General features: G+C 45.9%; 52 protein-coding genes and 1 pseudogene (2 of these 53 only partly in view). 37 read left to right on the plus strand and 16 right to left on the minus strand.

All coding sequences use genetic code 11. The annotated features are described in order from the left end of the window. Together ppc and argE are read right to left on the minus strand one after the other, a co-directional pair. Positions 1–947, minus strand: the beginning of a protein-coding gene (gene ppc, locus GZK95_RS01065) for a phosphoenolpyruvate carboxylase (RefSeq protein WP_075714659.1). 1,687 nt of this gene lie to the left of the window's left edge; 947 of the gene's 2,634 nt are visible here — the first part of the coding sequence; the start codon lies at positions 945–947; its stop codon lies beyond the left edge, outside the window. Positions 948–1,234: 287 nt separating this feature from the next. Further along, positions 1,235–2,374 (minus strand): acetylornithine deacetylase, encoded by a 1,140-nt coding sequence (argE, locus tag GZK95_RS01070; protein ID WP_075711341.1) that lies wholly within the window; start codon positions 2,372–2,374, stop codon positions 1,235–1,237. A 164-nt stretch (positions 2,375–2,538) separates the two neighbouring features. Here argE and argC point away from each other — a divergent pair, with 164 nt between their 5' ends. From argC to argH, 4 genes and pseudogenes are all read left to right on the plus strand, one after another. Next, a complete protein-coding gene (gene argC, locus GZK95_RS01075) occupies positions 2,539–3,540 on the plus strand; it encodes an N-acetyl-gamma-glutamyl-phosphate reductase (RefSeq protein WP_075714653.1) in 1,002 nt (333 codons plus the stop codon). 22 nt (positions 3,541–3,562) lie between these two features. Next, a complete protein-coding gene (argB, locus tag GZK95_RS01080; RefSeq protein WP_075714655.1) occupies positions 3,563–4,354 on the plus strand; it encodes an acetylglutamate kinase in 792 nt (263 codons plus the stop codon). Between the two features lie 71 nt (positions 4,355–4,425). Continuing rightward, entirely contained in the window at positions 4,426–5,643 is a 1,218-nt protein-coding gene (locus GZK95_RS01085; protein WP_075711205.1) for an argininosuccinate synthase, read from the plus strand. Between the two features lie 115 nt (positions 5,644–5,758). Further along, positions 5,759–7,126, plus strand: a pseudogene (gene argH, locus GZK95_RS01090) (argininosuccinate lyase); the annotation flags it as partial. A gap of 291 nt (positions 7,127–7,417) precedes the next feature. Here argH and GZK95_RS01095 read toward each other — a convergent pair. The 4 genes from GZK95_RS01095 to GZK95_RS01110 form a co-directional block, all read right to left on the minus strand. Beyond that, the gene (locus GZK95_RS01095) at positions 7,418–7,666 is read right to left on the minus strand and encodes a DUF3624 domain-containing protein (protein ID WP_075711209.1); all 249 of its coding nucleotides are present in this window, start codon (positions 7,664–7,666) and stop codon (positions 7,418–7,420) included. 1,244 nt (positions 7,667–8,910) lie between these two features. Continuing rightward, positions 8,911–10,479: an alkyl hydroperoxide reductase subunit F gene (ahpF, locus tag GZK95_RS01100; RefSeq protein ID WP_075711210.1), complete on the minus strand. Its 1,569-nt coding sequence runs from the start codon at positions 10,477–10,479 to the stop codon at positions 8,911–8,913. A 168-nt stretch (positions 10,480–10,647) separates the two neighbouring features. Then, positions 10,648–11,205 (minus strand): alkyl hydroperoxide reductase subunit C, encoded by a 558-nt coding sequence (gene ahpC / locus GZK95_RS01105; protein ID WP_075716296.1) that lies wholly within the window; start codon positions 11,203–11,205, stop codon positions 10,648–10,650. A 272-nt stretch (positions 11,206–11,477) separates the two neighbouring features. Further along, the gene (locus GZK95_RS01110; RefSeq protein ID WP_075716297.1) at positions 11,478–12,206 is read right to left on the minus strand and encodes a glutathione peroxidase; all 729 of its coding nucleotides are present in this window, start codon (positions 12,204–12,206) and stop codon (positions 11,478–11,480) included. Between the two features lie 192 nt (positions 12,207–12,398). Between GZK95_RS01110 and oxyR the strand changes: the two genes are divergently transcribed. Further along, a complete protein-coding gene (gene oxyR, locus GZK95_RS01115; protein ID WP_075711214.1) occupies positions 12,399–13,286 on the plus strand; it encodes a DNA-binding transcriptional regulator OxyR in 888 nt (295 codons plus the stop codon). A gap of 73 nt (positions 13,287–13,359) precedes the next feature. On the opposite strand, the gene GZK95_RS01120 is transcribed toward oxyR, so the two are convergent. Further along, positions 13,360–15,924 (minus strand): penicillin-binding protein 1A, encoded by a 2,565-nt coding sequence (locus GZK95_RS01120; RefSeq protein ID WP_075716299.1) that lies wholly within the window; start codon positions 15,922–15,924, stop codon positions 13,360–13,362. A 140-nt stretch (positions 15,925–16,064) separates the two neighbouring features. Here GZK95_RS01120 and pilM point away from each other — a divergent pair, with 140 nt between their 5' ends. The 17 genes from pilM to GZK95_RS01205 all read left to right on the plus strand — a co-directional run bounded on the left by pilM (position 16,065) and on the right by GZK95_RS01205 (position 33,192). Continuing rightward, positions 16,065–16,883, plus strand: coding sequence for a type IV pilus assembly protein PilM (gene pilM, locus GZK95_RS01125; RefSeq protein ID WP_161987190.1), 819 nt, complete (start codon positions 16,065–16,067; stop codon positions 16,881–16,883). A gap of 129 nt (positions 16,884–17,012) precedes the next feature. After that, complete coding sequence (locus tag GZK95_RS01130; RefSeq protein ID WP_075716301.1) at positions 17,013–17,585, plus strand: PilN domain-containing protein; 573 nt, start codon at positions 17,013–17,015, stop codon at positions 17,583–17,585. Then, positions 17,575–18,168 carry a type IV pilus inner membrane component PilO gene (locus tag GZK95_RS01135; protein WP_075716302.1) on the plus strand — a complete coding sequence of 198 codons (594 nt, stop codon included), beginning with the start codon at positions 17,575–17,577 and terminating at the stop codon, positions 18,166–18,168. Before GZK95_RS01130 ends, GZK95_RS01135 begins: the two co-directional genes overlap by 11 nt. Next, positions 18,158–18,631 (plus strand): pilus assembly protein PilP, encoded by a 474-nt coding sequence (locus GZK95_RS01140; RefSeq protein WP_075716303.1) that lies wholly within the window; start codon positions 18,158–18,160, stop codon positions 18,629–18,631. The genes GZK95_RS01135 and GZK95_RS01140 overlap by 11 nt, the downstream gene beginning before the upstream one ends. Positions 18,632–18,657: 26 nt before the next feature. Next, positions 18,658–20,328 carry a type IV pilus secretin PilQ gene (locus GZK95_RS01145; RefSeq protein WP_075716334.1) on the plus strand — a complete coding sequence of 557 codons (1,671 nt, stop codon included), beginning with the start codon at positions 18,658–18,660 and terminating at the stop codon, positions 20,326–20,328. Positions 20,329–20,492: 164 nt separating this feature from the next. Beyond that, positions 20,493–21,011, plus strand: coding sequence for a shikimate kinase AroK (aroK, locus tag GZK95_RS01150; protein WP_075711226.1), 519 nt, complete (start codon positions 20,493–20,495; stop codon positions 21,009–21,011). Between the two features lie 30 nt (positions 21,012–21,041). Next, positions 21,042–22,145, plus strand: coding sequence for a 3-dehydroquinate synthase (gene aroB / locus GZK95_RS01155; RefSeq protein ID WP_075716304.1), 1,104 nt, complete (start codon positions 21,042–21,044; stop codon positions 22,143–22,145). 21 nt (positions 22,146–22,166) lie between these two features. Then, on the plus strand, positions 22,167–23,621 hold the full coding sequence (locus GZK95_RS01160; RefSeq protein WP_075716305.1) for an SPOR domain-containing protein: 1,455 nt from the start codon (positions 22,167–22,169) through the stop codon (positions 23,619–23,621). A gap of 155 nt (positions 23,622–23,776) precedes the next feature. Further along, the gene (locus tag GZK95_RS01165; RefSeq protein WP_075716306.1) at positions 23,777–24,601 is read left to right on the plus strand and encodes a Dam family site-specific DNA-(adenine-N6)-methyltransferase; all 825 of its coding nucleotides are present in this window, start codon (positions 23,777–23,779) and stop codon (positions 24,599–24,601) included. A gap of 100 nt (positions 24,602–24,701) precedes the next feature. Next, a complete protein-coding gene (gene rpe, locus GZK95_RS01170; protein ID WP_075711235.1) occupies positions 24,702–25,373 on the plus strand; it encodes a ribulose-phosphate 3-epimerase in 672 nt (223 codons plus the stop codon). A 24-nt stretch (positions 25,374–25,397) separates the two neighbouring features. Continuing rightward, positions 25,398–26,078 (plus strand): phosphoglycolate phosphatase, encoded by a 681-nt coding sequence (locus GZK95_RS01175; RefSeq protein WP_075711237.1) that lies wholly within the window; start codon positions 25,398–25,400, stop codon positions 26,076–26,078. A gap of 128 nt (positions 26,079–26,206) precedes the next feature. After that, the gene (gene trpS, locus GZK95_RS01180) at positions 26,207–27,223 is read left to right on the plus strand and encodes a tryptophan--tRNA ligase (RefSeq protein ID WP_075716307.1); all 1,017 of its coding nucleotides are present in this window, start codon (positions 26,207–26,209) and stop codon (positions 27,221–27,223) included. A 158-nt stretch (positions 27,224–27,381) separates the two neighbouring features. After that, a complete protein-coding gene (locus GZK95_RS01185; protein ID WP_075711241.1) occupies positions 27,382–27,957 on the plus strand; it encodes an aminodeoxychorismate/anthranilate synthase component II in 576 nt (191 codons plus the stop codon). A gap of 474 nt (positions 27,958–28,431) precedes the next feature. Beyond that, on the plus strand, positions 28,432–29,646 hold the full coding sequence (locus tag GZK95_RS01190; protein WP_075716308.1) for an aspartate aminotransferase family protein: 1,215 nt from the start codon (positions 28,432–28,434) through the stop codon (positions 29,644–29,646). Between the two features lie 136 nt (positions 29,647–29,782). Then, on the plus strand, positions 29,783–30,808 hold the full coding sequence (gene astA / locus GZK95_RS01195) for an arginine N-succinyltransferase (protein WP_075711245.1): 1,026 nt from the start codon (positions 29,783–29,785) through the stop codon (positions 30,806–30,808). A gap of 28 nt (positions 30,809–30,836) precedes the next feature. Continuing rightward, positions 30,837–32,294: a succinylglutamate-semialdehyde dehydrogenase gene (gene astD / locus GZK95_RS01200; protein WP_075716309.1), complete on the plus strand. Its 1,458-nt coding sequence runs from the start codon at positions 30,837–30,839 to the stop codon at positions 32,292–32,294. 106 nt (positions 32,295–32,400) lie between these two features. Continuing rightward, positions 32,401–33,192, plus strand: coding sequence for a DUF1338 domain-containing protein (locus GZK95_RS01205; protein ID WP_075716310.1), 792 nt, complete (start codon positions 32,401–32,403; stop codon positions 33,190–33,192). A 152-nt stretch (positions 33,193–33,344) separates the two neighbouring features. Here the strand turns inward: GZK95_RS01205 and crp are convergent, their stop codons facing one another. The 6 genes from crp to GZK95_RS01235 form a co-directional block, all read right to left on the minus strand. After that, a complete protein-coding gene (crp, locus tag GZK95_RS01210) occupies positions 33,345–33,977 on the minus strand; it encodes a cAMP-activated global transcriptional regulator CRP (protein ID WP_005597159.1) in 633 nt (210 codons plus the stop codon). A 230-nt stretch (positions 33,978–34,207) separates the two neighbouring features. Further along, positions 34,208–35,077 (minus strand): phosphoribulokinase, encoded by an 870-nt coding sequence (locus GZK95_RS01215; RefSeq protein WP_075711250.1) that lies wholly within the window; start codon positions 35,075–35,077, stop codon positions 34,208–34,210. A gap of 160 nt (positions 35,078–35,237) precedes the next feature. Continuing rightward, on the minus strand, positions 35,238–35,450 hold the full coding sequence (locus GZK95_RS01220) for a YheU family protein (RefSeq protein ID WP_075711252.1): 213 nt from the start codon (positions 35,448–35,450) through the stop codon (positions 35,238–35,240). 65 nt (positions 35,451–35,515) lie between these two features. Next, positions 35,516–36,490: a hydrolase gene (locus GZK95_RS01225; protein ID WP_075711254.1), complete on the minus strand. Its 975-nt coding sequence runs from the start codon at positions 36,488–36,490 to the stop codon at positions 35,516–35,518. Next, positions 36,487–36,972: a TIGR02444 family protein gene (locus GZK95_RS01230; RefSeq protein WP_075711256.1), complete on the minus strand. Its 486-nt coding sequence runs from the start codon at positions 36,970–36,972 to the stop codon at positions 36,487–36,489. The genes GZK95_RS01225 and GZK95_RS01230 overlap by 4 nt, the downstream gene beginning before the upstream one ends. Next, complete coding sequence (locus GZK95_RS01235) at positions 36,969–38,891, minus strand: ABC transporter ATP-binding protein (protein ID WP_075711258.1); 1,923 nt, start codon at positions 38,889–38,891, stop codon at positions 36,969–36,971. Before GZK95_RS01235 ends, GZK95_RS01230 begins: the two co-directional genes overlap by 4 nt. 134 nt (positions 38,892–39,025) lie before the next feature. On the opposite strand from GZK95_RS01235, the gene kefG reads away from it, so the two are divergent. The 4 genes from kefG (at position 39,026) to slyD (ending at position 42,363) form a co-directional block, all read left to right on the plus strand. Then, positions 39,026–39,652, plus strand: coding sequence for a glutathione-regulated potassium-efflux system ancillary protein KefG (gene kefG, locus GZK95_RS01240; protein ID WP_075716311.1), 627 nt, complete (start codon positions 39,026–39,028; stop codon positions 39,650–39,652). Continuing rightward, positions 39,636–41,432, plus strand: a complete 1,797-nt coding sequence (gene kefB, locus GZK95_RS01245) for a glutathione-regulated potassium-efflux system protein KefB (protein ID WP_075716312.1) — start codon at positions 39,636–39,638, stop codon at positions 41,430–41,432. The genes kefG and kefB overlap by 17 nt, the downstream gene beginning before the upstream one ends. A gap of 72 nt (positions 41,433–41,504) precedes the next feature. Then, positions 41,505–41,699, plus strand: coding sequence for a YheV family putative zinc ribbon protein (locus GZK95_RS01250; RefSeq protein WP_075716313.1), 195 nt, complete (start codon positions 41,505–41,507; stop codon positions 41,697–41,699). 88 nt (positions 41,700–41,787) lie between these two features. Further along, positions 41,788–42,363, plus strand: coding sequence for a peptidylprolyl isomerase (slyD, locus tag GZK95_RS01255; protein WP_075711266.1), 576 nt, complete (start codon positions 41,788–41,790; stop codon positions 42,361–42,363). A 91-nt stretch (positions 42,364–42,454) separates the two neighbouring features. Here the strand turns inward: slyD and rpe (GZK95_RS01260) are convergent, their stop codons facing one another. Beyond that, positions 42,455–43,126, minus strand: coding sequence for a ribulose-phosphate 3-epimerase (gene rpe, locus GZK95_RS01260; RefSeq protein ID WP_075716314.1), 672 nt, complete (start codon positions 43,124–43,126; stop codon positions 42,455–42,457). A gap of 2 nt (positions 43,127–43,128) precedes the next feature. Further along, a complete protein-coding gene (gene rpiB / locus GZK95_RS01265; RefSeq protein ID WP_075716315.1) occupies positions 43,129–43,569 on the minus strand; it encodes a ribose 5-phosphate isomerase B in 441 nt (146 codons plus the stop codon). A gap of 274 nt (positions 43,570–43,843) precedes the next feature. On the opposite strand from rpiB, the gene GZK95_RS01270 reads away from it, so the two are divergent. From GZK95_RS01270 to motX, 6 genes are all read left to right on the plus strand, one after another. Then, entirely contained in the window at positions 43,844–45,238 is a 1,395-nt protein-coding gene (locus GZK95_RS01270; RefSeq protein WP_075716316.1) for a sucrose-specific PTS transporter subunit IIBC, read from the plus strand. A 42-nt stretch (positions 45,239–45,280) separates the two neighbouring features. Beyond that, positions 45,281–46,705 (plus strand): glycoside hydrolase family 32 protein, encoded by a 1,425-nt coding sequence (locus tag GZK95_RS01275; RefSeq protein WP_075716317.1) that lies wholly within the window; start codon positions 45,281–45,283, stop codon positions 46,703–46,705. Positions 46,706–46,750: 45 nt separating this feature from the next. Further along, the gene (locus GZK95_RS01280; protein ID WP_225623942.1) at positions 46,751–47,641 is read left to right on the plus strand and encodes an SIS domain-containing protein; all 891 of its coding nucleotides are present in this window, start codon (positions 46,751–46,753) and stop codon (positions 47,639–47,641) included. An 88-nt stretch (positions 47,642–47,729) separates the two neighbouring features. Further along, on the plus strand, positions 47,730–48,686 hold the full coding sequence (locus GZK95_RS01285; RefSeq protein ID WP_075716318.1) for an isoaspartyl peptidase/L-asparaginase family protein: 957 nt from the start codon (positions 47,730–47,732) through the stop codon (positions 48,684–48,686). Between the two features lie 166 nt (positions 48,687–48,852). Continuing rightward, positions 48,853–50,172, plus strand: a complete 1,320-nt coding sequence (locus GZK95_RS01290; RefSeq protein ID WP_075711270.1) for an adenylosuccinate synthase — start codon at positions 48,853–48,855, stop codon at positions 50,170–50,172. A 227-nt stretch (positions 50,173–50,399) separates the two neighbouring features. Further along, positions 50,400–51,035, plus strand: coding sequence for a flagellar protein MotX (gene motX, locus GZK95_RS01295; RefSeq protein WP_075711272.1), 636 nt, complete (start codon positions 50,400–50,402; stop codon positions 51,033–51,035). Positions 51,036–51,110: 75 nt separating this feature from the next. Here motX and GZK95_RS01300 read toward each other — a convergent pair whose 3' ends face one another. Then, positions 51,111–52,520 carry an amidohydrolase gene (locus GZK95_RS01300; RefSeq protein ID WP_075716336.1) on the minus strand — a complete coding sequence of 470 codons (1,410 nt, stop codon included), beginning with the start codon at positions 52,518–52,520 and terminating at the stop codon, positions 51,111–51,113. A gap of 251 nt (positions 52,521–52,771) precedes the next feature. Between GZK95_RS01300 and rnr the strand changes: the two genes are divergently transcribed. The 5 genes from rnr to rplD all read left to right on the plus strand — a co-directional run. Then, positions 52,772–55,237 (plus strand): ribonuclease R, encoded by a 2,466-nt coding sequence (rnr, locus tag GZK95_RS01305; RefSeq protein ID WP_075716319.1) that lies wholly within the window; start codon positions 52,772–52,774, stop codon positions 55,235–55,237. Between the two features lie 12 nt (positions 55,238–55,249). Next, complete coding sequence (rlmB, locus tag GZK95_RS01310; RefSeq protein WP_075716320.1) at positions 55,250–55,987, plus strand: 23S rRNA (guanosine(2251)-2'-O)-methyltransferase RlmB; 738 nt, start codon at positions 55,250–55,252, stop codon at positions 55,985–55,987. A gap of 651 nt (positions 55,988–56,638) precedes the next feature. Then, complete coding sequence (rpsJ, locus tag GZK95_RS01315) at positions 56,639–56,950, plus strand: 30S ribosomal protein S10 (RefSeq protein WP_001181007.1); 312 nt, start codon at positions 56,639–56,641, stop codon at positions 56,948–56,950. 14 nt (positions 56,951–56,964) lie between these two features. Beyond that, complete coding sequence (gene rplC, locus GZK95_RS01320) at positions 56,965–57,594, plus strand: 50S ribosomal protein L3 (RefSeq protein WP_075711278.1); 630 nt, start codon at positions 56,965–56,967, stop codon at positions 57,592–57,594. A gap of 17 nt (positions 57,595–57,611) precedes the next feature. After that, a protein-coding gene (gene rplD / locus GZK95_RS01325; protein ID WP_075711280.1) for a 50S ribosomal protein L4 crosses the window boundary here: on the plus strand, positions 57,612–57,671 show its start. Its footprint extends 543 nt past the window's final position; only the first 60 of its 603 coding nucleotides appear in the window; its start codon is at positions 57,612–57,614; the stop codon falls past the right edge of the window.

The raw sequence follows: 57,671 nt of genomic DNA on the forward strand, positions 1-57,671 counted from the left end.
TTCAGAATCGCTCGATAAGGTTCATGCTCATCTTCGCCAGCTAAGGCGCGTACTTCGTCATTGCTGCGAGTCATCGACAGTTCGCTGACCAGTTCGTTGATGTCACCCAAATAGAGATCGGCAGCTTTCCAACGGGATAGCAGCAGTACTTCACGTGTGATGGTGTGAGTAACAAATGGGTTGCCATCGCGGTCTCCGCCCATCCAAGATGAGAAGTGCACCGGCGCAGCGTCAATTGGCAGTGCTTCACCAAGATAGGCTTCAAGCTTGCCATCTAACTCGCGTAGAAATTCAGGGACGGCTTCCCACAGAGAATTTTCGACTACGGCAAAGCCCCATTTCGCTTCATCAAGAGGTGTTGGACGTTGTTGGCGAATCGTATCTGAGTGCCAACCTTGCGCAATCAGTTGCTCTAAACGACGTTCGGTTTTTTGGCGTTCTTTGACCGACAGGTCGCTAAGTTCTAGTTTCGATAAACACTCGTTAATCTTGACCAACTTGTTGATCATGGTACGGCGAGTAATTTCTGTAGGATGGGCAGTCAGAACCAGTTCAATGTTTAGGTCGCGGACGGCTTGAGCCGTATCCAGTTTGCTCACCTTGTGCTGGCTTAGTTTGGAAAACAGCGTGTTAATCGCATCAGGTTCACAAACGTGCGCATCACAGTGACGTGAAATAGTGTGGTATTGCTCTGCCATATTGGTCAGATTGAGAAACTGGTTAAAAGCGTGAGCAACAGGGGTAAGTTGCTCATTTGGTAAGCTCTTAATTTCTTCGATAAGATGTTCGCGGTCTGCTTGGTTACCAGAGCGTGCAGATTTAGAAAGCTTACGTATGGTTTCTACTTTCTCAAGAATCACGTCTCCATGTGCATCCTTGATAGTATTACCGAGCAAGTGACCCAACATGCTCACATTACTACGTAGAGCAGAGTATTTCTCGTTCATTATCATCCTGCCTTGTAAAAAAATTACATCCATTGTTCCTTGTCGATAGACAATCTAGCTAAAAATATCGCCAACCGTCAAATAGTGCCAGCTAATTTTGCACAAATGGCGTTAATTAGTTTAATTCGAACTATATGGTTTATTTTGCCTAAATTACTGAAATTTTATTACAGATTCGCTCTTTTTTTAACCACTTTAGACTGTTTTATTCTCTCTCCCTATTGGGCTTTAGTCGCGATGTGAAGGAAAAGCAATGGTCTTATCGCTTGCCATCTTTGCCCAGTCATCTAGTCGAAGCAGTATTGGTAAATCGACTTGGAAAGAATATTGATGGTGGGATCGATAAACTCAAACGCCAAAAACTCATCTGGCTGATGAGCTTGCTCAATCGAGCCGGGGCCTAGCACTAGGGTCGGGCAGAGCTGACTTAAAAATGGCGCTTCAGTGCAGTAGTTGACGGTTTCAGAAGGGGTTTGGCAAAGCTGCTCAACACCATGAACAAAAGGGTGGTCATGTTGGCATTCAAATCCGGGTACAGGATCGTGCAGAGGAGTAATCGCAATTCGTCCTGGCCACTTAGCTTGTACCTCTTGCAATGCAGCGCGCAACATATTGTCCAAACCATCGAGGCTGATTCCCGGTAAGGGGCGGACATCGTAGTGCAATTCACAGCAGCCGCAAATGCGATTAGCACTGTCACCACCATGGATATGACCTAGGTTCAAGGTTGGGTTGGGAATAGCAAAACCTGGGTGGTGATACTCTTTAATTAACTTGTCACGCAATTTCATCAAGGCAAATAACACTTCGTGCATGATCTCGATTGCATTAACCCCCAATCCGGGATCGGAAGAGTGACCTGATTTGCCTGTTACCCGCACCGCATTCGCCACATGGCCTTTGTGGCCGCGCACAGGAACCAAGCTGGTGGGTTCACCAATAATACAGTAATCCGGCTTGATCGGCGTATTGTCGGTAAAGTGGCGCGCCCCTAGCATGGTGGTTTCTTCGTCACAGGTCGCCAAAATATAGAGGGGTTTGGTTTGTTTACTCCAATCTACCTTCTTTACCGCTTCAATGATAAAGGCAAAAAAGCCTTTCATGTCTGCAGTACCTAAGCCATAGAAACGATTGTTTGCTTCCGTTAGGGCATGGGGTTCGAAATTCCAGCGGCCTTGGTCAAATGGCACGGTATCACTGTGTCCAGCCAAAAGCAGTCCACCTTCGCCGTGGCCTTTTTTGGCCACTAGGTTGTACTTTCCTGGCGCTGCTTGGATTACATCCACCGAAAAATCGAGATCTTTCAACCAGGTGGCAAGTTTGTCTATAACCTGCTGATTACCCTCATCCCAACTTGGATCAGATGAGCTAATTGAAGAGGTAGAGATTAGGCCGCGATAGACCTCAATAAAGCTAGGTAGTTGCATATTATCTTCGATTCCCTGTTGACAGATGTTAACTAAGAAGGTAAAACACATATTAAATCATTTTTAATGAATAAAAAATCATTAAAAAGCAGTTTAAATAGTTTTTTAGTCACACGGCTCTGCCGACTAAGCGTGACCAACTACAGATGATATGGATGTCTACGATGCTAAAAACGACCATCATTGGTGCCACTGGCTATACCGGAGCAGAGCTTGCGCTGATGGTGTACAAACACCCAGAGCTTACGCTATCAGGTTTATATGTTTCCGCCAACAGTGCAGATGCGGGAACGCCGCTTTCAGCATTACACGGGAAGCTGTCTGGTTTGGTGGACGACTGTGTTCAGCCTTTGGTGGATATCGAAGCAGTAGCCAAAAATGCAGATGTGGTTTTTCTCGCAACAGCGCATGAAGTGAGCCACGACTTAGCCCCTATACTCCTTGAGCACGGTTGCCAAGTTTTTGACCTGTCTGGAGCATTTCGGGTCAAAAAGAATGGCTTCTACCCATCGTTTTATGGTTTTGAGCATCAGCATGAACAATGGCTAGACAACGCTGCTTACGGACTTGCGGAATGGGCGAGTGAGGATATCAAGCAAAGCCAATTGATTGCGGTTCCTGGTTGTTATCCAACGGCATCGCAGTTGGCGATTAAACCTTTGCTTGCTGCAGGCTTAATTGATACCAATCAGTGGCCAGTGATTAATGCCACCAGTGGTGCTTCTGGCGCAGGTCGTAAGGCAACGTTAGCCAACAGTTTATGTGAAGTGAGCTTACAACCTTATGGTGTCTTTGCTCATCGTCACCAGCCGGAAATTGCCACCCACCTAGGTTGCGACGTTATTTTTACCCCGCACTTAGCGGATTTTAAACGTGGCATTCTCGCCACCATCACAATGAAATTGACCGCTGGTACAAGTTCAGACCAAGTAGCCAAAGCATTGACTTGCGCATATCAAGATAAGCCTCTAGTGCGCTTAGTTGATGGGATGCCGAAGTTGCAAAATGTCCAGTTTACTCCTTTCTGTGATATTGGCTGGCAAGTTCAAGGCGAACACATCATTGTTTGCGCAGTGATTGATAACTTACTAAAAGGTGCATCGAGTCAAGCGATGCAGTGTCTCAACATCCATTATGGATACCCTGAGCTTACGGCACTGATTTAATCAGTCATATCAAGGAGCAGTTATGACAGATAACACACAACATCCATTAGTGATCAAACTGGGCGGCGCGGCGTTGTCGTGTACTAATACCCTAAGCCAAGTATTTGGTGCGATTGCTAACTATCAAGTTCAAGCATTGCGTCCGATTGTGATTGTGCATGGCGGCGGGTACTTAGTGGACGATTTGATGAAGCAGTTACAGTTGCCTACGGTCAAAAAGCAGGGCTTACGTGTGACACCTTATGATCAAATCGGTGTGATTGCAGGCGCGTTGGCGGGGACGGCGAACAAGCAATTGCAAGGACAAGCGATCAAAGATGGTTTAAATGCGGTGGGTTTGAGTTTAGCTGATGGCGGATTGTGCCATATAGAAGAATTAGACCCAGAGCTTGGCGCTGTCGGCAAAGCATCACCTGGTAATCCTGCTGTGTTACAAGCCATCTTGGCGACGGGGGCGTTACCTATCATCAGTTCAATTGGTTTGACTAATGACGGTCAAATGATGAACGTCAATGCCGACCAAGCGGCAGTTGCAGTCGCAGGGGCATTGGATGCGGAACTGGTTCTGCTCTCTGATGTAAGCGGCGTATTGGATGGTAAAGGTAACTTAATCAAAAGCCTAGATGAGACTAAAGCCTATCAACTTATTGAAGGTCAAGTGATCACTGACGGCATGATCGTTAAGGTTAAGGCGGCTCTAGAAGCGGCAAATGACCTTGGTCGCCCAATCGAAGTGGCCACTTGGCGCTACCCAGAAAAATTAGCCCAGCTTTTTGCTGGCAAGAGCATCGGCACGCAATTTCTGCCGCAGTAAAACATTCGTTTAGAAAGTAATAACAAGGATTAGTACCTAGGCCGTTAAACGCTTAGGCTCGGAGAGTGAAAATGAGCAAAGTAAACGTAAACAAAGTAGTTGTAGCTTACTCTGGTGGTCTCGATACCTCAGTGATTATTCCATGGTTGAAAGAGAACTACGATTGCGAAGTAGTGGCATTTGTTGCCGATGTAGGTCAAGGCTTTTATGAACTGGATGGCATCGAAGAAAAAGCGCTCGCCTCTGGTGCATCAGAATGCTACGTGGTTGATTTAAAAGAAGAGATGGTGGCTGAGTATATCAACCCAACTCTAAAAACGGGTGCATGTTACGAAGGTAAATATCTGCTAGGTACTTCAATGGCTCGTCCAATCATTGCAAAAGCGCAAGTGGAAATCGCACGTAAAGTGGGCGCCGATGCGCTTTGTCATGGTTGTACTGGTAAAGGTAACGACCAAGTTCGTTTTGAAGGTGCGTTTGCCGCTCTAGCACCGGACCTTAAAGTGATTGCTCCATGGCGTGAATGGGATTTGGTTAGCCGTGAAGAGTGCTTGGATTATCTCGAAGCGCGTAATATCCCTTGTTCAGCGTCAATTACAAAAATCTACTCTCGTGATGCTAACGCATGGCACCTATCAACTGAAGGCGGCGTGCTCGAGAACACTTGGAATCCAACGAATGAAGATTGCTGGGCTTGGACTGTCGATCCAGAACAAGCGCCAAATGAAGCAGAATACGTCACACTAAAAGTTGAAAAAGGCGAAGTTGTCGCGGTAGACGGCGAAGCAATGACGCCTTACAACGCATTGGTTTATCTCAATGACAAAGGTGCAAAGCACGGTGTTGGTCGTATTGATATCGTTGAGAACCGTCTAGTGGGTATGAAGTCTCGTGGTTGTTATGAAACTCCGGGAGGCACCATCATCATGGAAGCGCTACGTGGCGTGGAGCAACTTGTGCTCGACAAAACTTCTTTCGAGTTTCGTGAAGAGCTCGGTGTGAAAGCGGCGCAACTTGTATACGATGGTCGTTGGTTTACGCCACTGTGTAAATCTGTGTTAGCAGCTGCTGAAGAACTGGCACAAGATGTTAATGGCGAAGTGGTGATTAAGCTTTACAAAGGTCAGGCAACGGTGACACAAAAACGTTCTGACAACAGTTTGTACAGCGAAGAGTTTGCTACGTTTGGCGCTGATGAAGTGTATGACCAAAGCCATGCTGGTGGCTTTATCCGCCTCTACTCGCTTTCAAGCAGAATCAGAGCGCTAAACGCAGCCAATAAAAAATAATCGGCAGTTTAACCTGCCAGAATGAATAAGCTCAGCGGAGTCTGAGTAATGTGACCGACTTAAGGATCTAGCCATTGCGCTCTGGCTGGATCCTTTGATTATCAGGAGAGATGCAATGGCACTATGGGGCGGTAGATTTACCCAAGCAGCAGATACACGTTTTAAAGACTTCAATGACTCGCTTCGCTTTGATTATCGCCTAGCGGTGCAAGACATTGTTGGTTCAATCGCATGGTCAAAAGCGTTAGTTACAGTTGGTGTTCTCAACCAAGAAGAACAGCAGCAACTGGAACAAGCTCTCAATACGCTTAAACTGAGTGTGGAAGAGAACCCTCAGCAAATACTAAGCTCAGACGCCGAAGATATTCATTCTTGGGTCGAGCAGCAATTGATTGTGCAAGTCGGTGATTTAGGCAAAAAGCTTCACACGGGACGATCGCGAAACGATCAAGTGGCGACGGATCTTAAACTTTGGTGCCGTGAACAAGGTGAAGTGCTGTTGAATGCACTTGAAGGTTTGCAGCAACAATTGGTGAATGTGGCACAAGCACACCAAACCACCGTTCTGCCAGGTTATACCCATCTACAGCGTGCCCAACCAGTCACATTTGCACATTGGTGCCTGGCTTATGTCGAAATGTTCGAACGCGACCATTCGCGCCTAAAAGATGCGATAGCGCGTTTGAACACATGTCCGCTGGGATCCGGTGCTTTAGCTGGCACTGCCTACGCAATGGATCGCGAGTTGATTGCGCAAAATCTAGGTTTTGCTCGCGCGACGCGTAATTCGCTAGATTCTGTTTCTGATCGCGACCATGTGATGGAGCTGATGTCAGTGGCTTCGATCTCAATGTTGCATCTTTCTCGCTTAGCCGAAGATATGATTTTCTACAACTCAGGTGAAGCAAACTTTATCGAGTTAGCTGATACCGTGACTTCTGGCTCTTCATTGATGCCACAAAAGAAAAACCCAGATGCCTTGGAGCTGATTCGTGGTAAGACAGGTCGTGTCTATGGCTCGCTGGCTGGGATGATGATGACGGTTAAGGCGCTACCTCTTGCTTACAACAAAGATATGCAAGAGGACAAAGAGGGGCTATTTGATGCACTCGATACTTGGTTCGATTGCTTAGCTATGGCAGCACTTTGCTTTGATGGTATTAAAGTCAACGGCGAGCGCACGCTAGAAGCCGCTCAGCAAGGCTATGCTAACGCCACTGAACTTGCCGACTATTTGGTGGCGAAAGGTATTCCGTTCCGCGAAGCGCACCATATCGTGGGTGTTGCGGTCGTAGGAGCGATAGAGAAGGGAAGCGCGCTCGAAGAGTTGTCATTGGAAGAGCTAAAGGCTTTTTCACCCGTGATTGAAGAAGATGTGTATGCGATTTTGACAATCGAATCTTGTTTGGCAAAACGTAATGCGCTAGGTGGAGTGGCACCAGAACAAGTCGCTTTTGCGGTTGAACAGGCACAAGCGCGCTTAAAGTAATCGCGTTAAGTCATCAATTTTCATAGACGTTAATGCCCAGTCAAGCAACTGATTTAATAGTGATTTTAAAAAAGATCAAAAAAGATCGATAAAAAATTGAACCATCTGGAAAAGGCTCGGTCTATAACTGTACCACTGCTTTTTCTTAGATGAATCTAAGAGAGCCCTGAAATCTACTATTGGTTTCAGGGCTTTTTTCTTTCCTCATTCCTAATGAAACCACAGCGTTGTTGAACTGCTTTCACAAACCTCACCACATAGCGCTCCTATACACGATAAAGCTGACTATTTTCTTTGCCGAGTGCGAAGTGGAATCACCACCCAGCGCATCCAGAGATGCAACATCAATAAACCAGTGAACGCGACAAATGCGCAAAGCAGAGCGATAGATTCAATACTCTTAGGCGTATCGCGAAATACCAGCCACCAGATCGCCATGCTAAGTAGCGAAAGTCCAGTCAGTTGATAGACGCAGCGCATACAGCGGCCAATCTTTTTCCAAAACCAGTTCTCTTGGCAAGTAGAGCAACTCATAGATGTCAAATCGTCTCTTGTTGGGGAGAGTTATTGTAATCGCATCCCTAATATGTGGCTATTAGCAAAATAGAGCCAATCAGAAGATAGGATCAAATTTGCAAAGTTAGCTTCGCGAGATAACAGTAGCACGTCATTGATGTACCTTGTCGCTTCAAAAATAATCAAAACAAAATTCTCGTTCTACTTGCAACGACAGCAGTGTTGGTTTGCGCTCACAGACCTCACTAGATCGCGCGCTATGCTCACAGGCTTTGTGCGTTGCTCATCTGTCAGCGTTCAAGTTGCTTACGGGGGTAATCTCGAAATAATTGAGGAGAAGTAAAGTGAGTACAGAACTAAAAGCAGCATTAGTGATGGGGTCAAGTTGGTTTGTGATTGGAGCAACGGCCATCGTGTTGGTTAGCCTGCACGCCATGCACTAATTTCTCCTGCCTATTTGGTGCTTTAGCGTCGTTAACCTGCACTCGAAAATCTCATCACATAGCTCATTATGCTCAGAGACTTTTCTCATTTGGTTGCCTAGCTATAACACCAACTAGTTTGGAGAAAGACTTTTATATTCATGCTGAACTTGAAAGCCTAATCACATAATTATCGATGTGATTAGGCTTTTTCTTATGTTCTTATCTAACACGCTCACACCACTCAAATTTGTCCACGTCACTAGGTAAAAGTTTAGGACGAACTTTTAGGTTTTCGGTGTCGGGAACGCCTAAAACCGGCCGGATCGCACACTCGAAACTAAAGCGCCTTTCTGATAACTCTTTGGCGCAGCAAAGAGTTATTGGCCCGCTAGTACCGAGTTTAAGAAAGCAACGAACTGGTAAGCGGGACATTCCACCTTTCCTTTACTAATTGAGTGCTACAGCGTTGTTAACCCGTATTCGAAAACATTATCACACCCGCAGTTCTAATTGTGTCATCCCTACAGTTCCAAGCGCGTCATCCCTACAATTCCAATCGTGTCATCCCTACAACTCAATTGTGTCATCCCTGCGCAGGCAGGGATCTCGCTTTCTAATATTCCTAATATATTGACCAATTAAAAGCGAGATTCCCCTTTACAAGGGAATGACAAAATAAAAAAAGAATGAAAAATAACAGTAAGAAACACAGCAATGAGATAGCCGCAAACAAAAAAAAGCCAGTAGGGGATACCTACTGGCAACGTCTTTAGGCTTCTAGTTTTAACTGTGTTTCTTGTCACCTAGTTGAATGTCGATGAACAAGAAGGCAGGAGATTAACCTTGTTTACGAATGAGGTAGTCAAATGCACCTAAGCTTGCTTTTGCACCTTCACCCATCGCAATGATGATCTGTTTGTATGGTACTGTTGTTGCGTCACCGGCGGCGAAGACACCTTCTAGGCTGGTTTCACCGCGGCTACCAACTTCAATTTCTCCGCGTTCAGATAGCGCTACTTCTGAATCTTTTAGCCATTCTGTGTTTGGCACTAGGCCGATTTGAACAAAAATACCTGACAGTTCAATCTCTTTGATTTCATCTGTGTTGCGGTCTTTGTACTTCAAGCTTGTTACGCGAGTACCGTCACCCACAACTTCAGTAGTTTGTGCCATCGTAATGATGTCTACATTTGGTAGTGAGTTTGCCTTGTCGATAAGCACTTGGTCTGCGCGAAGTACATCGGCAAATTCAAGAACCGTTACGTGTTCTACGATACCAGCAAGGTCGATTGCAGCTTCAATGCCTGAGTTACCACCACCGATAACCGCAGTTTTCTTGCCTTTGAACAGTGGGCCATCACAGTGTGGGCAGTACGCGACGCCTTTGTTGCGATACTCTTGCTCACCCGGAACGTTCATTTCACGCCAGCGTGCACCAGGGCTTAGGATGACACTTTTACTCTTCAGCGTTGCACCACTTTCAAGTTGGATGTGAATCAAACCATCTTCTGTGTGTGCTGCGCCCATTAGTTTCTCAGCTTGTTGCTCAGTCACTACGTCTACGTCGTATTCTTTGAGGTGTTCTGCTAGGTCAGTTGCCAGTTTTGGACCTTCAGTGCGTTTTACCGAAATGAAGTTCTCAATTGCCATGGTATCCATCACCTGACCACCAAAGCGTTTAGCAACTACGCCAGTGCGAATGCCTTTACGAGCAGCGTATAGAGCAGCTGCGCTACCGCCAGGACCACCGCCGACAACCAGTACATCGTATGGGTCTTTTTCGCTCAGTGCTTTCGCCGCTTTCTCACTTGCACCGTCATCCACTTTGTTAAGGATTTCAGTTAGCGACATACGACCTTGACCAAATAGCTCACCGTTCACAAATACGCTTGGTACTGCCATGATGTCACGTTGTTTCACTTCATCTTGGAACAAGCCACCATCGATCATGGTTGCTTTCACTTTCGGGTTGATCGCCGCCATCATGTTGAACGCTTGAACCACGTCTGGACAGTTTTGACATGACAGTGAAATAAAGATTTCTACGTCTAATTCTTTGTCTAGTGCGGCGATTTGCTCAATCACTTCCGGCTCTAGTTTGATTGGGTGGCCGCCTGAATGTAGCAGCGCCAATACGAGAGAGGTAAATTCATGACCCATTGGCAAGCCTGCAAAACGTAGCGCGGTGCCTTTCGCTGGGTTGGTCACTGCCATCACTGGTTTACGTGCACTTGCGTTGTCGTCACGTTCAACGGTGATGAGATCGCTCATTTCTGCGATTTGGTTTGCTAGTGACAAAATATCATTTGATGCTTTGCTTTCATCTAGACTAACCACTAAACGAACTTCTTGTTTTACATTAGCCAGATATTGTTTGAGTTGTTGTTGGATCGCTTGGTCTAACATAGTGTTACTGCCTTCATTAAATCTTAAAAGTAGTTACTGTAGATAAAATCTTGGGGTAGAGAGCAAATCAGGCAGATGGTCGTCAAGGTATCTAACCTGAAGTGCTCTCTGTTTGATTCTAGTCAGTAAAAGGAGAATTAAACTGACTAGAGCCTAAATTTGTGTGGCTTAGATTTTGCCAACTAGGTCTAGAGATGGCGCTAGCGTCTCTTCGCCTTCTTTCCATTTAGCAGGACAAACTTCGCCTGGGTGTGCTGCAACGTATTGCGCTGCTTTCACTTTACGTAGTAGGTCTTCTGCGTCACGACCGATACCTTCAGCAGTGATTTCCATTGCTTGGATAGTACCTTGTGGGTCGATTAGGAACGTTGCACGGTCTGCAAGACCTTGACCTTCACGCATCACACCAAAGTTGTTAGTGATGTTGCCTGTTTGGTCGCCAAGCATGTAGTACTGGATTTTGCCGATTGTGTCTGAGCTGTCGTGCCATGCTTTGTGAGTGAAGTGTGTGTCAGTTGATACTGAGTAAACTTCTACGCCACGTTTTTGTAGCTCTTCGTAGTGGTCAGCTAGGTCGCCAAGTTCAGTTGGACATACAAACGTAAAGTCTGCTGGGTAGAAGAAGAACACTGCCCATTTACCTAGAACATCTTGCTCTGTTACTTCAACGAATTCGCCGTTTTTGAATGCTGTAGCTGAGAATGGTTTGATTTGAGTATTAATCATAATTTACTTTCCTTCGAATGTTTTAAGCTGAGCTGTTGTTGCTTTCGGAAAGTATATTCTCATCAGAGTGAGTTTAAGGAAAATCGCTTGTAACTATCCTATTGATAGTCGTTCCCTATTAATGTTTGTTTCACTTGATAGGGAGTGGCGATGTAAGTTGTGTGAACTGCGTGGGTTTGGATAGGTCTTGCTGATTGTTAACAATGGAAAATGAAAAAAGGCGACCGCTGTCCAGCGATCGCCTTTCTAGTTCGTTTAAGCGGGCTAGAATATTAGCCTAGGTAAGCTTCTAGCTCTTCACTACCACCGATGTGCTTACCACCGATAAATACTTGAGGAACCGTTGTGCGTCCTGTGATTGCACGCAGGCTCACTGTGGTTGCATCTTTACCTAGCACCAACTCCTCGTAGTTCAGACCTTTGTCGATGAGGTTCTGTTTAGCCTTCATACAGAATGGACAACCAGGTTTTGAGAATACTGTGATTGACGCTTGTTCTTTGTGTTCAGGCGCAATGTAGTTGAGCATAGTGTCTGCATCCGATACTTTGAACGGGTCACCTGGTACGTTTTCTTCAACGAACATTTTCTCAACCACGCCATTTTTCACGAGCATGCTGTAACGCCATGAACGTTTACCAAAGCCAAGATCGTTTTTCTCTACTAGCATCCCCATGCCTTGCGTAAAGTCACCGTTACCGTCAGGGATGAAAGTGATGTTTTCTGCTTCTTGGTCAGCTTTCCATGCATTCATTACGAACGTGTCATTGACCGAAACACATAGAATGTCATCAACGCCGTGCTCTTTGAATACTGAGGATAGCTCGTTGTAACGAGGTAGGTGGCTCGATGAACAAGTCGGAGTAAAAGCACCCGGTAAGCTAAATACGATGACAGTCTTATCTTTAAATAGCTCGTCGGTAGTTACGTTAACCCAAGCATCACCTTGGCGAGTTGGAAAAGTAACTTGTGGTACTGCTTGACCTTCTTTTGATGTAAACATGGTTAAATCCTTATTAACGATATTGTTCGTAGGTAATATATCTGAGAGTCGGGTTGGCTCAATCTATTTTCTTTGGCGTTATTATAAAAAATATTTCTTAAAGCTCTAATCGTTTGGCACTATGGCTTTGATAGCCACAATCGTTTGGTGTTATGATTTTGATAGTTTGATCCTATTGGTAAAGGATGGTTTATGAATATTCGTGATTTCGAATACTTAGTCGCCTTGGCTGAGCACAATCATTTTCGCAAAGCTGCCGAAGCTTGCTTTGTTAGTCAGCCTACTCTGAGTGGGCAAATTCGCAAGCTTGAAGATGAGTTAGGTACCGCACTTTTAGAACGCAGTAGCCGCCGCGTGTTGTTTACTGATGCCGGATTGCAGCTTGTTGAACAAGCGAAAAAAATTCTCAGTGAAGTAAAACAGTTCCGAGATATGGCGAGCGATCAGAGTGGCGCGATGACAGGTCCAATGCATATCGGTTTTATCCCAACGGTTGGACCATATATCTTGCCGCGCATTGTGCCGAAGTTAAAAGAACAGTTTCCAGATTTAGAGCTCTATCTCCATGAAGCACAAACTCAACAACTGGTTCATCAGTTGGAAGAGGGTAAGCTTGATTGTTTAGTTTTGGCTTCCGTTGCGGAAACTGCGCAGTTCAAAGAGATTGAGGTCTACAGTGAACCATTGAGTGTCGCCGTGCCCTGTGAACATGAATGGGCCTCGCTTGAAGAAGTCGATATGCTAGAGCTTAATGGGCGCACGGTATTGGCATTAGGTGATGGGCACTGTCTGCGTGATCAGGCTCTTGGCTTTTGTTTTGCCGCTGGTGCCAAAGATGATGAGCGATTTAAAGCCACCAGTCTAGAGACCTTACGCAATATGGTGGCGGCAGGCGCTGGTATTACCTTGTTGCCAAAGTTGGCTTTGCCAAAAGAGAAAATCAAAGATGGCGTGTGCTATGTACGAGCGGTAAACCCAGAACCAACGCGCAGTATTGTGGTTGCTTATCGTCCCGGTTCGCCATTTAGGGCGCGCTTTGAGCAGCTTGCCGAAACCATTAGGCAACAGCTACAAGCTTAATTAATGACGTGATTGAGATAAAAAAAGAGGTTGGCATTGCCAACCTCTTTACGTTTGTCATATCAGGATGTGGTTAGAATAGCTCTTCGCCTTCGTCACTGGTATAGATGGTGTCCGTCAGTTCTTCGGAGGCGTATTCCGTCGGTTCATGTCCTTCACGGAAGTACTCAAACATGGTGCTGCCATCGGCTTTGTTTGTCAGCAAGCCCGAATCTCGGTCAATGCGGATTCGCACGATGCCAGATGGAATCACTTTATCTTGTTCTGCATTTAGCGATAAAGCTGTGTGCATAAAGTCAATCCAAGCCGGTTCAGCGGTTTTCGCTCCTGATTCTGCGCCAGTGATTTGATCTTTACCCAAGTTGGCGTTGCGAGTGGTGCGACCTAACGTTCGACTGTGGTCATCAAAGCCTACCCAAGCGATGGCAACCACTCCTGGGCCATAACCGTTATACCAAGTATCTTTTGAGTCATTGGTTGTTCCGGTTTTGCCACCGATGTCGCGACGTTTCAGTTTTTGAGCTCGCCAGCCAGTACCATTCCAGCCTGTACCATCTCGCCAGCTACCACCACCCCAGATATTGCTGTACATCATCTCTCGAACAAGGAACGCAGTTTGCTCAGAGATAACTTGAGGTGCGTATGGAGATGTCACTTCAGTATCAGCGACCTCTTCATCGCCAATTGGAATATCTTGCTCGTTAAACTCATTGTCATTAACGATGCTATCTTCCATTGCCACTGGGGCAAAGTTGGTTTCTGGGCAGTTGTGCTTACAAATGGTTTTAGGTTCGGCTTGGAACTCTAAATCACCGTAAGGGCCTTCAACTCTTTCAATGTAGTAGGGCTCGACATAGTAACCGCCATTGGCAAACACTGAATAGCCTTGGGCCATCTTCATTGGGGTTAAGCTGCCCGCACCAAGCGCGATGGTTTCAGAGCGAGGTACATCATCAATCGCAAAACCAAAACGAGTTAGGTAGTTGCGGGTATCATCCAAACCGACTTCACGCAGTACGCGTACAGCCATTACGTTTTTCGATTGTGCTAAACCGATACGTAAACGAGTTGGACCGACATACGTTGGTGGTGAGTTCTTTGGACGCCAAGCGGTACCTTGGCTCTGATCCCATTGGTTAATAGGTGCATCGTTAATCAGCGTTGCGAGAGTAAGACCCTTATCAATTGCCGCTGAATAGATAAATGGCTTAATACTTGAGCCTACTTGACGCACTGACATTGTGGCGCGATTGAATTTGTTGTGCACAAAGTTAAATCCACCTACCAGTGACATCACCGCACCGTTTTCAGGGTTCATTGCAACGAATGCCGTGTTTGCATTCGGAACTTGGCTTAGTTGCCAATGATAAACGACATCCCCTTCAGCTTGCTGATTGGCAATCTGGCGAACCCAAATTTGCTCACCGACGGCTAGTACATCGGCTGCCTTTTTCGGTGCTGGTCCTTGGCGCTTGTCAGTGCGGAACTGACGTGCCCATTTGATACCATCCCATTCAAGTGTGGCATCACCAACATTTTTGATTGTTACGGTTGCTGACTTATCAGCGACGGCCGTTACGACTGCTGGGGTTAGTTCTCCATAGGTTGGAACTTTGCGCAGTACTTTATCGATCTCTTCACTGCTCAAAGCCGCGGCATCAGGTTTCCACAGTACTTTTTCGGCACCTCGGTAGCCATGTCGTTCATCGTAGGCAAGCAGGTTGTTAATGGTGGCATCGTTAGCCGCACTTTGCAGTTTTGAGTTTACCGTGGTGTAGACATTCATACCTGAGGTGTAGGCATCTTCACCGTAACGCTCAACCATCCATGCTCGCGCGAGTTCAGCTACATACGGGGCGCTCAACTCAATTTCGGCACCGTGGTAGCGAGAAATTAAGGTTTCTGCTCGCGCCTCATCATACTCTTGTTGCGTGATGTATTTCTCATCTAACATACGCAGTAGAACCACGTTACGGCGATTGGTTGCTCTCTCAATCGAGTAAATCGGGTTCATGGTAGATGGCGCTTTTGGCATACCGGCTAAGGTGGCAATTTCGCTTAAAGTGAGTTGATTAAGATCCTTACCAAAGTAGACACGTGCGGCTGCACCAAAGCCATAAGAGCGATGACCAAGGAAGATTTTATTCACATACAGTTCCATGATCTCTTGCTTGCTTAGCAACTGCTCAATATGGATGGCAATAAAAATCTCTTTGATTTTACGCATTATCTTCTTCTCATTAGAGAGGAAGAAGTTACGCGCAAGCTGCTGAGTGATCGTACTCGCCCCTTGCTTTGCTGAGCCAGACATGGCGACAACAATAGCGGCACGCGTAATACCGATAGGGTCAATACCGTAGTGGTCGTAAAAGCGGCTGTCTTCGGTCGCAATTAACGCTTCAACTAGATGCGGTGGAATCTCATCATATTTCACGGGAATACGGCGCTTCTCACCAAATTGTGAGATAAGCTTGCCATCTTGGCTGTAGACCTGCATTGGCGTTTGCAGTTTAACGTCCCGCAAAGTCGCTACGTCTGGTAGTTCTGGTTTGACATAGAGGTAGAAACCAAAAATTGTTCCTACTCCAAGTATCGTGCAAACCACTGTGAAAATGAGCAATCGCTTTATGAACTTCACCGGATATTTCCTGATTGATTGAGGTATTCAAGGCCGAGCCTTGTAACCTAAGCTAACAATTAGCTTGCGTTAATTTTGTGCTTTTGTCGGCAACAATGCTGTTTACGCAATATTGGAACCGATGCCTGGAGCACAGCGATATGAATTATTCATTCATCACTGGCGTTGATATTGGTCACTACAGCATTAAAGCCGTTGTTATCAAACCAGTAAAAGGCACTCTTACACTCTCGGCGTGTCGAGAGTTGGTCTTAAGAGAAAGCATTTTCTCCGATAACCACCTGTTAAATCATCAGGAAATTGTAAATAAACTAAAGCAACTAAGGAAGGCTTTGCCCGCTTTTAGTCGATCTGTTGCATTTTCAGTACCTGATAATTCGGTTATTTCTAAAGTGCTACAGATAGATAACTCTCTGTCTGCACAAGAGAAAGAGTATGCCATTATTGAAGCATTTTCTCATCAATCTCCGTTTGATGTAGAAGAACTCTATTTCGACCATTACTCTCTCTCCGATTTTACCGCTAGTAACACACACCATTCTGCTCAGCTTTATGCAACGAAGAAAACCGTGGTGGATAATCGTACGTCCTCTTTTCGGCAGGCTGGGTTTAAACCACAGTTATGTGACACTCAAGGTCACGCATTAACTCGTCTATTGCAGCTCCTGCCACCCGCTGAACATTATCACTGGCTACTACTTGATGTTGGGCTGACTCGCTCATTATTGGTGCGTGATTTCGCACAGCAACCCCCTTGGTGTAAAGAGATACCAATTGGTATCGATGACTCGGTACCACAAACGGGTGAGCCATTTGTCTCTCAGCTCGTTGAGCATGTTCAACGGCAGTGGCAACTTTTGCCAACTCAGCAGAGAGACGGGGTTAGGGGGATGTGGCTGACAGGGGAGGGGCGAATACGCCTGAGCTTGCTGAGCAAATCGCTACGCAACTTAAGCTAAATGTTCAACGGTTTAATCCTTTCGATATGTTTGAGATTCAAAGTACTGATATCGATGTTTGTGATGGAGGCCGTTACGCCGGCGCAATAGGGTTGAGTTTGCTGGGATATGATTGGAGGGAGCGAGATCATGCCAACTCAAATTAACTTACTGCCCTGGCGTGAAGAGTTACTCAGAGCCAAACGACAACGTTTTGCTGTTTTGATTGCGACTTGTCTCTGTTGCGCGGTGATTATGCAGTTGTGCTTAGGACATTATTTAGAATCACGCTCTCGCACTCAAAAGCAGCGGATAGGATTGCTAAATGCCCGTCTGACTGAGGTCGATAAGCAGGTTAATCAACACCAACAACTTGAGCTACAGCAGCAAACTCTCTCTGCCAAGCTCCAACAACTACGCGCCTTGCAATGGCAACGAGTTAAGCCTGTTCAAGTCATGACTTTGCTCGCGACATTGACACCACAAGAAGTGTATCTCGATAGCATCGATGTGCAAGCCCAACAGGTTGTGGTGAGCGGCGTTGGCCGCACAGCTGATGAGGTGGCGCAACTGTTGGAAAAGTTTGAGCAATCTCACTTAGTCAGCAATCTAGTGATGCACTCGATTCAGCACAACCAACTCCGCTTTGGCAGTCAATACCAAGTTTTTCGTCTCTCTTTCACATTGCCGTTCGCCCCTCAGGAATCAGAATATGAACAGTAATGTTGAGTTTGGTTTAAGCGAACTTGCTGAAGGTCCCGTATGGGCTCGAGGGGTGTTCTTGGTCGCCCTGTTCGTGCTGCTACAGTTTTTGGGTTACTGGTGGTATTTCGAAGCTAAATGGGCGGGGTTAGAGAAGCAAACGCAACAAGAGCAAAGCCTAGCACAAAGCATCCAAACTCAGAGTCAGATCGCTGCGCGATTGCCTGAGCAGCAACGCCAATATCACCATCGTCTCGATCTGATACAGCAAGCTGAACGCTCGTTGGTTGAAGCGGACGACTTGCCAAGTCTATTGGAATCGATTCACCAAATAGGCACTCGTCATCAAATTATCTTTGAACGAATTACGTGGGGCGCACGTGAGACCAATCAACATTATTTGGCGCTAGCACTGGATTTTGAGTTGCGTGGTGACTTCCATCAAATAGCCCGCTTTGCGGAACAAGTCGCGCAGTTACCTCAACTTATTCATTTTGCTGATTTCTCTGTATCGCGAGTAAGCCCGAACAGTGAAGCACTTTACTTTCATGTGCGTGCTTATATTTATCAGTCACAGCTGGCGGAGAACTTAAATGCAGGTTAACGATCTCATAATGCTCATTTTGCCGCTGCTTTTTGATAGTGGACAAGCAGAGCAGGCCTATCAAACCTCTGGGCGACTCGATGACCCATTCAGACGGCCAGCGTTATCATTTCAAGTGGATAAGCTTCGTTCCCCATTTTCTACGCCACCAACCTCTACTGCCGCTGAGCAACAGAGTTTCAACCGCTGCTCGCGATTAGAGTTAAGTGCAAACCAACAAGCCAAGGGGATGCAGTTAAAAGGCGTATTGGGTAAAGAAGGGGAGCGAGTTGCCGTGGTTGAGCTGACAGATGGCACATTGGTCCAGCTTGATGTTGGTGAATCGTTTGTCGGTGACACGTACCAAGGCGTGATCACCCAAGTCAATCAAGCCGATATTGTGGTTCGACAAGATGAGCGTGGATGTCGGCGATTGCCGGATATCACCGTGTCCTTACTGACAATGAAAGGAGCAGAGCGGTGAGCCGAACTTCAACCATGATGCTTTTGATGTTTATGTTCACAATCAGCTTGCCTGTATCAGGGGAAGAACCACCGCGAATCAACCGTTTTGTTGGGGTCGATTTCCAATTGGATAGTGAAAAAAACGGCAACATCATTATCGAAATGAGTGAGCAACAGATTGCTCTAGATATCAGTAAGACAGAGCAAGGTTTGACTCTAGATTTACCTAAAACTGAACTGATGCCGCATCAGGCTAAGCGTTTTGAACTGCTCGATTTTGCCACGAATGTTCAAGCGATAGAACTGTTTGAGCATGGGAGTCGTGTGCGGATTAAAGTGCAGATCAGTGGTGAGTTTGACTATCAGTACCATATTGAGAATAAACAAATTGAGTTGATAGTGTGGCCGTTAAAAGCAGACCCACAAACACCTCACGTGTTGGCCGCTAAGAAAAAGATATCGATTAATTTTCAGGATGTGCCGGTGCGGAATGTCTTACAGTTAATTGCCGATTACAACGGCTTCAATTTGGTCGCTTCAGACTCGGTTAAGGGCAACCTTTCGCTGCGTTTAGATGATGTTCCTTGGACAGATGTATTAGAGGTAATTTTGCAGGTAAAGGGCTTGGACAAACGGATCCATGGCAATGTCGTATTGGTGGCCCCGTTAGCGGAAATTGAGCTTAGAGAGCAGCAGCGTTTTGAGCGCTCGCGTATCGAAAGGGAGCGAGTGGGCTTTCAATCGCAAATTCTGCATATCAACTTTGCTAATGCGCGTGACATCGCGGAACTGTTTAGTGGTGAAGGCGCAATGGGCGTGCTATCTGAAGGAGGTTCTGTTCGCGTCGATGAGCGTACCAACTCTTTGCTGGTGAGGGATTTTGCCACCAATATTGAAGCGATTAGTCGAATTGTTGCTTCGTTAGATATTCCGGTCAAACAGGTGCAGATTGAAGCGCGGATTGTGACGGTCAGTGAAGGGAGTCTGGATGAGCTAGGCGTGCGCTGGAGTCTTAACTCTTATCACGGTGACTTGGGTGGCTCGTTAGAGGGGAACTTTGCTCAACGTCAGCAAGCTAATATGCTGCCATCGGGCAAGGGCTTTGGGCCAAACGATGATATTAGTGATTTTCTTAATGTGAATCTCGCTTCGTCTGCGTCGAACGCATCGACAATCGCCTTTCAAGTGGCTAAGTTAGGCAGCCATACATTGCTCGATTTAGAACTATCGGCATTGCAACGTGAATCAAAGGCCGAAGTGATTTCGAGTCCTCGTTTAATCACAACCAATAAGCAGCCAGCCTATATCGAACAAGGTACTGAAATTCCATATTTGGAAGCTGCGTCGAGTGGTGCGACATCAGTTTCCTTTAAAAAAGCGGTATTAAGCCTTAAAGTAACGCCGCAAATTACCCCAGATGACCGTCTAATCCTGGATTTAAGTGTTACTCAAGATAGACCTGGCGAAGTGTTAAAGACCGGTACTGGAGAAGCAGTGTCGATTAATACTCAACGCATTGGTACGCAAGTGCTGGTGGAGGATGGCGAAACCATCGTTTTGGGGGGAATATATCAACATAGTGTGACCGATACGGTAGATAAAGTGCCGTTACTCGGGGACATTCCACTGCTTGGTGCATTATTTAGGCGCAGCTACCAGCAATTAGGCAAAAGTGAGCTGCTGATTTTCGTTACGCCCAAAGTAGTTGTGCATTAAATAGAAAATAAATTTGCATTAGGTCGACCTTATCTAGATAATTTCGGGTCTTATCACGAAATATCTGTGAGGAATAGGTGTCACAAGCATCTTCTAAGTCAGCTTAACGCTGTCCCTTCTTGTGGCGATGTCATTGAATTAACGTTGTAAATTACTGCTAAAACATGGCTGAGAAACGCAATATTTTCCTTGTTGGCCCGATGGGAGCCGGCAAAAGTACAATTGGTAGACATCTAGCTCAACAGCTTCATATGGAGTTTGTTGACTCAGACACTGTCATCGAAGAACGCACGGGCGCCGATATCGCTTGGGTATTCGATGTTGAAGGTGAAGAAGGCTTCCGCGCTCGCGAAGAGAAAGTGATTAACGACCTAACCGAAGAGCAAGGCATCGTACTTGCGACGGGTGGTGGTTCAATCATGAGCAAAGAAAACCGTAACCGTCTATCTGCTCGTGGTATCGTTGTATACCTAGAGACAACCATTGAAAAACAACTGGCACGTACTAACCGTGACAAAAAACGTCCTCTGCTGCAAACAGACAAGCCTCGTGACGTGCTAGAGTCTTTGGCTGATGAACGCAACCCGCTATACGCAGAAATTGCGGATTACACTGTACGTACTGACGATCAAAGTGCAAAAGTGGTAGCCAACCAGATCGTAAAAATGCTAGAAGAGAGATAAGAATCACTTATCTCGAATTGGAGCATACCCATGGAACGGATTACGGTCAGCTTAGGCGAACGTAGCTATCCAATATCAATTGGTGCCGGATTATTTGATGATCCGGCCCACCTTTCTTTTCTTTCCCAGCACAATCGTTCGGCAAAACAAAAAGTCGTGGTGATCAGTAATGTCACTGTTGCCCCACTATATGCTGAAAAAATTCTCTCAACTTTGGCTCTGCATAATTGCCAAGCATCACTGCTTGAGCTTCCAGATGGCGAGCAATACAAAAGCTTAGAAACCTTTAATACCGTGATGAGTTATTTACTCGAACACAACCATAGCCGCGATGTCGTGATCATCGCTTTGGGTGGCGGTGTAATTGGTGACTTAGTTGGGTTTGCCGCGTCTTGTTATCAGCGAGGGGTGGATTTTGTTCAGATTCCTACCACACTCTTGTCCCAAGTTGATTCCTCTGTAGGGGGCAAAACTGCGGTGAATCATCCGCTTGGTAAAAATATGATTGGTGCGTTTTATCAGCCCAAATCAGTGATTATCGATACCAACTGCTTAGCGACATTACCTGAACGAGAATTTGCAGCAGGGATTGCTGAAGTGATCAAATACGGCATTATTTATGATGCGCAGTTCTTTGTCTGGCTAGAGCAAAATCTCGATGCCCTATATGCACTTGATGAGCAGGCGTTAACTTATGCGATAGCTCGTTGTTGTGAAATCAAAGCAGAAGTCGTTGCCCAAGATGAAAAAGAGTCTGGCATCCGTGCCTTGCTCAATTTAGGGCATACCTTTGGTCATGCAATTGAAGCTGAGATGGGTTACGGGAACTGGCTGCATGGAGAAGCGGTATCTTCAGGTACCGTGATGGCTGCGAAAACGGCGCATTTATTGGGTGATATCAGCCAAGAGCAGTTTGAGCGTATCCTTGCTTTACTTAAGCGCGCCAAACTACCAGTCCATACGCCTGAAACGATGAGCTTTGATGATTTCATGCGCCATATGATGCGTGATAAAAAAGTGCTTGCTGGTGAATTGCGCTTGGTATTACCCACGGATATTGGCAGCGCTGAAGTAGTGAAAGGGGTCTCTGAAGAGATCATCAAGCAAGCGATCGATTTTGGTCGGAAATTGTAGTCTAGAGCTTAGGTTGATTATATGAGTGTGACGCATCAATCCAGAGTGTTGGAACTGGATAGCCAAGTAGAGTTACTGGAGCGCCTCCAGTTATTGACGCATTTTACCTCTAATTTTGTCACCATATCAGGTGCTTCTGGTGCAGGTAAAACTTGGTTAGCGCAACGCTTTTTAGAAGCTTGGGCGCAAGATAAGAACCAAGCATTGTTGATGTGTCACCCCAACCAGAGCGACGAGCAGCATCGCACGACAATTCTTACTCAACTTTTGTCTGAGCCTATGTTCAATCCGGCTGACAATCTGGTTGAGAGCTTTACCCGCAACATGGAGCATGAGTCATGCGATATCGTTATTGTTGTCGATGACGCTCATCTGCTTAATGAAACGCTGATCTCTGAACTGTGGCTTTTGGTGATGCAAACGCAACGTCAAAGCCGCTGGCGTATTAATGTGGTTCTATTTAGTCGTGTTGCCAGCTTAGATGGATTGTTCCGACGCTTAAGTCACGGCCAAGATATTAAGCCGATTGAGTTGGAAATTGATCCTTTGAGTGCTCAAGAGGCAGAGCGGTTCTTTGAACAGTTAGTGATGCGCTTTGTTGAAGATGACATGGAAAGAAGGGTACGCAATGCGTATCGAACGGTAGCAAAACGTCCGGGGGATATCATGGCTTTAGGTGATCAGAAGGCTGAGAAAAAGGTAGTGATTCGTTCTATTATTGGCTCACCAATCAATATCGCTTTAGTGGTGCTCTTGTTGTTGGTAATCATTGGCGGTGGCTATTGGTGGATGATGAGCCAACCAACGCCAGATGAAGCGGCGCAGCAAATAACCGAGCAAGTTGAACAAACCGTTATTCCAACGCTTGAAGAGCCAGAAAGTGAGGTGAGTCAAGCGGTAGCGACGGAGCCAACCCAAGAACCGACTGAAACGCCAAGCGACTTGGTGGAAGATGACTCTAGTGCACTGCCGCCAGAAGTTGTCAATAAACCGGAAAGTGTCGGTGTGATTGAAGATGACTCTCAACGTGTTGTGATTACCTCTGAAGTGGTGGATGCGTTGATGGAGAATGAAGCGCAACCTGCAGACACGGCTGAAGTAGAAAAATTGGTGGACGATGCCCGTGTTGAAGTGCCAGCAGAGTCCAACAGCCAAGTCTTTACGCCGATTACTTTTGAGTTCGCCGTCGATGAGCTTAATAGCTACTCCCCACGCAGTTACACTTTGCAATTGGCGGCGGTAAATAGCCGTTTGGAAGTACAGAACTTCCTTAATCGTTACGAGCTAAACGATAAGGTACAGGTTTACCCAACCACACGTAGCGGTGTTGAGTGGTTTATTATTACCTTTGATAACTACCCAACGATACAAATGGCACGCGATGCTGTTGAGAATTTACCTGAATCGCTTCAAAAGCTCGACCCATGGGCAAAATCACTCAATCAGGTTCAGCGTGAGATTGCACGAGGCAATTAAATAAACGGTGTATTTGCTATTTTGTATTCATGGTTGAGCCTAAGTAGAAACTTTCTGCTTGCTCAACCGAAATCGCTCTGCCAATTGCTTTGGGTATGGCGTTAAATATGTTACATTCCGCAGCCTTAATTTGTGGTAGATAGATAGAGCAGTCGATGAAAAAGCAGCGTGCCTTCCTAAAATGGGCTGGCGGAAAATACGGACTAGTTGAAGATATTCAGCGTCATCTGCCTGAAGCACGCAAACTGGTAGAACCGTTCGTTGGTGCTGGCTCTGTGTTTCTCAATACTGACTACGACCACTACTTGCTGGCAGATATCAACCCAGATTTGATCAACCTGTATAACTTGATTAAAGAGAGCCCAGAAGATTACATTTCTGAGGCTAAACGTTGGTTTGTGCCTGAGAATAACCGCAAAGAAGCCTATTTAGACATTCGCGCCGAGTTTAATAAAACCGACAACGTGATGTATCGTTCGTTAGCATTTCTCTACATGAACCGCTTTGGTTTCAACGGGCTTTGTCGCTATAACAAAAAAGGCGGCTTCAACGTTCCGTTTGGATCATACAAAAAGCCTTACTTCCCTGAAAAGGAACTGGAGTTTTTTGCAGAAAAAGCCAAAAAAGCCACGTTTGTTTGTGAGGGTTACCAAGAGACTTTTAAACGCGCACGCAAAGGCTGCGTGGTGTATTGTGATCCCCCATATGCGCCTCTTTCTACTACAGCAAACTTTACCTCATACGCAGGTAACGGCTTTTCGCTTGATGATCAGGCGGCATTAGCGGATATCGCTGAAGTTACTGCGAAGCAAAAAGGCATTCCAGTCCTGATTTCCAATCACGATACCACTTTAACTCGTCGCCTATACCATGGTGCTGAGCTGAATGTGGTGAAAGTGAAGCGCACTATTAGCCGCAATGGTGCAGGGCGCAACAAAGTTGATGAGTTGCTTGCCTTGTTTAATCCAATTAAAGACTAAGTTATACATTTCTTAACCTGCCACTATCATCTGCCTGACCGCTTAGGTAGAATTGCGCCAAATTTACGCAATGAAGCCAATTTACTTTTTGAGGTCAGGTATGAAAGATTTCCTTATCGCTCCGTCGATTTTGTCTGCAGATTTTGCGCGTCTTGGTGAAGACGTTGAAAAAGTACTCGCTGCAGGCGCGGATGTCGTGCACTTTGACGTTATGGATAACCACTATGTGCCAAACCTGACTTTTGGTGCTCCAGTGTGTAAAGCATTACGTGATTACGGCATTACTGCTCCTATTGATGTGCATCTTATGGTTAAACCCGTTGATAGCATTGTGCCTGATTTCGCAAAAGCTGGCGCATCGATGATTACGTTCCATATTGAAGCATCTGAACACGTTGATCGCACTCTGCAGTTGATTAAAGAGCACGGCTGTAAAGCGGGTGTAGTACTTAACCCAGCGACGCCATTGGTACATTTGGAATACATTATGGATAAAGTCGACATGATTTTATTGATGTCGGTAAATCCAGGTTTTGGCGGTCAATCGTTTATTCCTAATACGTTGGACAAGCTTCGTGCAGTTCGTAAGATGATCGATGAGTCTGGTCGTGATATCCGCTTAGAAATCGACGGCGGCGTGAAAGTGGATAATATCCGCGAAATCGCAGAAGCGGGTGCAGATATGTTTGTAGCAGGCTCTGCTATCTTCAGTCAGCCAGATTACAAGCAAGTGATCGATGAGATGCGTGCCGAGTTGGCAAAAGCGAAGTAACACAAGTAGAAGTAGGATAGAGCATTGAACCAAGTAAAACTAATCGCGTTTGATTTAGATGGTACTTTATTAGATAGCGTTCCTGATCTGGCTGTTGCAGCCGATCAAGCTGTGCGTGCACTAGGCTATGCTGGTGTTACGGAAGAACAAGTTCGTGACTACGTGGGCAATGGTGCTGATATCTTAATTGGTCGCGCATTGAGCCAAAGTATGACCATTAACCCTGAGTTTGATGCCGATTTGCTCGCAAAGGGGCGCCAGCTATTTGATGAGTACTATGCGCAAAGTGGCCATAAGTTGACTCATCTCTACTCGCAAGTGAAAGAAACGCTAACTGAGCTCAAGCAAGCGGGTTTTATCTTGGCGTTGGTCACCAATAAACCCTCTAAGTTTGTTCCTGAAATCTTAGAACAGCATGATATTGCTCAGTATTTTACTGATGTGCTTGGTGGCGATGCTTTCCCAGAGCGTAAGCCAAATCCAATCGCCTTGAATTGGTTATTGGAAAAGCACGGCTGCCAAGCGAATGAAATGCTGATGGTTGGAGATTCGAAGAACGATATCCTTGCGGCTAAAAATGCCGGTTGTCGCTCATTTGCTCTGACATATGGCTATAACCACGGTGAGCCTATTGCTGCTAGCAACCCGGATTTTGTCGCTGACAATATCGGACAATTACTCGAAGTGATCGCTGTTTCGGCTTAAGCCAAATAAAATCACTGGCAAAGTACTCACCAAAATGAGTACACTGATTAACCTTGCTGCTTTAACTAATTCGAAGTAGTAAGGTTTTTCTCATTTTATTAGATTAAGAAGTCAAAGGAATCATTCCCATGAGCAAACCCATTGTATTGAGTGGTGTTCAACCGTCAGGTGAACTAAGTATCGGTAATTACTTGGGTGCTCTACGTCAATGGCAGCAAATGCAAGACGATTACGATTGCCAGTACTGCGTGGTTGACCTTCATGCGATTACGGTTCGCCAAGACCCGAAAGCGCTTTATGAAGCAACTTTAGATGCATTAGCAATCTGTCTTGCTGTTGGTGTTGATCCACAGAAGAGCACACTATTTGTTCAGTCACACGTACCAGAGCATGCTCAACTTGGTTGGCTTCTTAACTGTTACACCCAGATGGGTGAACTGAGCCGTATGACTCAGTTTAAAGACAAGTCAGCACGTTATGCGAATGATGTAAACGTCGGGCTCTTTGGTTACCCAGTACTTATGGCGGCAGATATTCTGTTGTATGGCGCTAACCAAGTGCCAGTAGGTAGTGACCAGAAACAGCACTTAGAACTTGCGCGTGATATTGCGACTCGCTTTAACAACATCTACTCGCCAGAAAGCCCAATCTTCACTATTCCAGAGCCTTACATTCCAACGGTTAATGCTCGTGTAATGAGCCTTCAGGATGCGACTAAGAAGATGTCTAAGTCTGATGACAACCGTAAGAACGTGATCACGCTATTGGAAGATCCGAAGTCGATCATTAAAAAGATCAACAAGGCGCAAACTGATACTGAAACACCGCCTCGTATCGCTCACGATTGGGATAACAAAGCGGGTATCTCTAACTTAATGGGTCTTTACTCGGCAGCAACCGGTATGAGCTTTGAAGAAATCGAAGCGAAATACCAAGGTGTAGAGATGTATGGACCGTTTAAGAAAGATGTCGGTGAAGCATTAGTTGCGATGCTGGAGCCAATTCAAGCTGAGTATCACCGTATTCGTGCTGATCGTGCTTACATGGACCAAGTCATGAAGCAAGGCGCGGAAAAAGCATCGGCTCGCGCAGCTGAAACATTGGCGAAAGTATACCAAGCGGTAGGTTTTGTTGGCCGTCCATAGTCAATGAATCACGATAAGAAGGTCAGCATGATGCTGGCCTTTTTTGTTGCGCTTGTAACTCTTCAGGGAAGGAAAAATAAACTTTTACTTGCCTTTGTGGCGCACTATTGCACAATACTCGCCCCAACTAAGATTGATTATTGAGCTGTTTGTCTGTCATGTTACTGATCATTGATAATTACGATTCGTTTACCTACAACCTATACCAATACTTTTGTGAGTTGGGTGTGGAAGTGCAGGTGGTACGCAATGATCAGATTGATATTCAAGCGATAGAAGCGCTTGAGCCAACTCATTTAGTCATTTCCCCTGGGCCTTGTACACCGAATGAGGCGGGTATTTCACTTGAAGCAATAGAGCATTTTGCCGGTAAGTTGCCGATTCTGGGGGTGTGCCTTGGTCACCAAGCGATCGCCCAAGTGTTTGGCGGCGAAGTGGTGCGCGCTCGTCGTGTTATGCATGGTAAAACCTCACCGATTCGCCATACAGGGACAAGTGTATTTAGGGGGCTAAATAACCCGCTAACTGTTACGCGTTATCACTCCCTTGTTGTTAAAAATGGCACGTTACCTGATTGCTTTGAACTGACGGCTTGGACTGAGCTAGAGGATGGTTCGATGGATGAAATCATGGGCTATCAGCATAAAACTTTGCCGATTCATGCTGTGCAATTTCACCCTGAGTCGATAAAAACCGAGCAAGGTCATCAGCTATTGGCGAACTTTCTTTCTTGATAAACTTCCGTCGCACTTTTTTTGTGCTTAAACTCGACAAAGATCACTATTTGTAACATTTGTTTTACATCGATCTTTTGTTGATATTAAATGAGAAAGTATTCGTTGAAGCTCTCGTCTAGTTGCTTTCTTCCTATCTTATCGATGTACACTATTTTTCTCTGCTTTATTGGCACTAATCTCTATCCTAAACCTTAACTTATACCAATCTTAACTATTAATTGCTTCATAAAAGTACTTAAATGATGCATAAATAGTCATGTGGTTGTTTGCTTGGGGTACTTGCGTCGGCATAAACAGCACAAAACACTATTGTAATAGTTAATTAAATGTAAATAAAATGCCGTGTCAGTGGATACGTAACACAAAAAATTGTTTCTATACTTATAACCGAGGATCTCGGGTTACTTGGATATAGTTGATTGTAAGGATACATAACCTGCATTGGCATGCGGTATCGAGAGGGAATGTGCGATGGCGGTAGAAATAAATGTACAACGCGAGCTGTTTGATGAGGTGATGGTGCCTTGTTACAGCCCGATGGAAATGATTCCTGTCAAAGGTGAGGGCTCACGAGTCTGGGATCAAGACGGAAACGAATATATCGATTTTGCTGGTGGTATTGCGGTAAGTTGCTTAGGCCATTGTCATCCAGTCATGGTTAAAGCGTTAACCGAGCAGGGCCAGAAACTTTGGCATCTGAGTAACGTTATGACCAATGAGCCAGCATTGCGCTTGGCAAAGAAACTGACACAACTCTGTTTTGCCGACAAAGTCTTTTTTGCTAACTCAGGAGCAGAAGCTAACGAAGCGGCTTTAAAACTCGCTCGTCGATACGCTGCCGATACCTATGGACCAGAGAAGTCTGAGATTATCGCCTTTAAGCAAGGTTTTCATGGGCGTACTTTCTTTACGGTCACGGTGGGGGGACAAGCCGCTTACTCCGATGGTTTTGGCCCCAAACCCGGCGATATTACTCATTTAGAGTACAACGACGTTGAAGCATTGCGAGCTCATATTTCCGATCGCACCTGTGCAATTATGATGGAACCATTACAAGGGGAAGGTGGGATTATTTCCCCGACGGATGAGTTCATCCAAACGGTGCGAGAGCTCTGTGATAAGCATAATGCGTTGTTGATATTTGATGAAGTTCAGACGGGTAATGGACGCACAGGCGATTTTTATGCGTATCAAGGCTTGGGAATTACTCCTGACATTCTCAGTACCGCCAAATCACTGGGGGGCGGTTTTCCTATTGGCGCGATGCTAACAACAGATGAGCTTGCCCAGCACATGAAGGTGGGCACGCATGGCTCAACGTATGGTGGTAATCCATTAGCATGTGCGGTGGCGGAAGCGGTTGTTGACGTGATTAGTGACCCTCAAACGTTAGCAGGCGTCAAAGAGCGTGAAGCGCTTTTCCGCGATGGTTTGGAGAAAATCAACGCTAAGTACCAAATATTTAGTGAGATTCGTGGTAAAGGTTTACTACTTGGCGCTGCACTCAATCAAGAATGGCAAGGTCGAGCTCGTGACATTTTACTAGCGGCAGGAAAAGAAGGATTAATGGTACTTGTCGCAGGGGCAAATGTTGTACGTTTTGCACCATCGTTAGTGATTAGCCAACAAGAAATCGCCCAAGGTCTAGAAAAGTTGGATAACGCACTGGCGACATTAACAAGATAATTAAAACATCACACAAGGTGAAGCGTCAGCTTTGCCTTGTTGTACTTGCACTTGAAAACATCTTTGGTGAGCAGAAGGCGGCAGTTTTCAGCCAGCTCAAACATGGTGCAGGTATCAGTATCAGGAGGGAATTTCGATGCTGGTTGTTCGTCCTATCTCTATGTCTGATTACGATTCATTGCATACTTGTGCGGTTGAATCTGGTCATGGTTTTACTTCTCTTCCGGTTAATCAAGAGCTGTTGACTAACCGCATTACCCATTCCGAGTACAGTTTCTCGAAATCGAATGTCACAGAGCCCGGGGATGAAGGGTATCTGATGGTTGGTTTCGATAGTGATAGCGGCGAGGTGGCGGGTTGCACCGGTATCGAAGCATCGATTGGTTGGGACGTGCCGTTTTACTCCTATCACATCAGTACCATCGTTCACTCATCACCGAAATTGGGTGTCAACAATGTGGTGAAGTTACTGACGTTTGGTAATAACTACACGGGCTGTAGTGAAATCTGCACGCTATTCCTACGCGAGAAATTCCGAGGCGGGTTGAATGGGCGCCTGATGTCTAAGTGTCGCTTTTTAATGATGGCAGAGCATCCTCACCGCTTCTCTAAAACGGTGTTTGCTGAAATGCGTGGTGTCTCTGACCAAGAAGGAAACTCGCCATTTTGGCAATGGCTACAGGAAAACTTCTTTAGCATTGATTTTACTATGGCGGACTATCTTACTGGGATTGGTAAGAAAGGTTTTATCGCAGACCTAATGCCTAAGTTGCCTATCTACATCAATTTACTAAGTAAAGAAGCGCAAGAGGTGATTGGACAGGTGCACGAAAACACCAAACCAGCGCTTAGCCTACTCGAAAATGAAGGTTTTACTTGTCGAAATTACGTCGATATTTTCGATGGCGGGCCGACGGTAGAGTGTGATCTTCGCAATATAGAGTCAGTACGTCATTCATTTCGAGCGAAGGTCGCGATAAGTGAGCACACCAGCAATAAAGACTACCTGATCAGCAATACCTCATTCGAGCAGTTCAGAGCCGTCGCAGCAAAAGCGGCTTATGATCAAGCCACAGAGTCTGTGATTTTAGCTCCAGAGGTCGCCGAAGCATTGCAGGTTGAGCACGGCGAGTATGTGCGCATGTTGGTGCAACAACGTTAATCGGATCGCTATCAAAGGAAGGTTTCACATGACACAGTGGATTGCGGGTCAATGGGTTGAAGGTTTAGGTGCGGCGATAGAATCGATTACGCCGTACAGTGGTGAGGTGGTTTGGCAAAGTCATTGTGCGACGAAACCACAAGTGGAAGAGGCGGTTTTAGCCGCTCGCAGCGCCTTTCTTTCGTGGAAAAAACAGAGCTTTGCTGAGCGTGAAGCGATCATTTTGCGCTTTGCAGATCTTGTGAAAGCGAACAGTGAACAACTCGCTGAGGTGATAGCCAAAGAAACGGGCAAGCCTTTGTGGGAGACGCGAACGGAAGCAGCGGCAGTGGCGGGAAAAATCGCGCTGTCGATTCGCGCCTATCATCAACGTACCGGAGAGTCTCAGCGCGAGGTGGCGGGTAATCAAGTTGTGCTCCGTCACCGACCATTGGGTGTTCTTGCCGTGTTCGGTCCATATAACTTTCCTGCTCACTTGCCAAATGGTCACATTGTGCCAGCGCTACTTGCTGGTAATACGGTGGTTTTTAAACCTTCTGAGCAAACGCCATGGACTGGTGAGATAGTCATGAAATTGTGGCAAAGAGCAGGTTTGCCTAATGGGGTTATTAACTTAGTGCAAGGCGCAAAAGAGACTGGGATTGCACTGGCTGAGTCAAAAGGCATTGATGGGCTTTTGTTTACGGGCAGTGCGAATACAGGGCAGTTACTGCATCGTCAATTTGCGGGTCAGCCAGAGAAAATGCTGGCGTTAGAGATGGGTGGCAATAATCCGATGGTGATTTCAGAACACTACGGAGAGCTGGATGCAACAGTCTATACCATTATTCAATCAGCGTTTATCAGCGCGGGGCAGCGTTGTACCTGCGCGCGTCGACTCTATGTTCCCTTTGGGGATAAAGGTGATCAACTTCTTGTCAGGTTGGTAGAGGCGACTTATCAGATTAAAGTGGATCAGCCTTTTGCAGAACCCGCGCCATTTATGGGCCCCCAAATTAGTCAAGTTGCCGCACAAGCGATCATCACTGCGCAAAAAGCGCTTCAATCATTAGGTGGCGAAAGCTTAATAGAGGCAAAAGTAGCGAAGGCGGCTTTTGTGACTCCGGGGATTATTGATGTCACCGCTATTGAACAGTTGCCGGATGAAGAATACTTCGGTCCTTTACTACAAGTGGTTCGTTATCAAGGTCTTGAGCAAGCAGTCGCGCTAGCCAACGAGACACGCTTTGGGCTATCTGCAGGATTAGTCTCGACTGAAGATCGCGAGTGGGACTATTTTGTTGAGCATATTCGAGCAGGTATCGTGAACCGAAATCGTCAGTTAACAGGGGCGAGTGGAGATGCGCCTTTTGGGGGACCAGGAGCTTCAGGTAACTTACGCCCCAGTGCATTTTACGCCGCTGATTACTGCGCTTATCCCATGGCATCAATGGAAGGTGCCCAAACCTTGCTACCGGAAACGCTGACACCGGGTATAACAATGTAAAAAGCATAGCTAGGTCACACAGGATAATACCTTGGTGACCTCGTTCTTGCACTAGACTATCAGTAACAACAAAGAAACATCCCCTACACAGAGACAAGGAGGCGTTATGACGCCAGATAGGTTGTTCCAGTTGCTTTGGGAGGATTACACCTCGCGCCTTTGTCCTTCTGCGGGCAACGTCCACAAGTTACTGCAAGAAGATGAGCCACTAATCAATGACCATATTGCCCTGCGCACCTTTAATTTACCGCCAGTGACAATGGAGGTATTGGCTCAACCATTTTTAGCTCTCGGTTATCAAGAAGCGGGAGACTATCTATTTGAAGCGAAAAAATTGGTCGCTAAACATTACCAACACTCAGACCCAAACTTACCGAAAGTATTTATTAGTCAGTTAAAAGTAGAGGAGTGTTCGACTGAGTTGCAGGCGATAGTGCAACAGTTGGTCTCGCAAGTAGACCGAGAGGAGACACAAAGCGTTGAGTTTTTGTATTCCGGGCGACCTTGGCCGTTGACTCATGAACAATATCAACAGCTTGCGCAGGAAAGTGAATATGCAGCTTGGTTAGCGGCACATGGTTATGGCGCTAATCACTTTACGGTGAGCGTGAATCAACTCAATCAGTTTGAGCAAGTACAGCAGGTGAATGATTACCTCAAAGCCTCGGGTTTTGTGATTAATCAATCTGGTGGTGAAGTCAAAGGGTCTCCTCAACTCTTACTTGAGCAATCTTCTACCATGGCAGACAAGGTGCAAGTTGACTTTGATGATGGTGTTGCGCTGATCCCCGGTGGTTTTTATGAATTTGCCAAACGCTACCCAATGAGCAATGGAGAGCTATATTCAGGTTTTGTCGCCGCTTCAGCCGATAAGATCTTTGAGAGTACCAACTCATAAACGAAGGGACTTCGTTTGAGAATAGAGAATAGAGAATAGAGAATAGAGAGGGGGGGGCGTCTCGGCTCTACAATCTCGTTTCTCAACTCTCAAGTAAAGAAAAAGCCACCCGAAGGTGGCTTTAGCAATTTTACTCGTTCAATTCGTGTGAATTAGCGAGTGCCGTACACAACGATAGTCTTACCGTGAGCAGAGATTAGGTTCTGCTCTTCAAGCATCTTCAAGATACGACCAACGGTTTCACGTGAGCAACCCACGATTTGACCGATTTCTTGGCGAGTGATCTTGATTTGCATGCCGTCTGGGTGCGTCATCGCGTCAGGTTGCTTCGCTAGGTTAAGTAGCGTTTGAGCGATACGACCAGTTACATCTAGGAATGCTAGGTCACCTACTTTTTGGCTAGTCACTTGTAGACGACGAGCCATCTGAGAAGACAGACGCATAAGAATGTCTGGGTTTACTTGAATCAGTTGACGGAATTTCTTAAATGAAATTTCAGCCACTTCACAAGGAGACTTAGCACGAACCCAAGCGGTACGCTCTTGGTCTTCTTCAAATAGACCAAGCTCCCCGATGAAATCACCTTGGTTTAGGTAAGAAAGGATCATTTCCTTACCTTCTTCGTCCTTGATAAGAACCGCAACTGAGCCTTTAACGATGTAGTACAACGTTTCTGCTTTTTCGCCCGCATGAATTAGCGTGCTTTTTGATGGGTACTTATGAATATGACAGTGTGAAAGGAACCACTCTAATGTTGGATCGGTTTGAGGTTTACCTAGAACCATAATATCTCACTTCCTCTGCAGGGTACGCTTGCGCTTTCCATGTCCAAAATCGGGATAACTAGGATAAGAGCACTTTCTCAGTGCTGCAAGCTATCTTGTGTTTCGGTTTCAAATAGTATCCTTTTTCTAGAATGATTTCTTGATTTTAATAGGGTACTCGCTGCTATTTTATAAGTGAAAACGTGCACATGATCACGGTATGAAAAGTAATCGTGTTCTAACGCTGTTATTTAGCCAATTTTGCCCGTTTCAATTAGCTGCTGAAGAATCGGTCTGACGATCAGTTCCATGGCAAAACTCATTTTTCCGCCAGGTACGACTAGGGTATTGTGGCGAGACATAAATGAGCCATCAATCATAGCGAGCAGGTATGGGTAATCGACATTTTTGAACCCTCGTAGACGAATCACCACAAAGCTCTCATCCAAACTTGGGATGCCTTTGGCATCCAGTGGGTTGGATGTGTCGACGGTAGGCACACGTTGGAAGTTGATATGGGTACGTGAAAACTGCGGCGTTATGTAATTGAGGTAGTCATCCATTGAGCGAACGATAGAGTCCATTACCGCTTCACGTGAGTGGCCGCGATCTCGCGTATCGCGAACAAATTTCTGAATCCACTCTAGGTTAACAATGGGAACCATGCCAATCAGAAAATCAACATGATGGGCAACATTAACATCCCCATCGACGACACCGCCGTGTAAGCCTTCATAAAACAAGACGTCGCTATTTTCAGGAAGCTCCTGCCATGGGGTAAAGGTGCCCGGCATCTGATTGTAAGGGACGGCTTCGTCAAATGTATGCAGATAACGACGGACCTTACCGCTGCCGTCTTCACCGTATTGGCGGAAAAACTCGGCTAATGCGGGGAAGTCATTCGCTTGAGGGCCAAAATAGCTAATGTGGCGCCCTTGCTCACGAGCCTTGCGGATTTCTACGTCCATCTCTGGACGAGTGAAACGGTGGAAGCTATCTCCTTCAACCCAAGCAGGTTTTATGTCCATCATATTGAACATTTTGCGAAAAGCTTCTGATGTCGTCGTTGTACCTGCACCAGATGAACCAGTGACAGCGATAATTGGATGTTTTGCTGACATGACAAACCCTGTCTAAAACTCACGTTCCTGTTAATGTTGGCTAAGTGACAATAGACATGCTTAGTCACTTAGCTTTTACAGCAATATAACATGCTTTAACTTTTAAACTAAAAAATTATACTTTGCGTCGCCTATGGTTAGGTTATTAAAGATGCCTGATTTAGAACTTGTTTCTCAGTTGAATATCAACCGTTTCGTGTAACTCTGAAAAGACAATGACCGCTTCTCCTGAAGCGAGTTGAGCTTTAACTTGTTCAACTTTATCAGCCACGGATACTTCGATATCGCCATAATCCGTTCCTTCACGAAGGACAAATTCACGAATTAGATTATCGAGTGTTTCTGGAGCAATATCTTGCCAAGGGACAATCATAAATACCTCTTAATTTTATGATTACGGTGCTATCCCCAACACTTGTCGTTGCATTGGGGACGGCACTATGCCGTTTTTAATGGTTGATAGTAAGCGGGTAACATCTCTTCAAGCCAGAATCTCGGTTTTAATAACGACCCGGTGACAAAGCCGACGTGACCTCCTTGGTCGAGCAGGCGATAGTCGATGTTGTCAGGTAGGACGAAATGCGGAATGACGGCGTCAGTCATAAACGGATCGTCTTTAGCATGAATGATTTGCGTAGGCAGTTTGATTTGCTGAAGACGATGAATGCCTGAGCAGCGTTGATAGTAATCATCCGCATCTTTAAAACCATGCAGGGGAGCGGTGATAAGATCATCAAAATCGTACAACTTGGTCACGCGCTTTATGCATTGATACGTTAAGCCAAGCTCGCCTTTGAGCAACTGATGTTTGCGCAATGCATTTCGCTTAAGTGAGCGGAGTAAATAGGTTTTGTATAGTTTGGAGAAGCCCTGCTCAATACGGCTAGAACAGGCCGATAAATCAAGCGGAGCGGAAACGATAGATGCCGCATCGATGAGAGGCTCGTCTGCGTATTCCGCTAAGTAGTTTGCCAACATGTTCCCACCAAGTGAAATGCCCACTGCAACCTTGGTAGTATTGGTAAATTGTTGATTAAGATGCTCTAAGAAAAAGCGCGCGTCTTCGACTTCCCCTGAGTGGTAGGCTCGTGGTAGGCGGTTGGGTTTTCCGCTACAACCGCGAAAGTGCATCATCACAGAGAGCCAACCTTGCTTGGCGAACGCTGCCATCAAGCCATTGGCATAAGGACTGTAGAAGCAGCCTTCTAAACCATGAAACAAGACAAACAGCGGCTTGTCTCGCGCTTCTTTACTGTTAGGGTCTTCGCTCCAAGCGATATCAATAAAATCGCCATCTGGCGTATCAAGGGTTTGCCAAATAGGTTCAAACAGCGCTTTCTTACGAATAAAACGTGGCGCTAGGGTTTGCAAATGGGGGTTGGTAATGCCCGAGGCAGCAATAAATTTTGTCATAGCGTTTCAGTTGCGTTATCCGAAAAAGGTTGTGAAAAAACGGAGTACAAATGCTCTCCATCCAACTGACGACAATAACGAAGGGTTAGGGGCTCATCATCGGCATTGAGTAATGTCAGCCCATTAATGCAATCAACTAAGTCAGACTGTTGTTGCTTTTCTAGTTGTAATTCAAATTGCAGCGCCTCCCGATACAAGGTGTCGGGTAGGCTGCGTTTGCATTTTCTGCGTAATTCACGAAAGCTACTGAGCAGAATTTCAGAACGGCTCAAGCACTCTTCTACTTGAGCCCAATCTTGCGCGGCAATGGTTGCACCTTGCTCGTCCAACCATTTTAGCAGTAAGAGTAAGTTCACATTACCATGGTAGTGGTTTTGTAAGGATAAGCACGCCTCTTTCACTTCTCGCACACTGTAATATTGCAAGCTAAATTGCCATAGGCGTTCTAAGGTAAGTGAAAGATGTACGCGCTCGATACTCATTGACTGCTGAACTCCTGTTCCATCTGCTCTAGCTCTTCTTGGAGAGCCATCCATTCCATTTCGACGTCTTCTAACTCGGTTTTGCTGGAGGCTTGTATCGCGAGAACTTGATTAAGTTTAGCCTTATTTTCGGCTTCATACAGTGAGTTGTCCGCTAATTGTTCTTCAGCCTCGGCGAGTTTCTGACCTAACTTATCCATTTTATCTTCAAGTTTTGTCAGGTTTTTGCGAATCGGCGCGGTTAATTTGCGAAACTCTGCTTCACGTCGCTTTTGATCTTTTTTCGCCGCAGCGCTATTGGCGCTGTTCTTTTCTGGTTGCTCAGCTTGCGCTTCTCGACGGTCAGCTTTTTGCTGCTCTGTCAGCCACTTGTAGTAATCATTTAAGTCGCCATCAAATGGAGCGACTTGGCGATCGTGGACTAAGTAAAGATCGTCTGTGGTTGCGCGCAATAGGTATCTATCGTGCGAGACGATCACCATTGCCCCTTCAAAGGTTTGTAACGCCATGGTTAGCGCTTGGCGCATATCCAAATCAAGGTGGTTGGTTGGCTCATCGAGTAGCAACAAGTTAGGCTTTTGCCACACAATCAGCGCTAACACTAAGCGGGCTTTCTCGCCCCCGGAGAATGGTGCGACTTTCTCTAGTGCTTTATCCCCTTGGAAGCCAAAACTGCCTAAGTAATCGCGCAATTGCTGCTCGGTATGCTTAGGTGCGATTTGCATCATATGCTGCAATGGTGTTTCTTCAGGGTGCAGAGTTTCTAGTTGATGCTGAGCAAAGTAACCGATCTTCACGCCTTGTGAGTATGTCAGTTCTCCACTTTGTGGTTTGTGCTCGCCAGAGAGAAGCTTAATTAGCGTCGATTTACCTGCACCGTTGCGACCCAGTAGGCCAATACGACTACCCGGAACTAAGTTGAGACGGATTTTCTCTAAAATTAGGTTGTCGCCGTATCCCGCAGATGCTTCATCCATCATTATGATTGGGTTTGGTAACGCTTCTGGCTCGCGGAATTCAAAACTAAATGGGTTATCAAATTGCGCAGGGAGTACTTTCTCCATGCGTTCTAGCGCTTTGATGCGGCTTTGTGCTTGGCGCGCTTTCGATGCTTTGTAGCGGAAGCGGTCAATGTAACTTTGCATGTGTGCCATATGCTTTTGCTGCTTGGCGTACATTGCTTGTTGTAGGATCAGCTTTTGCGCACGTTGATCTTCAAATGAAGAGTAGTTACCGGTGTACTCATTCAAGCGTTGGTTTTCGACATGAACGATGCGCCCAACAATAGGGTCGAGGAAATCACGGTCGTGTGAGATAAGGATCAGCGTACCTGGGTAGTTTTGCAACCAGCGTTCTAGCCACATAACTGCATCCAGATCTAAGTGGTTAGTCGGTTCATCGAGTAACAGTAGATCAGAACGACAGAGCAGGGCTTGAGCTAAGTTTAAGCGCATGCGCCAACCACCAGAAAACTGGGTTAAGTTCCAGCTCATTTGCGGTTGGGTAAAGCCTAGACCATCAAGCAGTTCTGCCGCACGAGCTCGAATGCTATAGCCACCAATGGTTTCAATTTTGCCATGTAACTCCGCCACTAATGTACCGTTATCAGCTTGTTCAGCATCGACGAGTTGCTGCTCCAAAGCACGGTATTCACGGTCACCATCAATGACATACTCAAGGGCGGTACGATCAAGCGCAGGGGTTTCTTGAGCAACCCATGCCATCTCCCAATGGGCAGGTTTGCTAAAATTACCAGCATCAATAGAAAGTTCATCTTTGATCAAAGCAAAGAGGGTGGATTTACCACACCCGTTTTTGCCGACCAAGCCGACTTTATCGCCAGGATGGATAGTTGCAGATGCGTTGTCTAACAGGGGCTTGCCACCACGTAGCAATTGAATATCAGAGAAGGTAATCATAGCGTTCTGTTTTTTCTTTAATCGTTTCCGCACGCATAGTAGGAGGATTGGTAGAAAAAGTCGATCATTGCGTTATCTCTCTCAACCGCGTATAACAAAATGATAACGAAAATAAAAGGAATGCTGTACAAGGAATGGATTTATCAGCAACAGCTCAAGCTAAAGTATTAATCATTTACGCACATCCAGAGCCACAAACTTCGGTTGCCAACCAAGTCATGATCAATAAAGTGACTTCTCTGGAACACGTAACCGTGCGTGATATCTACGCCCTCTATCCCGACTTTTTTATTGATGTTAACGCTGAGCACGATGCATTGCTTGAGCATGACGTGATTGTTTTTCACCATCCGATGTACCTTTATTCATGCCCGGCATTGCTAAAAGAGTGGCTGGACCGCGTATTGGGCAAAAAAGGGTTTGCTTATGGAGAGGGGAGTGCCCTGCAAGGTAAATATTGGCGTAGTGTGATTACCACTGGCGGTAAAGAAGATGCCTTTGGTGAATACGGATACAACAAATACCCTCTTGAACAGATCTTACAGCCATTTGAGCTTACCGCAGCGCTATGTCGCATGCATTGGATTGAACCTTTTGTTCTCTATTGGGCGCGCAATGTTGCGGACTCTGAGCGTGAAATGCATGCAGAGCGTTATTATCAATGGCTAGCTGCTCCGTTGGTCGGCGTCAATGTGATTCGTGGAGAGGTGGTGAATCCACAACAAAGCGCAGTAGGAGGTCATAATGGCATTAGAAAGTGACTTTCTGCAAAGTAGTGCGATTTTTTTAACTGCTGCGGTTGTGGCAGTGCCATTGGCGCAACGGTTAGGGCTTGGCTCTGTACTTGGTTATCTGCTCGCGGGGGTGGCGATTGGCCCTTGGGGGCTTGGCTTGATTCGCGATGTTGATGCCATTCTCCATTTCGCCGAATTTGGCGTGGTCTTACTGCTATTCTTGATTGGCTTAGAACTCAATCCGAAAAAATTGTGGCAACTGCGTGGCCCGATATTAGGCTTGGGGGGGGCTCAGGTCGCACTCACTACTGCATTTATTGCCAGTGTCATCAATGTAATGGGGCTAAGTTGGCAGGTCAGCTTAACTATCGGCATGGGCTTGGCACTCTCCTCTACAGCGATTGCTCTACGCGTGATTGAAGAACAAGGACTTACTGGTAGTGAAACCGGACAGTCGGGGTTTGCGGTGCTGTTGTTTCAAGATATCGCAGTCATTCCTATGCTGGCGATGCTGCCGTTATTAGCAGGCAACACAACAGGCAACTGGCAAGATGGTTTATGGATGCTGGGTGGCGTGCTTGGTCTGCTGGTAGGCGGACATTTCTTGTTGAGCCCACTTTTCCGTTATGTGGTTGCCAGTGGGGTTCGAGAGCTCTTTACGGTCGCTGCACTGTTGTTGGTGATTGGCATTGCTTTGATTATGAAGCAGCTTGGGCTATCGATGGCGCTTGGGGCGTTTTTAGCTGGCGTACTGCTGGCTGAGAGCGAGTATCGGCATGAGTTAGAAATTGCCATTGAGCCGTTTAAGGGATTACTGCTTGGGTTGTTCTTTATTGCGGTTGGCATGGCGGTAAACCTTGGACTGCTTGCACTCCATCCTTGGACCATTTTATTGAGTGTGTTAGCTCTGATCACCGTCAAAGCTTTTCTGTTATATGCACTGGCGAGAGCCGCGGGAAGTCGAGCGAAATCTCGCAGCCGTATTGCTGCTATTCTCAGTCAAGGGGGCGAATTTGCGTTTGTAATTTTCACCGCAGCACAAAGCCAAAATTTGCTCACTGCCGAACAAACTGCGTTTTTGTTGGTGGTTGTGAGTTTGTCGATGGTGACGACGCCCTTGCTTTTGATGGGGCAAGAGAGATGGTATGCACTCAAACTTAATGCGGGTGATGACGGGGCGATCAGTAGCGATATTGTTGATAACCAACCACGAGTCATTATTGCCGGTTTCGGGCGATTTGGTCAGATTGTTGGTCGCTTGCTCTATGCCAACAAAATTAAGCTGACCATTTTAGAAAGTGATGCAAGTCAGATTAAGCTGTTGCGAAAGTATGGATATAAAGTCTTTTATGGCGATGCGACACAACTTGATCTTCTGCGGGCTGCTGGGGCAAGTAAAGCAGAGGCAATTATTCTGTGTACAGACTCTCCCGATGAAATCATGCAAATAGTCGATTTATGTAAGCAGCATTTTCCTCAACTAAAGATCTTAGCTCGCGCGCGCAGCCGAGTGGAAGCGTACCAATTGCTCAGTCATGGCGTGGACAAATACTCACGGGAAACGTTTTTGGGGGCGTTGGATCTCGGTAAGTTAGCGCTGATCGAGTTGGGCATGCATCCATATCAGGCTCAGCGCGCAGAATCTCATTTTAGAAAGTTGGATAATGCCATGCTCAAAGAGCTGTTACCCCAACATAATGAAGATAGGCAGTTAGCGCAAAGAGCAAAAGAGGCCCGCAAAGAGCTGGAAGAGATTTTTGGGCGTGAGATGGAAAATGATCAGCAGACGAAAAACTTCTGGGAATAACTTGAGTTTGAGCTCAACAACCGAGGTGTGGTCGCAGGTTATGTTGGACATTGATGAAGTAAAGAGTATCAAATGAAGAAACGATTTATCGCAGGAGCGAGTTGCCCTAAGTGCCAGCAACAAGACACATTACGCTGGTGGATTGAAAACAATATCGAGCTAGTAGAATGCGTTGATTGTGACTATCACGACCAGAGAAAACCGAAATCAGTAGAGGAAACGACTCGTGCTGATGAAAATATGATCGGCATTTTTAGGCCCGATTGATTGTGTTTCTCAATTTCATCCCCATAATACGCAGGGTAATGTTTTATTTCCCACAGTGATGGGATGCCAATAATGCCTTGGAGCAATTATGAAAATTGAAAAGAACGTAGTCGTAAGCCTAGCGTACCAAGTAAAACTAGAAGATGGCGCAGTTGTTGACCAATCAACAGTTGAAGCTCCACTAGATTACTTACACGGTAATAACAACCTGATTTCTGGCCTAGAAAAAGCGCTAGAAGGTAAAGAAGCTGGCGACAAGTTCGAAGTAACAGTGGCACCAGAAGAAGCTTACGGTGAGCACAGCGATGAGCTAGTTCAACGCGTTCCTGCAAACGTGTTCCACGGTGTTGACCAAGTTGAAGTTGGTATGCGCTTCCTAGCGGATACTGATCAAGGTCCAATTCCTGTAGAAGTGACTGAAGTTGACGGCGATGAAGTTGTTGTTGATGGTAACCACATGCTAGCAGGTCAAACTCTAACGTTTGAAGTTGAAGTTGTTGCACTACGTGAAGCGACTGCGGAAGAGATCGAACACGGTCACATCCACCAAGGTGGCGGTTGCTGTGGTGGTCACGATCACGACCACGAAGGCGGTTGCTGCGGTGGCGAGGAGAAAGGCGACGATCACGAATGCTGCGGTGGCGGCGGTTGCGGTTCTCACTAATCGCACTTTTTTGCTTAAAGCAGAATAAAAAGAAGCGCAGCCAGTTGGCTGCGCTTTTTACTTTCAGGCTTAGAGTCGTTGCTAGTGGGGGTTAAGCTGCAACAGGTTCGACAGTCAAACGACGGAGATCTTGCATTGTCTCTTGGTAACTTTTTTCTTTGCCAAAAAGTCCTGCAGTTCCCAGAATAAAGTATTCCACTTTCTCGCCGAGACGCTCGATCACTTCAGGGCTGATCGCCCCATCAATGGCAATCTTAGTATTGGTTCCTTGGCGTTCAATCATATCAATTATACGGTCAATTCGGTTGTAAGCATTTGGGATAAAAGCTTGTCCAGCAAAACCAGGGTTTACTGACATGACTAAAATGACGTCTGTCACATCCAGCACATCTTCAATCGCGCTAAGTGGTGTACCTGGGTTAATCGCCAAGCCGGATTTGATGCCTTTTGCTTGGATATTACCTAATGTACGGTGCAGATGCGGTGGTGCCTCCGCATGGATATACATTAACTTTGGCCCTAACGCGGCAAACAGATCGATAAATTGATCGGGATTCGACAACATAAGGTGTACATCGTAATCGATGTTCGTCAGTTCGCGGATTGCTTTGATATCTTCAGGACCCAAAGCGAAGTTTGGTACGAAGTGACCATCCATAACATCGATATGCAGCATATCGACATTAGCCTTTTCAAGTTCTTTGAGCTCTGATGCCAATTTGGAGAAATCGACACACATCATTGAAGGACAAAATTTAGACATTTTTACACCTCTTCAATAGCTGCAATTTGATCAATTCGGTTCTGATGGCGACCGCCTTCAAACTCAGCATCCAGCCAACTATCAATAATCATCTTGGCAAGCTCAATTCCTACCACTCGTGAGCCAAACGCAAGAATATTGGTGTTGTTGTGTTGCTTAGAAAGCTGCGCAGTGTAAGGGTCGCTGCAGACTACTGCACGAATACCTTTCACTTTGTTCGCTGCAAGTGAGATACCAACGCCGGTACCACAAATTAGCAAACCTAGGTCAGCATGTTGGTTTTGCACGGCTTGCGCGACGGCTAAACCGTATTGTGGGTAGTCTGTTCGTTCAGAAGAATGGGCACCAAAATCTTCTATTTCGATCCCTTTTTCTTGTAAGTGTTTGATAACAAGATCTTTGTGTTCAATACCTACATGGTCACAACCAATCGCAATTTTCATAATCTGTTGTCTCTAATCAATATAACCTGAATGAATTGCCTAAAAGTTTACAAATAAATTCACGAAAGTAAATATAGTAAAAATCGGAATATCTGCAAATTAATCATAAGTAATTGAAATTAATAAATTAAAAAGTTAACAAAAAAGTTTACGAAAATAAAAAGTTCACGATATTTTTAAAAGTGTGATCTTGAACCGTGCTCAAATAACGAAATATTGATAGCTTAAATAGCAGCTAACACATCTATAAAATAACGTGCTACGGGTTCTAAATATGTCATACGCAATGATTGCTGAAGAGCTAGTCGGCTCTCTTGGTGGAAAAGAGAATATAGTGTCAGTCGCGCACTGTGCGACACGTCTACGTGTCATGGTGGCTGACGAAGAAAAAATCGATAAACAACGCATTGAAGATACCGACAAAGTTAAAGGTGCATTCTTTAACAGTGGTCAATATCAGATAATTTTTGGTACGGGTACGGTTAACCGCGTATTTGAAGCGTTTGAAAGTTTAGATCTTTCAATGTCGAGTAAGTCAGAAATGAAAGAGGCTTCGGCGAAACAAGGTACGGCAATGCAACGTGCAATTCGCACATTTAGTGACGTCTTTGTTCCACTGATTCCAGCGTTAGTTGCAACTGGTTTGTTTATGGGTCTACGCGGCCTAGTGACACGCCCTGAAGTACTTGCGTTGTTTGGTCTTACGCCTGAGTCTATTTCACCAAACTTTATCCTCTACACTCAAATTCTTACAGACACGGCGTTTATCTTCCTACCTGCAATGGTTGCTTGGTCAGCCAGCCGAGTATTTGGAGGCACTCCGTTGATTGGTCTCGTGTTGGGGCTGATGTTGGTTTCGCCAGCTCTACCGAATGCATGGGCTGTGGGTTTTGGTGATGCGCAACCACTATTGTTCTTTGGTTTTATCCCTGTGGTTGGTTACCAAGGTTCAGTGATTCCTGCCTTTATTGCTGGTTTCTTAAGTGCCAAACTTGAACGTCGTATTCGTTCTGTCATGCCAGAAGCATTTGATTTGGTGATGACCCCTTTCCTAACTCTGCTGATCATGAGCGCTGTTGCTCTATTAGCAGTTGGCCCTCTGTTCCACGTTGTGGAAGTGGCGATGGTTGATGCGACCAAGTATCTGCTTGATCTACCATTTGGTTTAAGTGGTCTGTTTATTGGTTTCGTTTGGGACTTGATTGTAATTACGGGTGTTCACCATGTATTCAACCTGCTTGAAATCCAACTATTAGCCAATGAAGGCAGTAACGTATTTAATGCCCTGATCACTGGCGCGATTTCTGCGCAAGGTGCAGCGTGTTTAGCGGTAGGCATGAAAACCAAGAGCAAAAAGCTTAAAGCGCTTTGCTTCCCGTCAACGGTATCGGCTTTCCTCGGTATTATTGAACCTGCAATTTTTGGTGTGAACCTACGTTACTACCGCCCATTTATCTTTGCGCTTATTGGCGGTGCTCTAGGTGGCTTTACGGCACAAATCTTAGGACTGGCAGCAAGTGGTATGGCGGTAACTGTAATCCCAGGCACCTTGTTATACCTAGATGGTCAGTTGATGTCTTACTTCCTTGTTCATGCGGTGAGCTGCAGCGTGGCATTCGCGCTGACTTACACCATGGGCTTCTCAGACAAAATGCTGAACGATAAGTAACGCTTAAACATGCCCCCTCTTAGCAGGGGGCTTGGAGATCAGATGAAACATACTCATTCACTTGCTGACCAACGCTACATCAATGAAGTTTTAGCTCTTGCGCTTAACCAAGCGAATCAAGCTCAAGATCCTTATCGTCCAGTTTGGCACTTTGCCCCTCTATTCGGCTTATTAAACGACCCAAATGGATTGGCTCACTTTAATGGTGAGTATCATCTCTTTTATCAATGGAACCCAAAAGCTTGTGCTCATGGTGCAAAAGCATGGGGACACGCAACCAGCAAAGATCTGTTCACATGGCAACACCAGCCTTTAGCTTTAGCGCCCACGCAAGACTACGAAACGCATGGTTGCTACTCAGGTTCTGGTTTGATTGTTGATGATACGCTTGAACTTTTTTATACCGGCAATGTGAAGTTTGCTGAGGGTGGACGAACGGCTTATCAGTGTCGAGCGTCATTAGAAGCGGGTAAACAGGTAGAAAAAAAGGGTATCGTGTTGTCTTTACCTGATGGTTACAGCGGGCACGTACGCGATCCTAAAGTATGGGTACATCAAGAACGTTACTACATGGTTTTGGGAGCGGAAGATCTTAATTACCAAGGGAAAGTACTGGCTTTTGTTTCTGATGACTTAGAAAACTGGCATTGGTTAGGAGAAGTTTTTGGTGATGGGTTGAATGGGTATCATTGCGACGATTTTATGTTGGAATGTCCAGATCTTTTCCCCCTTGAGAATCGTCATGTATTAATCACGTGCCCAAAAAACTGGTTAGAGCGTGATGGTAAGAAAGTGGAAACTTTTGATGTGACTTATCACATTGGTGATTTTGATTATCAAACTGCGGCATTTAATCATCAAGATGGTGTGTTGATGGATCATGGCTTTGACTTTTATGCGCCACAGACATTTGCTGATCAAGATGGTCGCCGTATTTTGTTTGGTTGGATGGGCAAGCCGGATGAATACGAAGCGTACCAACCAAGTATCCAACATGGTTGGGTTCACCAAATGACTTGTCCACGGGAGCTTACTCTCGTTAATGGTCGTCTAAAACAGAACCCTGTTATGGAACTCACTCACATGCGCCAGCATCAACAGGTATTTAAAGGGCTATCTACTTGCTTCGATGGCCTATCTGGTGAGCTGCAATTGCATAACCTACAAAACGAAGAGTTGCTGATTGAGATCGCCGAAGACCTAAGAATCGAAGTGGATTCAAAAGGTCTGCGTACCGTGCGTCGAAACTTAAAAAATCATCAATGGCAAGTCATTGAATGGCCGGGACGCGTCAACTCATTGCAACTGTTGCGTGACCACTCAAGCCTAGAAGTGTTTATCAATGAAGGTGAAGCAGTCGCGACCTCTCGTTTCTTTGGCAAAGGTTTTGGAGCCAAGGCTGACAAAGGCTTCAAACTCAGTAGTAAACATGAACTATCGGCAATTTATTGGCAATTAGTCAAATAACATCCCGCTGCCTTCGGGCAGCTTCATGACGAACACGTGGAGCCTATGTATAATAAAGCGATTGCCTCACAAGGAATGATACTGTCGGTGGATATTAATCAAGTAATTCCCAACATTCGAATGCGACTGCCATCACTAACTCGTACTGAGCAGTCTATTGCAGAGAGTTTTCTTAAACCGCATTTTTTGAACCGCTCAGTTTCGATCAATGAAGTGGCAGAGCGCTTAGGCGTATCCACGGCTTTAGTTGTAAAAGTATCGAAAAAACTGGGTTTTAGTGGTTTCAAGCAGTTAAAAGATGCACTAAATGCTCATCATGACTCAGACACCTATGCTCCGAGTGAGCAGTTGCAGCTCGATGATTCTTGTGAGCAAATAGTCACCAAAGTGCTAAAAAACTCAATTAATGCACTACAAGAGATTCTCAATTTTGTTGATGCCAATATGGTAAGTGCGGCAGCGGATGCGATTATTCGCGCGCACCACATTGAACTGTATGCGGTGGGAGGCTCGACGATTATCTGTGAAGATTTTCAACATAAATTATTGCGCTTTGGTATTCGGTCTAATGTGCCAAAAGATCGTCATTTAATGTTAATGTCAGCCAGCGTTTTGACCGACAAAGATGTGGTGTTAGTTGTATCTCATTCTGGACAAACCGTCGATTTAATGGACGCGGTGCGCTTAGCAAAACAGTCGGGAGCGACCGTTATTTCAATAACCAATAACTACCATGCGGAGTTATCTCAGTTATCAAATTACCCATTGTATGCCCCGGCATCACCGGAACCGTTATTGGGTAAAAATGGCATTGCAAGGTTGGTTAAGTTGGCAATGATTGACAGCCTCTACGCCACTATTGCTAGCAAGATTCCGCAAGTGGTGGAGGACAATCTTGAGAAAACTACCCAAGCGGTGGCTTTACTGCATCGTTAGCCTCTATTCAACGAGAGCCAAATAGGCTCTCGTTTTTTATGCCATTCAAGTAGACTAAGCGCTTAAGTACAGAATAAGAGCGTCAGTTATGCCTTCATCTTTATCTCATCATCACACACCATTCGCGATTGCCATACATGGTGGCGCAGGTACGATTTTACCCGAGCATATGAGTGCTGAGTTACAAGCGGTAATCGAGCAAGATTTGTCTAATGCTGTTAACGCAGGGCACACTGTTTTAGCTCAAGGCGGTTTGGCGGTGGATGCAGTCGCCGCAGCGGTTAAAGTGCTTGAGGATTCGCCCCACTTTAACGCGGGTAAAGGTTCTGTATTAACTCATAAAGAGATGGTGGAGATGGATGCCTGTATCATGGATGGAAGTGATAGCGCTGCTGGTGCCGTTGCTTGCGTTCGTCATATCAAAAATCCAATTTCGCTAGCTTATGATGTGATGCGTCATAGTTCCCATGTTTTGTTAATTGGCGATGGCGCAGAAGAGTTCGCCTTTGAACGTGGCTATGACTTTACTGAGCAAGATTATTTCTTTACCGATCGTCGCTATGACCAATTAATGGCAATCAAAGAGCAAGGTGGTGTCGCTTTGTCGGAAGCCACATATCCCGATGATCACAAACACGGCACGGTTGGTGCGGTTGCGCTGGATAAGCATGGCAACTTAGCAGCCGCGACCAGTACTGGTGGGATTACCAACAAAAAGTATGGTCGGGTGGGAGATTCCCCCATTGTTGGTGCAGGGACGTTTGCCGAAAATGGCAACGTGGCACTCTCAGCGACGGGGGTGGGCGAATATTTCTTGCGTAAAGCGGTGACCGCTGATATTGCGGCTCGTATGCGTTACCTAAAAGAGGATGTCGCGACTGCTTGTCAAAGTATCATCCAAGGCGAGCTTAAACATATCGGTGGTGAAGGTGGTGTGATTGCCGTTGATGCGCAAGGTCGAGTGCATTTTGAGCTTAACTCGAGCGGAATGTATCGCGCGAGTATGGATAGTCGTGGTGCGCTTGAAGTGAAAATTTATGCGTAAATTTGCTTAAATTGACCATCCTTGAAGTAAGTGTTTGACGGGCGTTTGCCTTGTATTTTGAGCCTTCGCCTGCTCACAAGATCAAATCAGTATGATTAAAAAATGACTGCAAGAACGAGGATTCAGTGCTAGAATCCTTTTTTAACTAGCAATCAGACTTGGAAAGATGGGAAATAACGTAGTCGTTCTAGGCACCCAATGGGGTGACGAAGGTAAAGGTAAAATCGTAGACCTTTTAACTGAAGATGCAAAATACGTGGTGCGCTACCAAGGCGGTCACAATGCAGGTCACACACTTGTAATTGACGGTGAAAAAACCGTTCTTCACTTAATTCCATCAGGTATCCTTCGCGATAACGTAAAATGCGTTATCGGTAACGGTGTAGTTCTATCACCTGAAGCCCTAATTAAAGAAATGAAGCCTCTTGAAGAACGTGGTATTCCAGTTCGTGAGCGTCTTTTCATTTCTGAAGCATGTCCACTAATTCTTCCTTACCACGTAGCGCTAGACCAAGCGCGTGAAATTGCACGTGGTAAAAAGGCGATTGGTACTACGGGTCGTGGTATCGGTCCAGCATACGAAGATAAAGTTGCTCGTCGCGGTCTACGCGTTGGCGACCTATTCGATATGGAAGCATTTGCTGAGAAACTAAAAGAAGTGATGGAATACCATAACTTCGCACTAGTGAACTACTACAAAGCAGAAGCAGTAAGCTACGAAGAAGTACTTGAGCAAGCGAAAGGCTTTGCTGAGTTGCTAACTTCTATGGTTATCGATGTAACTGACGAGCTAGACGCAGCTCGCAAACGTGGTGACAAAATCATGTTTGAAGGTGCTCAAGGCACACTACTAGACATCGACCACGGTACTTACCCATATGTAACTTCTTCTAACACGACTGCTGGTGGTGTTGCGGCAGGTTCAGGTTTTGGTCCTCGTCACTTAGGTTACATTCTAGGTATCGCGAAAGCATACTGTACTCGCGTTGGTGCAGGTCCATTCCCAACTGAACTATACGATGGTCTAGACAAGCAAGATCCAGTAGGTAAACACCTAGGTACTGTTGGTCACGAGTTTGGCGCAACAACAGGTCGTCTACGTCGTACTGGTTGGTTCGATGCTGTTGCGATGCGTCGCGCAATCCAAATCAACTCAGTAACTGGTTTCTGTCTAACTAAACTAGACGTACTAGATGGTCTTGAAGAGCTAAAAATCTGTACTGGTTACAAAATGGCTGATGGCTCGGTACTAGAAGTATCACCAATGGCTGCTGATGCTTACGAAAACGTAACGCCAATCTACGAAACAATGCCAGGTTGGTCTGAGAACACCGTTGGTGCTAAATCTCTAGACGCACTACCTCAAGCCGCTCTTGATTACATTAAGCGTATTGAAGAACTAACAGGCGTGCCAGTAGACATTATCTCTACAGGTCCAGACCGTAACGAAACAATTATCAAGGTTCACCCTTTCGAATCTAAGTAATTTGTTTACGCAGTTTGATAAAGCCGGCTTTCGAGCCGGTTTTTTTATACCTGTTGTCGATGCCTTTAGCGGCAAGGCTTGCTGGATTTTTACTCGTTTTGTGGCAAACTATTGCCAACTCGCGGCAAATTTTAGCTAAAGACTTAGCAGCCTTTGCCGATAAAGTTATCGAGACTCACCCTGCCTGTAAGACGGGGTAGGCATCGAATTCAACAAAGAGTGCAGGTATGAAGCTACGAACAGTGGCAGCTTCGTTGATATTGACGCTTAGCGCGACCTTCAGTTACGCCAATGTGGCTGACGTTGGTGCGCCAGTGCCCATTTATTCCGAAGCTGAACTTATTAAACTGATCGAACAGAATAAACATTTAGAGCGCGTTAAGGCCGATAACTGCCAGTTGGTAGAAGATATTGTTGCACGTGCGACTCGCATTAACCTACCGGCATACGAGTTTTTGTATGGCGATATGTTGGCGTGGGGTGTGTGCGTCGATCAAGATGTCGAGCTAGGGCTTTACTATATGGAAAACGCTGCGCACCAAGGATTGCCAACGGCTCTTGAGCAACTTGGGCGTTATTACTCGCGTGGTACATTGGTTCAGCAAGATAAAGAACGTGCGATTCCTTATTTGCGCGAAGCCGCTGCAATGGGGAACTTAAATGCCCGCATTCATTTAGCAGAACTGCTATTACGTGATTATGGTAGCCCACTCGATTACGAAGATGCCTATCGCTGGTTATATAACTCGGTGACAGCCGATCAGCGCCAACACAAACGAATTTCCCGCTTGAGGCATGGCCTTGAGCTGCGTATGCCAGAGAATATTATTGCCCGCGCTAAGCGCCGTGACACCTTCTGGTAACCCGCTATTTTGACAACCTGTACTCATAAAAATGCCCAGCGATTGCTGGGCATTTTTGTTATCAGCAGAGAGTGATTATTGCACTACTTCACCTGATGCAATAACGGTTTCACGTACCACTTCTGTAAACTCTAGTGCTTCCTTACGGATTTCATCTTCGTCCACGGTTAGGATGTTGCGATCTTGCATGATCAACTGACCGTCAACGATAGAGTGGCGAACATTGGCTGAGTTAGCTGAGTACACCAGTGCCGAGTATGGGTTGTAAACCGGAACCATGTTTGGCGCTTTCGTATCGATAACGATGATGTCAGCCAATTTACCGGCTTCAAGAGAGCCGATCTTGTCTTCCATGTGTAGTGCTTTTGCCGCGCCCATGGTTGCCATATCAATTACTTTGATTGGCGGCATTGCTGCGCGGTCTTTGTTGACGAGTTTGTGCACTTTTGCCACTTGGTTGAACTCATCAATCGTGCTTAGCGTGTTACCTGACATTGGGCCGTCAGTGCCTAGACCAATACGTACGTTTTCGTCGTACATTTGTAGGGCAGGCGAGACGCCTTTAGCTGATTTGATGTTAGCACTCATGTTGTGTGCCACACCCATGTCAGACTTTTTCACTAGTTCGATATCTTTGTCGTCAACCAAAATCATGTGTGCGCCAACCAGGTTTTTGTTGAGTGCGCCAATGCTTTCCATGTATTGCACGGGTGACAAACCATTTGAACGCTCAGCAATCACTTGTTGTTCACGGTCAGATTCCGCTAGGTGCATCATTACTGGTACGTCTTTCTCTAGCGAAAGTTTCGCCACTTTTTGCAGGATCTCTGTGGTGTTAGTGTATGGACCGTGAGGTGCAAACGCTGGTGTGATACGTGGGTGATCTTTGTATTCTTCAATAAACTTAAGCGTGTAATCGATACCCGCTTCAGCGTTTTTCGCTGATGCTACTGGGAATTTGATGATGGTTTCACCCAAGATTGCACGCATACCAATCTTATCAACAGTTTTCGCCACTTCGTCTTCGAAGTAGTACATGTCTGCGTAAGTGGTGACACCCCCTTTTAGCATTTCAACGTTACCTAGGTTAGCGCCGATACGAACCATATCGCGTGATACAAGCTTCGCTTCTAATGGGAAGATGTAACGGTGCAGGCGATCTGGCACGTCGTCCGCAAGTGAGCGGAATACAGTCATTGAAACGTGAGTGTGAGTATTGATAAGGCCTGGCATTACGATGTCGCCATCAACATCCAGCACTTTATCGGCTTTGTACTGTTTCTCAAGTGACTCATCGCCAACCGCGATGATCTTGTTATCCTTCACTACAACAGTACCGTTTTCATATACGGCCTTGTCTTGGTTCATGGTTAGAACCATTGCGTCGGTGATCATTAGATCCACTTTTTCTGCCGCAGTCGATACTGCTGAGAAAAGACCTAAGCTTGCTATGGCGGTGGCTAATAAAGTGCGTTTCATAGTTATCACTAAACCTATAAAGGGAGGGGATAGGAAATTGGCGCAGAATATGGCAACAAGGTTGTGTTTTTGCAAACGTTTGCTTTATAAATTGCGATGAAGTGTGATCTTGATCGGTTGTGGTTATCGGCTGTACATCACTCGCTAAGTTATGAAAATTGCATCGATATTTTTCTTTTTTGTAACCGCTAAGCTGTAGCTTATATCGTTCCTCAGATATAATAGCCACATACCTTCCTTGCTAATTGGGCTTGCTTATGTCAGACCAAATCCAAAACGATCCTTTCGCTGATCGTGAATCAGAAAACTATGAAAATCCGATTCCAAGCCGTGAGTTCATTCTTGAATTTCTACAGCAGGCTGGCGTCCCACTAAACCGCAATGATTTGTTTGAAGCACTGCAACTCGAAGGCGAAGAGCAGTATGAAGGCCTACGCCGTCGTCTGCGCGCTATGGAGCGTGATGGGCAGTTGGTGTTTACTCGTCGCCAATGTTACGCACTGCCTGAAAAACTAGAAATGGTGAAAGGCTACGTGATTGGTCACAAAGACGGTCATGGTTGGGTAAGACCTGAAGGCAGCATGAAAAAAGAAGACGATATCGTCCTGCCTCATCATCAGATGAAAAACATCATTCATGGCGATTTTGTTCTCGTACAGCCAACACAAAATTCAAAACGCGGTCGCAAGGAAGGACGTTTGGTTCGCGTACTCGAAGAGCGCAATACTCAAATTGTTGGGCGATTCTTCCTAGAGTATGGATACTCATACGTGGTGCCGGATGACTCGCGTATTAGCCAAGATATCTTGATTCCTAATGACCAAAAAGCCGGTGCTCGCATGGGCAACGTGGTGGTGATTGAAATTACTGACCGTGGTTCACGTTCGCGCGGCATGATGGGTAAAGTGGTCGAAGTGTTGGGCGAAAATATGGCGCCGGGCATGGAAACGCAAATTGCGATTCGTACTCACCAAATTCCTCATGAATGGCCAGAAGCGGTTGATAAGCAAATTGCCAACTTGGGCGAAGAAGTGCCAGAAGAAGCCAAAGTTGGTCGTGTTGATTTACGTCAGCTACCTTTGGTAACGATTGATGGTGAAGACGCACGTGACTTTGACGATGCGGTTTACTGTGAAGCGAAAAAAGGTGGCGGTTGGCGTCTATGGGTAGCGATTGCTGACGTCAGTTACTATGTCCGTCCTGATTCTGCTCTCGACAAAGAAGCGATCAATCGTGGCAACTCGGTTTACTTCCCATCGCAAGTTGTGCCGATGCTGCCAGAAGTACTGTCCAACGGTCTATGTTCGCTTAACCCGCAAGTTGATCGCTTATGCATGGTGTGTGAGATGACTATCTCTGCCAGCGGTAAGTTATCAAGCTATAAGCATTATGAAGCCGTGATGAACTCGCATGCACGTTTGACTTACACCAAAGTGGGTGAAGTTCTTGATGGCAACGTAGAGTTACGCGAACGCTATCAACCACTAGTGCCGCACCTTGAAGAGCTACACAAGATGTACAAGGTGCTTAAAGATGCCCGTGATAATCGCGGTGCGATTGAGTTTGAAACCGTAGAAGCGAAGTTCATCTTCAATGCAGATCGCAAGATTGACCGTATTGAACCTGTGATTCGCAACGATGCTCACAAGATTATTGAAGAGTGTATGATTCTTGCCAATATCGCTTCCGCTTCATTGGTCGAGAAAGCCAAAGAGCCTGCGCTGTTCCGAATTCACGAATCTCCAGGTGAGTTGCGTCTACAAGGTTTCCGCGATTTCTTAGGTGAGCTTGGTTTGAATCTCGGTGGTGGGCTAGAGCCTTCACCAACCGATTATGCTGAGCTAGTGAAGCAGATTGCTGAGCGTCAAGATAAAGAGCTGATTCAAACTATGCTGCTGCGCTCAATGAAGCAAGCAGTGTACAACGCCGATAACTGCGGTCACTTTGGTTTGGCCTTAAAACGTTACGCTCACTTTACTTCACCGATTCGTCGTTATCCTGATTTATTGTTGCACCGTGCCATTAAGTACCTGATCGCCAAAGAAGAAGGCCGTAATCAAGATCGCTGGACACCAACTGGTGGCTACCATTATTCGTTCGACGACATGGATTTCTATGGCGAGCAATGCTCAATGACTGAGCGTCGTGCTGACGATGCAACTCGCGAAGTTGCTGACTGGCTCAAGTGTGAGTACATGCAAGACCATGTGGGTGAAGAGTTAGACGGCGTGATTGCCAATGTAACCAGCTTCGGTTTCTTTGTACGTTTGACGGAATTGCACATTGATGGCTTGGTACACATTTCATCTTTAGCCAATGACTACTACCAGTTTGACCCAATCGGTCAAAGACTTATCGGCGAAAGCTTTGGCGCTATCTACCGTCTTGGTGATGCGGTTAAAGTGAAAGTGCTGTCGGTTAACTTAAACGATAAGCAAATTGACTTTGAATTAGTCGAAACAAGTCGTAAAGTACGCGGCAAAGGAAAAACGACTAAGAAGCGTGCGGCTGAAGCACAACAGAAAGCGAAAGCCAAAAAGCGAGCGGCAACAGGAAGTCGCGCAGAGCGAAAAGCCACACCGGAAATTGAACCAACTAAGCGTCCTGAGACAAAAGGACGGAAAAAGGACAATGGTGAGGCAAGAAAGCCTAAGGTAAAAAAGGCGCGCAAGAAGAAGCCGCACAGCAAGCCAAAGAAAACGACGCGCGCAAAAAGCGAATAACAGGTTTAAAGAATGAGTAACGAATTTCTATATGGTATTCACGCAGTAAAAGCAGTACTAGACCGTGAGCCTGAGCGTTTCATTGAAGCGTTCGTACTAAAAGGTCGTCAAGATGAGCGTCTGCTGCCAATCTTGAATGAACTACAACGTTGCGGCGTATCGATTCAACAGATGGTGCGTAAGACTCTGGATGACAAAGCACAAGGTGCTAATCACCAAGGCATTATTGCGCGCGTTAAGCCAGCAAAACAGCTTAACGAAAATGACTTAGATGACATTTTAGCTCAGCATGAACAGCCACTACTTTTGGTGCTTGATGGTGTTACGGACCCGCATAACCTAGGTGCTTGCCTGCGTAATGCAGATGCGGCGGGTGTTGCGGCAGTTATCGTTCCTAAAGACCGTTCTGCACCAATGACAGCAACAGTCAGTAAAGTTGCTTGTGGTGCCGCAGAGATCGTACCGCTAATCCGCGTAACTAACCTAGCTCGCACCATGCGTTCACTTCAAGAGCAGGGCGTTTGGTTTGTTGGAACTGCAGGTGAAGCAACGCACGACATTTACCAAGCGAAACTAACAGGTAAGTTGGCGATCGTTATGGGTGCAGAAGGTGACGGTATGCGCCGCCTAACGCGTGAAACCTGTGATGACCTGATCAAGATCCCAATGGCAGGTACAGTTTCAAGTCTTAACGTATCAGTAGCGTCGGGTATCTGTTTGTTTGAAGCCGTGCGTCAGCGCTTAGCTTAACGAGCAGGAATATATATAAAGTGAGAGCGGGCTTATGATTAAGTCCGCTTTTTTTATTTAATGATGTCGCTAAATTGAATCGATGAGTTTAGGTATGTCATTCCATAGACCGAAGAATGAGGGAGTAGGGAATCTATCAAATACATCTACTGGAGTTGTGAGATCCCCAACTCGTTCGTCCCTCACTCTTGAGGATGACAGTTTTGTCTTTGCAGGGAATCAAATACCCTTTACAGCTTCTTTATCCATACCAAATTCTCTATAGGATGAAGTCCGTTCCCGCATCTTGATTCCAGCTGTCATTTCTCCGTTTATTTTTCAAACAGCACTTGCAAGTAAAACTGTGATCTGTATAATGCAGCGCACTGGTTAAGCCAGTTGTGAACCAATGAGCAGCGAGGAGCTGACTTTAAGTCAGGTAATGTAGACTCAGCTTATGTTCGCGGTTAATACAATTAGCTATCTTTTCTTCGGAAAAACTATCCCCAGAGGTGACTCTGGCATGTAGGGGTAGTTAATCGAAAATTAACTGACAATGCGTCCTAATCTTGGATGCTACGGTTTCACATAAATCAATCGGCATTCTCTCGTTTTAACGAGTTTGAGTGGCGATATTGTTTGTGTAATTTTTAATAATTGGAGCTCTGTCTCATGCAGAACCAACGTATCCGTATCCGCCTAAAAGCATTCGATTACAAACTAATCGACGCTTCTACAGCGGAAATCGTTGAAACGGCTAAGCGCACTGGCGCACAGGTTCGTGGTCCAATCCCACTACCTACTCGTAAAGAGCGTTTCACAGTTCTTATCTCTCCACACGTTAACAAAGATGCTCGTGATCAGTACGAAATCCGTACTCACAAACGTCTAATCGACATCGTTGAGCCAACAGACAAAACTGTTGATGCTCTGATGCGTCTAGACCTTGCTGCGGGCGTTGACGTACAAATTAGCCTAGGTTAAGGGAGATTAGAATAATGATTGGTCTAATCGGTCGTAAAGTGGGCATGACCCGCGTATTTACTGAAGAAGGCGTTTCTATCCCTGTAACTGTTGTTGAGGTTGAAGCGAACCGTGTAACTCAAGTTAAATCTCTTGAGACTGACGGCTACGCAGCAATCCAAGTTACTGCTGGTTCTAAGAAAGCTAACCGCGTTACTAAACCAGAAGCTGGTCACTTTGCGAAAGCTGGTGTTGAAGCTGGTCGCGGTCTTTGGGAATTCCGTTTGGAAAACGGTGAATCGTTCGAAGTTGGTGCTGAACTAACTGTTGAACTATTCAACGAAACTAAGAAAGTAGACGTTACTGGTACATCTAAGGGTAAAGGTTTCCAAGGCGCTGTTAAGCGTTGGAACTTCCGTACTCAAGATATGACTCACGGTAACTCATTGTCTCACCGTGCACCTGGTTCAATTGGCCAATGTCAAACTCCAGGCCGCGTGTTCAAAGGCAAGAAAATGGCAGGTCACATGGGTGCTGAGCGTGTAACGACTCAAAACCTAGAGATCGTACGTGTTGACGCTGAGCGCAATCTGCTTCTTATTAAAGGTGCAGTCCCAGGCGCAACTGGCGGTAACGTGATCGTTAAACCAGCTATTAAAGCATAACGTCTCAGGAGTAAGTAATGGAACTTATGGTTAAAGGTGCTGATGCACTGACTGTTTCTGAAACTACTTTCGGACGT

It is taken from the genome of Vibrio panuliri (assembly GCF_009938205.1).
GTDB lineage: Bacteria > Pseudomonadota > Gammaproteobacteria > Enterobacterales > Vibrionaceae > Vibrio > Vibrio panuliri.

Bases quoted from the DNA above. Each gene is read 5' to 3' on its own strand.
- rpe (WP_075711235.1), top strand. From the start codon at position 24,702: ATGAAAGATTTCCTTATCGCTCCGTCGATTTTGTCTGCAGATTTTGCG.
- GZK95_RS01140 (WP_075716303.1), top strand. From the start codon at position 18,158: ATGCAGGTTAACGATCTCATAATGCTCATTTTGCCGCTGCTTTTTGAT.
- GZK95_RS01145 (WP_075716334.1), top strand. From the start codon at position 18,658: ATGTTTATGTTCACAATCAGCTTGCCTGTATCAGGGGAAGAACCACCG.
- GZK95_RS01285 (WP_075716318.1), top strand. From the start codon at position 47,730: ATGCCTTCATCTTTATCTCATCATCACACACCATTCGCGATTGCCATA.
- GZK95_RS01220 (WP_075711252.1), bottom strand. From the start codon at position 35,450: ATGATTGTCCCTTGGCAAGATATTGCTCCAGAAACACTCGATAATCTA.
- GZK95_RS01215 (WP_075711250.1), bottom strand. From the start codon at position 35,077: ATGTCAGCAAAACATCCAATTATCGCTGTCACTGGTTCATCTGGTGCA.
- argB (WP_075714655.1), top strand. From the start codon at position 3,563: ATGACAGATAACACACAACATCCATTAGTGATCAAACTGGGCGGCGCG.
- argE (WP_075711341.1), bottom strand. From the start codon at position 2,374: ATGCAACTACCTAGCTTTATTGAGGTCTATCGCGGCCTAATCTCTACC.
- GZK95_RS01275 (WP_075716317.1), top strand. From the start codon at position 45,281: ATGAAACATACTCATTCACTTGCTGACCAACGCTACATCAATGAAGTT.
- GZK95_RS01130 (WP_075716301.1), top strand. From the start codon at position 17,013: ATGCCAACTCAAATTAACTTACTGCCCTGGCGTGAAGAGTTACTCAGA.
- kefG (WP_075716311.1), top strand. From the start codon at position 39,026: ATGGATTTATCAGCAACAGCTCAAGCTAAAGTATTAATCATTTACGCA.
- GZK95_RS01280 (WP_225623942.1), top strand. From the start codon at position 46,751: ATGTATAATAAAGCGATTGCCTCACAAGGAATGATACTGTCGGTGGAT.
- GZK95_RS01235 (WP_075711258.1), bottom strand. From the start codon at position 38,891: ATGATTACCTTCTCTGATATTCAATTGCTACGTGGTGGCAAGCCCCTG.
- astA (WP_075711245.1), top strand. From the start codon at position 29,783: ATGCTGGTTGTTCGTCCTATCTCTATGTCTGATTACGATTCATTGCAT.
- GZK95_RS01095 (WP_075711209.1), bottom strand. From the start codon at position 7,666: ATGAGTTGCTCTACTTGCCAAGAGAACTGGTTTTGGAAAAAGATTGGC.
- GZK95_RS01190 (WP_075716308.1), top strand. From the start codon at position 28,432: ATGGCGGTAGAAATAAATGTACAACGCGAGCTGTTTGATGAGGTGATG.
- crp (WP_005597159.1), bottom strand. From the start codon at position 33,977: ATGGTTCTAGGTAAACCTCAAACCGATCCAACATTAGAGTGGTTCCTT.
- GZK95_RS01085 (WP_075711205.1), top strand. From the start codon at position 4,426: ATGAGCAAAGTAAACGTAAACAAAGTAGTTGTAGCTTACTCTGGTGGT.
- rlmB (WP_075716320.1), top strand. From the start codon at position 55,250: ATGAGTAACGAATTTCTATATGGTATTCACGCAGTAAAAGCAGTACTA.
- rnr (WP_075716319.1), top strand. From the start codon at position 52,772: ATGTCAGACCAAATCCAAAACGATCCTTTCGCTGATCGTGAATCAGAA.
- GZK95_RS01270 (WP_075716316.1), top strand. From the start codon at position 43,844: ATGTCATACGCAATGATTGCTGAAGAGCTAGTCGGCTCTCTTGGTGGA.
- argC (WP_075714653.1), top strand. From the start codon at position 2,539: ATGCTAAAAACGACCATCATTGGTGCCACTGGCTATACCGGAGCAGAG.
- GZK95_RS01230 (WP_075711256.1), bottom strand. From the start codon at position 36,972: ATGAGTATCGAGCGCGTACATCTTTCACTTACCTTAGAACGCCTATGG.
- astD (WP_075716309.1), top strand. From the start codon at position 30,837: ATGACACAGTGGATTGCGGGTCAATGGGTTGAAGGTTTAGGTGCGGCG.
- GZK95_RS01135 (WP_075716302.1), top strand. From the start codon at position 17,575: ATGAACAGTAATGTTGAGTTTGGTTTAAGCGAACTTGCTGAAGGTCCC.
- GZK95_RS01290 (WP_075711270.1), top strand. From the start codon at position 48,853: ATGGGAAATAACGTAGTCGTTCTAGGCACCCAATGGGGTGACGAAGGT.
- slyD (WP_075711266.1), top strand. From the start codon at position 41,788: ATGAAAATTGAAAAGAACGTAGTCGTAAGCCTAGCGTACCAAGTAAAA.
- rpsJ (WP_001181007.1), top strand. From the start codon at position 56,639: ATGCAGAACCAACGTATCCGTATCCGCCTAAAAGCATTCGATTACAAA.
- trpS (WP_075716307.1), top strand. From the start codon at position 26,207: ATGAGCAAACCCATTGTATTGAGTGGTGTTCAACCGTCAGGTGAACTA.
- GZK95_RS01250 (WP_075716313.1), top strand. From the start codon at position 41,505: ATGAAGAAACGATTTATCGCAGGAGCGAGTTGCCCTAAGTGCCAGCAA.
- GZK95_RS01110 (WP_075716297.1), bottom strand. From the start codon at position 12,206: ATGTTTACATCAAAAGAAGGTCAAGCAGTACCACAAGTTACTTTTCCA.
- ahpC (WP_075716296.1), bottom strand. From the start codon at position 11,205: ATGATTAATACTCAAATCAAACCATTCTCAGCTACAGCATTCAAAAAC.
- kefB (WP_075716312.1), top strand. From the start codon at position 39,636: ATGGCATTAGAAAGTGACTTTCTGCAAAGTAGTGCGATTTTTTTAACT.
- GZK95_RS01185 (WP_075711241.1), top strand. From the start codon at position 27,382: ATGTTACTGATCATTGATAATTACGATTCGTTTACCTACAACCTATAC.
- aroB (WP_075716304.1), top strand. From the start codon at position 21,042: ATGGAACGGATTACGGTCAGCTTAGGCGAACGTAGCTATCCAATATCA.
- ahpF (WP_075711210.1), bottom strand. From the start codon at position 10,479: ATGTTAGACCAAGCGATCCAACAACAACTCAAACAATATCTGGCTAAT.
- GZK95_RS01165 (WP_075716306.1), top strand. From the start codon at position 23,777: ATGAAAAAGCAGCGTGCCTTCCTAAAATGGGCTGGCGGAAAATACGGA.
- GZK95_RS01205 (WP_075716310.1), top strand. From the start codon at position 32,401: ATGACGCCAGATAGGTTGTTCCAGTTGCTTTGGGAGGATTACACCTCG.
- aroK (WP_075711226.1), top strand. From the start codon at position 20,493: ATGGCTGAGAAACGCAATATTTTCCTTGTTGGCCCGATGGGAGCCGGC.
- rplC (WP_075711278.1), top strand. From the start codon at position 56,965: ATGATTGGTCTAATCGGTCGTAAAGTGGGCATGACCCGCGTATTTACT.
- rpiB (WP_075716315.1), bottom strand. From the start codon at position 43,569: ATGAAAATTGCGATTGGTTGTGACCATGTAGGTATTGAACACAAAGAT.
- GZK95_RS01225 (WP_075711254.1), bottom strand. From the start codon at position 36,490: ATGACAAAATTTATTGCTGCCTCGGGCATTACCAACCCCCATTTGCAA.
- GZK95_RS01160 (WP_075716305.1), top strand. From the start codon at position 22,167: ATGAGTGTGACGCATCAATCCAGAGTGTTGGAACTGGATAGCCAAGTA.
- rpe (WP_075716314.1), bottom strand. From the start codon at position 43,126: ATGTCTAAATTTTGTCCTTCAATGATGTGTGTCGATTTCTCCAAATTG.
- oxyR (WP_075711214.1), top strand. From the start codon at position 12,399: ATGAATATTCGTGATTTCGAATACTTAGTCGCCTTGGCTGAGCACAAT.
- pilM (WP_161987190.1), top strand. From the start codon at position 16,065: ATGAATTATTCATTCATCACTGGCGTTGATATTGGTCACTACAGCATT.
- motX (WP_075711272.1), top strand. From the start codon at position 50,400: ATGAAGCTACGAACAGTGGCAGCTTCGTTGATATTGACGCTTAGCGCG.